Consider the following 57671-nt stretch of genomic DNA (forward strand, 5'->3'; position numbering starts at 1 on the left):
CCGAAGTGATCAAACGTCTGGATCAAAAAAGTAACGGTGTCGGCGCGGTGTTGGATGTGATCAAAGGCCTGGCCGAGCAAACCAATCTGTTGGCCTTGAACGCTGCCATCGAAGCCGCCAGGGCCGGCGAGCAAGGGCGCGGGTTTGCGGTGGTGGCCGACGAAGTCCGTACCTTGGCGACGCGTTCGCACAAGGCCACCGAAGAAATTCAAAGCATCATCGATCAATTACAACGCGAAGCCAAAGATGCGGTGACGGTGATGAACAACGCCAAAAACAGCGCCGAGCAGCGCCGCGAACAAGTGCAAAGCGCCGATCAGGGTTTGAGCGCGATTGCCGAGCGGGTGACGCAGATTCGGCAATTGAACTCGCGGATGTCGCAAGCAGCTGACAATCAAAGCCGGGTTGCGCAGCATGTCGGGCAAAGTATCACCAATATTGGCCAACTTACCGAGCGTACCGCTCAGGATGCCGCGCAAACCAATGCCGCTAGTAACGAATTGGTGAAATTGGCCGCGCAGTTGAATCAATTGGTTGGGCAATTCAAACGCTGAGTTGAAAGCAGAGGCTTTTCGGTTGTTGCCGGGAAGCTTCTGCAAACTCGTCATTCCTTTCAGTAGATCATTTCCTTTAGGCTTTTGCCGCTCGGTGTTTGTCATGTCTATGTAATGAATGCCGGATAAAGTTTGAGACTCTTGTCACAAAACTCCGTCAAATCAGGTATTCGATATGCGTTTAAAACCAACATTTTTACTGGCCGGCTTGCTGTTGGCCGATACTGCCTTAGCTACTCCAACTTTCGTCAACGGCCTGGCTATTTCCGGCGATACCCTGGATTTATCCAGCAATCTTGCCAATTCGTTCGATCGCCGCGTCGGCTTTTTTTCGGATATTTATTACGATACCAACCGTAACGAGTGGTGGGGCTTGTCGGATAGAGGCCCAGGCGGCGGTCTGTTGAATTATGAAACACGGGTACAGCGCTTTACCCTGGACATTAATAGCGTTACCGGCGCGATTTCTAATTTTCAAATCGCCCAAACCCTGAAATTTAGTAAAGGCGGTTCCGCGCTGAACGGTATTGCGCCAAACCCTACCAGTAATTTGGGTAATGCCTTTGACCCTGAAGGCGTTGTGATCCACCCCAAAAACGGTAACTTGTTGGTGTCCGACGAATACGGTCCTTCGCTGTATGAGATCGATCGCAATACTGGCGCGGTAGTGAAAACCTATACGACTCCAACCAATCTGGTGCCGCGCAACGGTACAACTAATGTTCCAAACTATGCGGGCGGCGATCCAGAACCGAATACTGCCGGCAAACGCACCAATCGCGGCTTCGAAGGCCTGGCGATCAGTCCTGACGGCAAATTTGCGTTTGCAATGTTGCAAAGTGCAATGTTGGACGAAGGTGCCGGCAACGGTTCGGTGAGTCGGATTGTAAAATTCGATACGGCTACTGGCGAAGCGGTGGCTCAATATGCCTACCAAATGAAGCGTTCCGGTCAAGGACAGGGCGCATCGGCCTTGGTAGCGATCAACGACCATGAGTTCTTCGTACTAGAGCGTAACAACCGTGGCGTCGGTGTTGGTGCTACTTTTGCCGGTGCAGACAAAGAAGTTTATAAAATTGATTTGAACGGCGCGACCGATGTTAGTGGCATCGATTTGGACGCAGTTGGTGCTGTTTACAGCAAAGTTAGCAAATCCGCGCAATTTCTGGATCTTGATGCCAACACCTTGGCAGCTCTTGGCAACAAATCACCTGAGAAGTGGGAAGGCTTGGCAATTGGCCCGAAACTGGCTGACGGCAGTTATTTGATGCTGGCCGGCACCGATAACGATTACAGCGTTACCCAAAACGGCACCGGCACGCAGTTCGATGTGTATTTCCGTTTCAGCGACGCCGATCCATATGCAACATCGATTCAATGTCCGCTTGGTCAAACCAGCGGCTGTTCGGCAACGTTGACCAGTGAGTATCAGTTGCTGCCAGGTGTATTGCATGCTTATAAAGTCTCCGCAGCCGATTTGTCCGGTTATGTAGCCCCGGTGCCAGTGCCCGCTGCTGCCTGGTTGTTCGGTACCGGTCTGATTGGCGCGTTGGGTTTGGGTAGAACACGCAAAGCCTAAGTAGCCGTCATCCTCCTTGCCGGTTTGGCAAGGAGGATTTTGCCTGCCCGCGACGATGCCGCTATAATCCAGCCATCATGCATTATTCAAACCGCAATCATTTCTTTAAGCACCTATGGCAATGGGCTTTGTCTATCGCCGTGGTGTTTGCGTTTTTCTAAACAATCAAGCAACCGCGGGTCTTGCCGCAGTTGCTTCGACATTTGCCTAAGGCCCGCACCAAACCAGGAGGCCTAATGGCAACGACTACATCTACTGCATTATCCAACCGCAACCGCTTGTTGGGCTTTGGCCTGGCGACTTTGGCGGCTATCGGTTTTTCCGGCAAAGCCATCTTGGTAAAACTGGCGTATTACCAGCCTGTGGATGCTGTAACTTTATTGGCTTTGCGCATGTTGTTTTCCGCGCCGTTTTTTCTAATCGTTGCCTGGCGGCATGCCGGCCGGAAGGATCTGACGCCGTTAACGGGTAGAGACTATCTGGCGCTGCTGATCTTGGGCTTGCTGGGTTATTACCTGTCCAGCTTGTTCGATTTTATCGGTCTGCAATACATCTCCGCAGGGCTGGAGCGGCTGATTCTGTTCCTGTATCCGACCATGGTCGTGGTGTTGTCGGCATTGCTGTTGGGAAAACCGTTTGGCCGCAAGGAAGTCGTCGCGCTAGTGCTCAGTTACGCCGGCATCGGTGTGGTGTTTTTGGATGAGATCAATATCCAATCGGAACATTTGTTGTTGGGCGCCGGTTTTGTATTTGCCAGTACCTTGACCTACGCCGCCTATCTAATCGGTACTGGCGAAACGGTGGTCCGCATCGGTGCCTCGCGCTTTACCGCTTATGCGATGCTGGTGGCTTGCGCGGCGACGCTGATGCAATTTTTACTCACTCATCCGCCGGCGGCCTTGCTGTTGCCGATGCGGGTGTATCAATTGAGCTTGCTGATGGCGATCTTCTCGACGGTGCTGCCGGTGTTCATGCTCTCGGCAGCGATCAAGATAATAGGTTCCAGTCATACCTCGCTGATCGGCTCGCTGGGGCCGGTAGCGACCTTGTTCATGGCCAGTTATGTGTTGGGTGAAGAATTGACGCTCGCTCAGATTGGCGGGGCGGTGTTGGTGATGGTCGGAGTATTGAGTCTGTCGTTGAGGTGAGGGTCCGTTAATCGGGCGCCAAGCCACCCGATACCAACATCTCCCGGGCATGCGCCAAAGTGTTTTCGGTAATGGTGACGCCGCCCAGCATGCGCGCGACTTCATTCACGCGTTCGTCGTCGCTCAAACGGCGGACCGTGGACGATGTCACCGCTGCTTTCTGATTCTTGGCGACGAATAAATGCTGATGCGCTTGCGACGCGACTTGCGGCAAGTGGGTGACGCACAATACCTGGCGGTTCTTGCTCAAACGCCTTAATTTCTGACCGACGATTTCGGCAATACCGCCGCCGATGCCGGAATCGACCTCGTCGAAAATCATGGTCGGCGTGGTTTTGTCGGTGCTGGTCGTCACTTGAATCGCCAGGCTGATCCGCGACAACTCGCCTCCCGACGCCACTTTGGCTAACGGCTTGGCCGGCAGGCCGGGGTTGGTGCTGACCAAAAATTCGATGCTATCCACACCGTTGCGCTGCGGTTCGGTATCTTCAGGAGTGCGGAGATTGACGAGGAACTCGCCGTGCGGCATGCCCAATTCTTTGATGGCGTCGGAAATCCGTTGCTGCAACTCGGCGCCGGCTTGGCGACGGCTGACGGACAACTCGCCGGCTAGTTTGCGATACTGGCTTAACAGTCGCTCGCAATCGGCATTCAGACTTTCGATACGCTCGCTACTATGGCTGAGGTTGTCCAGTTCGGTAGCGAAGCGGGTCGCCAGTTCCGGCAATTCTTCCGGCTGGATTTTATGTTTACGGCTCAGTGACTGAATCACGCCGATCTGATTTTCCAGCCAGACAAGTTGTTGCGGATCGGCTTCCTGATTTTCCAGGAAGCGGCGCAATTGTTGGGTGGCCTCGCCGATCTGGATTTCCGCATCGCTTAATAATTCGGAAACCCCGTTTAGCTCGCCGGCATATTGCGCTAGCTCGTTGATGGCATGAATCACATGGCCCAGCATGTCGGCTACAGATTGCTGATCGTTGTCGTACAAAATATCCAGCTGCTGCTGACCGACGCCGAGGATTTTGCCCAAGTTAGCCAGCTTGTGATGCTCGTCGGCCAAGGCTTGGTAATCGAAATTTTCCAAATCCAGTTGCTGCAACTCGTCGAGTTGGTAACGGAGCAATTCCTCGCGTTCGACCTGATCGCTGCCGGCTTTTAATAATTGTTGCAGTTGCTTATGCGCTTGTTTCCAGCTTTGGTAACAAGTATTCAGATCGTCCAGCAAGGCCTGATTGCCGGCGAAACCGTCCAACAGCCGTCTTTGTTCCTCGTTATCCAGCAGCGTCAGATGGGCGTGTTGGCCGTGGATTTCCACCAGTTGCCTGCTCAGGCCTTGCAGGGTTTGCAGGTTGACCGGGCGGTTGTTGATATAAGCCTTGGAACGGCCATCATCGCTGATGGTGCGGCGGATCATGCACTGGCCGCCGTCGTCCAGCTCGTTGTCGATCAGCCATTGTTTGACCAGCGGCGCTTTGGATAAATCAAACTCGATATTCACTTCGGCACGCTTGCTGCCGGGGCGCACATAGCCGGAATCGGCGCGGTCGCCCAAAGCCAGGCCCAATGCGGTCAGTAGAATCGATTTGCCGGCCCCGGTTTCGCCGGTTAATACCGACATGCCGGGGTCCAGGTCCAGGTCCAGCGCGTCGACGACGGCGAGGTCGATAATGTTAAGGTTTAACAGCATGGCCTTAGGCGGGGTAGCCGCTCCAGTTAAGTTTACTTCTTAAAGTATGGAAAAAATCGTGATCCGCAGGATGCAAAATTTTAATCGGTTTGGCGGATTTTTTGATGACGATTTTGTCGTTGATGCGCACGTCCGGGATCTCCATGTGGTCGCAAGTCACCAGCGCATTGATCTGTTTGGTTTGGCTGAAACGGATTTCGATGACCACGTTGTCGTCGATGACGATGGGCCGATTCGACAGCGTATGCGGGTTCAGGGGTACCAACACCAGCGCGTTCAAGGCCGGGTGCAGAATCGGACCGCCGGCAGACAAGGAATACGCGGTAGAGCCGGTTGGGGTGGCGACGATCAAGCCATCCGAACGCTGGGTATTCAGATACACGCCATCGATGCTGGTGACGATCTCTATCATGCTCGGCGTCACCCAGCGATGTACCACCACCTCGTTGACGGCGGTTTGCTGATGGATGATTTCGTGGTCGCGGATGATATGAGTACTGAGCAACTGGCGCTGCTCGCTCTTGAACTCCCCAGCCAAAATCTTATCCAGACGGCTGGACAACTGCTCCGGCGAAATGTCCACCAAAAAGCCCAGCCTGCCCAGGTTTACGCCCAGCAGCGGCGTTTCGAAATCCGCCGCGGCGCGGGCCGCCGCCAGAAAGGTACCATCGCCGCCCACGGCGATAATCAAGTCGCATAGTTCCGGCAGTCGCTCGATATGTACGCCCTTTATGTCGGCGCCGTCGAGCAATTCCGCGCTTTGGCTATCTACGACGATGTCGTGACCACGGGCTTTTAGGTAACGGAACAGTTCGTTCAGCGTCGCGGCAATACCGGGATCGCCGCACTTGCCGATGATACCGATACGCTGGAAGGGGGTTGGCATGGTTGGGGTGGTGGTTTTTGAGTAAGTTCGATTATAGGGGATTGTGTTTTTATTCGGTAGCGTTGTGTGATTTGTGTCGCTGGCGCGACGGGTTGTTTGGATGTCGGGTCTCGGCCCGACGGCCGAGTAACTTTTCTTTGTTTGGCCAAAGAAAAGTCACCAAAAGAAACGCCACCCGGATGCCGCTTGTATCCTGCGCTCCGAAGCTTTCGCCGGGGGTTGACGAAAGGGGCTTCCTGCCCCTTCGTCAACGTGCGGCATTCATGCCGCACCCCTTCGGGCTGATCCCGCCGAAAGCTCCGGTGCTCGGCGCAGCATGCGGGAGAAAAACTCCACGGGATTTGAAACCGCCTAATATTCGTAAAGTTTGCAGAAAGATTAAAAGCTAATGTGCTCCGCGTTGACCGTTACGGCCTTGAGCATAAAAAGATGGAATTGCAGCTGGTTTGCTAACCTACGTTAATTTAGGTTTTGCGATTCTTTGTATCTATCCCATCCTAGGGTGTTATCTCAAGCCCCAAGGGATCGGAGTTTGATTCATCAAGAACATAAGATATGGGAATAAACGGCAACCCTGTGACCGCCCCACAACTGCAACTTGGTAGCAACCAAATGTTGTTAATAAAAGACTTGTAAGTCTTGCTTTTATCTCCGGTGTACAACTTATCGGTTGTTTCAGCAAGCATAATGAAAGGTGTTCCGCAGATGACATTACCGACGAACGTTGGAGCAGCAACAATCGCATTCCTGTTATAAAAATTCGAAATTGCTTTAATCGGGTTTTCTTCTTGGATTAGTGATCGAGAAGCGCACCCATAAACTACAACATTCACCAACAATAAGAATGCTTTGCGTTTCATGATGTCATAATCCTTGTTATATACAACTGAGTGCCAATGGTGATGAGCGACGAATATTATATATCTTTCGATCGTGCCGTTATCCTTTTGGTATGCAGCAGGGTGAGCACGGTTTTTGTGCCTACGCGGAATAAAACGGTGGGCAGAAAAGCATTGTCCACCCTACGCCTATGCGGCGTTTTGTGTTACGCATAAATTAATAAAATACAAAAAATCACAAGTGTGATAATAACTTTATATGATTTTTTGCTTAAAAATTTTCTTGTAAACACCCCAGTCAATATTCCGAAAATATATGTTAAAACCATAATAGGCCAAAAAAAGGCCACTACTAAACCCAAACCCCCAGCCAGTGATGGAGAGCCTTCGTCGCCATGAGCACTGAAAAAGATATAACTAAATACTCCCAATAACCCGAAAATTGTTAACACGGCTCCAGATTTTGGCTTAAATAGTAATCCAACAAAGTAACCCAGAATTAACGAACAAATTGATATTAGTGGTGTAAACATATTCGTAGTGAACTTGCCGTATCTAGATAAATCCGAGGGAAAAATAGCGTACATTCAAGCTTAGCGAAATCCGAAATGTGTGGAGCCTAATTCCCTCGTTTTTGCAATCCGTTGAGGTTACTTCATTTGTGTGCTGACAGGCTTTAAATTTTGGGATGATTGCCTCCCGCATGCCGCGCCGAGCACCGGAGCTTTTGAACGGATCAGCCCGTAGGGGCACCGCAGGGATGCGGCGCGTTGCATGCAGGGGCTGGGAAGCCCCTTCAGGCAACCCCGTTCAAAAGCGAGGAGCGCAGGGAATAAGCGGCATTCCGGGTGGCTTTTTCTTTGGATACTTTCTTTTGGCCAAACAAAAGAAAGTATCGCGGCCGTCGGTCCGCGAACCGACATTAAAATCAGCCGTCGCGCCAGCGACACAAAAAACAGCCAATGATCACTTACCAAGAAATCCTAAAATTCTGGTTCGAAGAAATACCCCCCAAATTCTGGTGGTCCGCCAACCCAGAATTCGATAAAACCATCGCCCACCGATTCGAATCCACACTCCAACAAGCCATAAAAGGCGAATTATTCAGTTGGCGACAAGAACCCAAAGGCCGACTCGCCGAAGTCATCGTCATCGACCAATTTGCCAGAAACATCCACCGCAACACGCCTTTGGCATTTGCTTACGATCCGCTGGCGCTGGTTTTGGCGCAGGAAGCGATAGCAGTGGGTGCTGAGCTAAGCTTGTCGCCCATCGAGCGCAGTTTTCTGTACTTGCCATTCATGCACAGCGAGTCCAAAACCATCCATGCCTGGGCGGAAAAGCTCTACCGCGAAAATGGCTTAGCCGATAATTACCAGTTCGAGTTAAAGCACAAGGCCATTATTGATCGCTTTGGCCGCTATCCGCACCGCAACCAAATTCTGGGTCGTACCTCAACGGTCGAAGAGCTTGAGTTTCTCAAACAACCGGGTTCCAGTTTCTGAAGGCAATCAGGCAAGGCAAATAAATGGAAGCCTATGGATCCCCGCATTACCACGCGGCGCGTGTAAACGAGGCAATAGAGCTTCTACTAGCGATATAGGCTAACGAGAGTTCCATGTGGGTGGCCGATTATTGGTTGCACAAATAAAGCGATAAGCAAAATTTGTGATGTTTTGCGGATTAGTTTGAAAGCTAGAGTTAGCGCGCGTATCATCAAAAACTCACCAATCTCGACCACAACCGGCCAAATAGGTAAACATCATGAATACCATCGTTCGTTACTTGGCATTAAGCACTGCAATCTTGGCGTCCGTCGGCTTAACTACACCCGCAAATGCTGCATTGGTTCAATACACGTATACCGGCAATACCTTTACCGACATATATCCATCCGATTTTGGAGATGTCGGCGTAAACATCAGTTTCAGCGTGGAAGAATCGCTGCTACCCAAAAATGGTCGGGCTATTCTTGACGTTGACGACTATTCCAGCGCCCGCATTCCGTTTACCTTCAGTTTTGGTTTAGGGCAGTTTTATAGAATGGACACTGTGGCGTTTTACACAAATCCGAACAATGCCGGGGTCGATCCGCACTTTCAGACCTATTACGACAGGAGTGCTCGAATAGAGTTCGATACCGACGCCAACGGTCACTTCAGCGGTAATTGGAGTGCGGTACTCAATAAACATGAATATGGCCGGCCCGGTTTGCTGGGCGGCGTTTCGATAAGTTCGGTTGCAAATGGCTTAGCTGGAATGGATTCGGCAGAATTAATTTATAGCGTTTCGGGGTCTGTGACCGGCAATCCGGGGACTTGGACACGTCAGCTTGCACCTGTGCCGTTACCCGCGAGTGGGTTTTTGTTTGGTTTTGCTATTGCTGGTTTGGGTATTTGCAAACGTTTTAATCGCTAGCCGCTTGCTTAGTTGAAAATAATGTTCTCCGGGTTGGGGCCAGTTATGCGTCCTTTCCGTTTAGGTAAATAGCAATAAAAAGGCCGGTCACCCGGCCTTTTGTTTAGCGCATTTAGGGATTAACCCAGTAGCCCTTGTAACAAACCATTCAGTTTATGCACAAACGCCGACGGATCATCTAACTGACCGCCTTCGCTAAGAATAGCCTGGTCGAACAAGATGTGGCTGATGTCCGCGAAGCGGGTGTCGTCCTGCTCGTTTTTCAAAGCCTTGACGATGGCGTGGTCAGGGTTGATCTCAAAGATCGGCTTGCTGCCGCCCATGCCCATCATGTTCATGGATTGACCGGCTTCTTTCATGATCCTTTCCATGTTCAAGCTCATGTCGTAAGCCCCGGTCACCAAGCAGGCTGGCGAATCGGTCAGACGATGGCTGACTTTCACTTCGCTGACTTTGTCTTTCAGCACCTCTTTAATTTGATTCAACACCGATTCGAAATCCTTGTTGATTTCTTCCAGGTGTTGTTTCTCTTCTTCGGTGTCGAATTTATCCAGATCCAGCTCGCCTTTGGCGATGGATTGCAGATGCTTGTCTTCGAAGTCGGTCAGGCTGGACACCAGCCATTCGTCGATGCGGTCGGATAGCAGCAACACCTCGATACCTTTCTTGCGGAAGATTTCCAGATGCGGGCTGTTTTTCGCGGCGGCGAAGCTGTCGGCGGTGACGTAGTAGATTTTCTCCTGGCCTTCCTTCATCCGGCTGACATAGTCGGCCAGCGAGACGTTTTGGGTTTTGTCGTCGGTATGGGTGGACGAGAAACGCAGCAACTTGGCGACTCTATCCTTGTTTTTATGATCTTCTATCGGGCCTTCTTTGATGACGTTGCCGAACTGTTCCCAAAATTTTTGGTACTTCTCGGCATCGTTTTCGGCCAGATCTTCCAGCATGCCCAGTACTTTTTTCACCGCGCCGGTTTTGATGGCGCTGATTTGTTTGCTTTGTTGCAAAATCTCACGCGAAACGTTCAACGGTAAGCTGTCGGCATCGATCACGCCGCGGACGAAGCGCAGGAAGCGCGGCATCAGTTGCTCGGCGTCGTCGGTGATGAAGACTTTTTTGATGTACAGTTTTACGCCGTGTTTGGCGTCGCGGTCCCACATGTCGAACGGGGCACGGCTGGGCACGTACAACAGCAAGCTGTATTCGTTGGTGCCTTCGACACGGCTATGCACGTGGGTTAGCGGGTCCTGGAAATCGTGCGAGACGTGTTTGTAAAACTCGGCATATTCTTCTTCAGAAATCGAGTCTTTGGATTGGGTCCATAAGGCTGATGCGCTGTTCACCGTTTCGTCTTCGACGCGGGCGGGCGCGGTTTCGTTGCCTTCCTCGTCTTTCTCGGCCGGAATTTCCTTGCTCATCACGATGGGCAGGGAGATATGGTCGGAGAATTTTTTGATGATGGAACGCAGTTTCCAGCTGTTTAAAAATTCCTCTTCGCCGTCTTTCAGATGCAGTACGATTTCGGTACCGCGCGTGGCTTTATCGACCGATTCGATGGTGTAATCGCCTTCGCCTGCCGATTCCCAGCGCACTGCCTCCGAAACCGGCGCGCCGGCTTTGCGGGTGGTCAGCGTGACTTTGTCGGCGACGATGAAGGCCGAGTAAAAGCCGACGCCAAATTGGCCGATCAGTTCGCTGTCTTTCGCTTGGTCGCCGGTCAGGCGCTCGAAGAACTGCTTGGTGCCGGACTTGGCGATAGTGCCGATATGGTCCTGCACTTCTTCGCGAGTCATGCCGATGCCGTTATCGGTAATGGTGATGGTCTTTTTGGCTTCGTCGAAATCGACGCGGATTTTTAATTCGCTGTCGCCTTCGTACAGGCTGTCGTTGGCCAAGGCTTCGAAACGCAGCTTGTCGGCGGCATCCGAGCTGTTGGAGATCAACTCGCGCAAAAAGATTTCCTTGTTGCTGTACAAGGAGTGAATCATCAAATGCAGTAAATGTTTTACTTCGGTTTGAAAACCTAGGGTTTGTTTGTTTGCCTCAACAGTCATGTCTATACTCATTTGGTTGTAAAGTGGACTCGGGCGAGTTGGGGATGATAATTTTATTTTTCAAGTCCGCCCGCATTGTGGATTTTATGGAGCCGATTTCTTGAGCGTTTTATTAGCCTTCCTGCCATGAGTTTTAGTTTAGCCGGCAAAAGTATCCTGATTGTCGAGGACAATCCTGTGTTCCGCAAAGCTATGCGCGACATGCTATACAGCTTGCAAGCCGTCACTGTCGTCGAAGCGGATAACGGCATTGCCGCGATCAATGCCATGAGCAAAAGCAGTTTCGACATCGTGTTGTGCGATTACAACCTGGGTGTGGGTAAGAACGGGCAACAGGTATTGGAGGAAGCCAGGCATCGGAATTTAATCGATTATCGCTGCGTGTTTATTTTGATTAGTGCCGAACAAACTACCAGTGCCGTGCTGGGTGTCATGGACAGCAAGCCCGATGAATATCTAACCAAGCCCTTCAATGCTCAGCAATTGATGAGTCGACTGACGCGTAATTTTGCCCGTAAGGAATTTATGGCCGGTATCGATAAGGCGCTGGCAGGCGGCAATTTGCCTAAGGCAATTCAGTTATGTGATGCATTGCTGCTGTCGGCGGACAAGAAAATGCATCTGCATTTGCTGAAAATGCGCGCCGAGCTGGCGATTTCCGCAGGCGATTTCGACAAGGCCAGACAGATATATCACGAAGTCTTGGAGCAAAGAGAGCTGCCTTGGGCTCGCTTGGGTTTGGGGGTGATCGACTTCCAAAACAACAACATCGAACAAGCGATTGCCGGTTTTCAGAGTCTCGTGGCTGACAATCCGATGTTGATGGAGTGTTACGACTGGCTTGGCAGGGCATACGAGGCTTTGGATCAGTACAACGATGTCGAAAGTGTTTTGCAGCAAGCCCTGCAATTATCGCCGCAATCGATACTTAGGCAGAAAAAACTGGCTGAAGCGGCGGATAAAAACGGTAATCTGGAAATCGCCGAAAAAGCCTATAAATCGGTGGTAAAGCTAGGCAAGCATTCCGTGCATCGCTCATGCAGTGATTTTTCCGGATTGGCTAAGCTGTATGCCAAAACCAATGCTGCCGACGACGCCTTGAAAATACTAGACGAAATGCGCAAGGAATACGCCAATCATCCCGAGGCGGAATTACGCGCCTCGACTGTGGAAGCGGATGTGTATAAAACTCTGGGTAACGAGGAGTTGTCGCAGAAGGCTTTGCTGAAAGCCGTGGATATATGCAGTCGCTTGGGTAATAAAGCGCCCAGGGACTTACAGTTGGAGGTGGTGAAAACCTGTTTCCTGAGCGATGAACACGATAAAGCCGAAGAAATACTTTACGACCTGATTCATGCGCATATCGACGACGAACAGTTCTTGAACGATTTGCGCCGTATGCAAAGCGGCATCGGCATGGATAATCACTCGGAAATCCTGATTCAAAAAACCAAGCAGGCTTTGATCGCGACCAACAACAAGGGTGTAGCGTTGTATAAGCAAGGTAAATTCAAGGAGGCCTTGGATCTGTTCGAACAAGCCATTCAGACCATGCCGGATAACAAAACCATCATTGTGAATATGCTGAAGATCATGATTCATGATTTGAAGGTTAATGAGTTTTGCGAAGAAAAAAATCAACGCATCAAGGCTTTAATTAACAAGGCCAAGCAAATTGGTGTTGATCAACATAAGCTGGGGATATTACAAATGGAGTATGCGAAATTGCGACAGCCTCAAGCGGTCAAGGCTTAAAATCATGCAAACCAATCCTAATAACAACAGCTTGTTTCCGACTATTCTCGCGTCCACCGTTCACGATATAAAAAATTCTTTGGGTACCTTGCTGGAGTTGGTTCGGCAAACTGCTGCCAAACAAGACGGCCCGTCTGCCGAATTAAATCAGTTGGAATTCGAAGCGGCTCGGATTAATCATAGTCTGATGCAGTTGCTGGTAATGTATAAGGTCGATTCGCAAAAATTTAGTTTGCATATTGAAGAATGCCCGGTGATCGATATTCTCGACGAAGCGATTCATCAACAGGCGCGCTTGGCTGGATTGCACAATATCGATCTACAAGTGGAGTGTAGCGATGATGAAATGTGCTATTGCGATAACGCCATCATCAGCAATGCGCTGGCAGCTGTCTTGAATAATGCTTTGCGCTATACCCACAAAACCGTTTTGATTGCCGTGGCTGAGGAGTATGGCTATCTAACCATCGCTATCGAAGACGACGGGGCCGGTTATCCACCTCATTTTTTAACCGCGGACTTAAACGATACGGCCGAATTGGATTGGGTGTCGGGAAATACCGGCCTGGGTTTGTATTTTGTTTCGGTGATGGCCGGCTTGCACAAAAATGCCGGGAAAAGCGGATTTGTGCAGATCGACAACGAAAGTCGTTTGGGCGGGGCCAAGTTTAAACTGTTTTTGCCTTAATGTTTACAGAATCACTAGAGACTGAGCGATGGTACTAAGGTACAATGGCCCCGATAAAATTAGCGTTTTTCGTCGGGCAGACGGTTAGAAAAATTAAAAAAATCTTTATATATGAGCATTTTAGTAACCGGTGGGGCCGGGTTTATCGGCAGCAATTTTGTATTGGATTGGCTGGCGCAAACTGACGAATTGGTCGTCAATCTGGATAAATTGACGTATGCGGGTAATTTACAGAATTTGGCTTCGCTACAAGGCGATACCCGCCATGAGTTTGTACAGGGCGATATTGCCGATTACGACTTGGTGCTAAGTTTGTTGGAAAAACATCAAATTCGGGCCGTGGTCAATTTTGCTGCCGAATCCCATGTTGATCGCTCAATTCACGGACCGGAAGATTTTATTCAAACCAATATCGTTGGCAGTTTCCGTTTGCTGGAAGCGGTGCGGCAATATTGGAATAACCTGGAGCAACAGGCTAAGCAGGCATTCCGTTTGCTGCATGTGTCTACCGACGAGGTTTACGGTTCTTTGGAAAAGTCCGATGCGCCGTTTGCCGAAACCAATCAGTATCAACCGAATAGCCCTTATTCCGCGAGTAAAGCCGCCAGTGATCATTTGGTGCGAGCCTATCACCATACATACGGTTTGCCGGTCTTGACCACCAATTGCTCCAACAATTACGGCCCTTATCATTTTCCGGAAAAGCTCATACCGCTGTGCATTCAAAACGCCTTGTCCGGCAAACCTTTGCCAGTTTATGGCGACGGGCAACAGATTCGCGACTGGTTGTATGTGAAGGATCATTGCAGCGCGATTCGCCGGGTATTGGAAGCAGGCGAACTCGGTGAAGTGTATAACGTCGGCGGCTGGAACGAAAAAGCCAATCTGGATGTAGTCAATACGCTGTGCAGTATTCTTGATGAGTTGCAGCCGCGCACCGACGGTAAATCTTACGCTGAACAAATTACCTATGTCACCGACCGGCCGGGGCACGACAGACGTTATGCCATCGATGCCGGCAAGCTGGAGCGAGAGCTGGGTTGGAAACCGGCGGAAACCTTCGAGACCGGCATACGCAAAACCGTACAATGGTATTTGGATAACCAAGCCTGGGTTGCCAATGTGTTATCCGGCGACTACCAGTCTTGGCTGGACAAAAACTATACCGGGCGCAATGCGTGATCAGTGCCTTGCATGGTTGATTGAATGAAAGTTTTACTGTTCGGTAAAAATGGCCAGCTTGGCTGGGAGTTGCAAAGGAGCTTGGCACCTTTGGGTGAATTGGTTGCGCTTGACAGATTCGATCAGCATTATTGTGGCGATTTAAGTAATCCAAACGGGATTGCCGAAACTGTTCGCGCACTACGTCCCGATGTCATCGTCAATGCCGCTGCCTACACCGCAGTGGACAAGGCTGAGTCGGAAAGCGAATTGGCGAATACCATCAATGCAGTGGCGCCGGGTACTTTAGCCGAAGAAGCCAAACGCATCGGTGCTTGGTTGGTGCATTATTCCACCGATTACGTGTTCGACGGCAGCGGGGATAAACCCTGGCGGGAAGACGATCAAGTGGGTCCGTTGAATGTCTACGGTCAAACCAAACTGGCTGGCGAACGAGCTATTCAAGCCAGCGATTGCCGGCATTTGATTTTTCGGACCAGTTGGGTCTACGCGGCCAGAGGTAATAATTTTGCCAAGACGATGCTGCGTTTGGCGCAAGAGCGTCAGCAGCTGTCGGTGATCGACGATCAAATCGGTACGCCAACAGGCGCGGAATTGCTGGCGGATGTCAGTGCCCATGCCATCCGTCATGCATTGAAAACACCGGAAGTGGCTGGGGTTTACCATTTAACCGCTAGCGGCGAAACCAGTTGGTACGACTACGCACACTTAGTGTTTGAATATGCCCGTCAAACCGGACTAGAGCTGAAAACTGAGAAACAATCGGTCTCGGCAATTCCCACCAGCGCTTACCAAACCCCGGCGCGGCGGCCGTTAAACTCACGATTGAATACCGAGAAATTGCAAAACGTGTTTGTTTTACAGCTGCCGGCTTGGCAGTTGGGAGTCGAGCGTATGTTGTCTGAACTCTACGGAAAATAAATATGAACCAGCGTAAAGGCATAATCCTGGCCGGAGGCTCCGGTACCCGGCTTTATCCGGTGACGAAAGCGGTGTCCAAACAATTGCTGCCGATTTACGATAAGCCGATGATTTATTACCCTCTCAGTACTTTAATGCTGGCCGGGATTCGCGACATATTGGTCATCTCCACGCCGCAAGATACGCCTTTATTTCAGCAGTTATTGGGCGACGGCAGCGATTGGGGAATCAATTTGCAGTACGCCGTGCAGCCCAGTCCGGACGGTCTGGCTCAGGCATTTATTATCGGAAAAGAATTTATCGGCTCGCATCCAAGTGCCTTAGTGCTGGGCGACAATATTTTTTACGGACACGACTTACATCTGCAGCTGCGCAAAGCTGGCGATCAGGAATCCGGTGCCACGGTCTTTGTCTACCACGTACAAGATCCAGAACGTTATGGTGTGGTGAGTTTTGATGCGCAGGGCAGGGCGACATCGTTGGAAGAAAAGCCGTTGCAGCCCAAAAGTAATTACGCAGTAACCGGTTTGTATTTTTACGATAATCAAGTGGTCGACATTGCCGCAGACTTAAAACCATCGCCGCGTGGTGAGCTGGAAATCACCGATGTGAATAGAGTTTATCTGGATAGACAACAACTTAGCGTGGAAATCATGGGTAGAGGATATGCATGGTTGGATACCGGCACACACGCCAGTTTAATCGAAGCCAGCAATTTCATCGAAACCATTGAAACTAGGCAAGGCTTGAAAATCGCTTGTCCGGAAGAAATCGCCTGGCGTAGTGGCTGGGTCGGCGACGAACAAATCGAAAAACTGGCCAAGCCGCTGGCAAAAAATGGATATGGGCAGTATTTACTGAGCTTACTGAATAAACAGGTGTTTTAATGCAGGCAACTAGACTTGCTATACCCGATGTCATTTTATTCACGCCAAAGATATTTGGTGATGAACGGGGTTTTTTCTTCGAGAGCTTCAACGAAAGAGTTTTTCAGGAGTTGACAGGTTTAAGCGTCAATTTTATCCAGGACAACCATTCCAAATCCCAAAAAGGTGTGTTGCGTGGTCTCCATTATCAATTACCCCCCAAAGCTCAAGGCAAACTGGTGCGGGTAGTACAAGGTGAAGTATTTGATGTGGCAGTGGATATTCGTAAAAGCTCGCCGTTTTTTGGGAAGTGGGTAGGGCAATTGTTATCTGCAGAAAACAAACAGCAAATGTGGATACCGGAAGGATTTGCGCATGGATTTCTGACGCTGTCTGAAACAGCTGAGTTTTTATATAAAACCACTGATTATTATGCACCGGAATATGAGCGTTGTATTATTTGGAACGATGCAAAAATTAATGTCAAGTGGCCAATTTTAGAGCCTCCGCATTTATCAGACAAAGATAGGCAAGGAATGTCTTTTTATGAGGGAATAGATTGAACTCTAGTCAAGAGAAAACTAGATCCGCCTTGGTTACAGGGGGGACCGGGTATATAGGATCGCGGCTAGTTAATAGACTTGTCAGAGATGGATGGGTAGTAAGTGTAATAGTTCGTGAAAACTCGTCATTGAATTTACTAGTGGCATCTTTACAAAAGCTTAATTGCTATACGTATGACGGATCTATGAATTGTATGCTTAATATCATGCAAATAGCAAAACCTGACATAGTATTTCATCTTGCTGCAGTAACTTTGTGCGAGCATGCCCCTGATGATGTAGATGCCATTCTGGATGCGAATGTTCGTTTTTCTACCCAGTTAATAGAGGCGATGTCGCGTAGCGCTATCAAAAGCTTTGTGAATACAGAAACTTTTTGGCAGCATTTCTCTGGCGCAGACTACAACCCAGTTTGTTTATATGCGGCAACGAAGCAAGCCTTTAGAGATATCTTAGTCTATTACATAGAGACGGGACAATTTAATGCGATTTCTTTGGTTCTGTATGATACGTATGGTCCGGATGATCCGCGTAAAAAATTATTATCATTTTTGATGGGAGCGAAAGAAACTAAAACTGAGATCGATATGACTTCCGGTGAACAAATTGTAGATATGACACATGTCGATGATGTGGTTGCCGCTTTTCTTCGTGCTGGGCAAATGTTATTGGATGAACAATACGAGGGATTTGGGACGTATTCAATTTCATCAGGTCAAAGAATGTCGGTTAGGCGGTTAGTAGAATTGTTTGTTAATGAGAGCGGTGTTTCCTTGCAACTGAACTGGGGGGGCAGAGCCTATCGATTGAGAGAGGTAATGGATCCTTGGATTGGCAATTCATTGCCTGGTTGGAAGCCGAAATTTGATTTGGTAACTGGAATTAGACAATTACTTCGTTGATATATCCGGTTAGTTGTCTTATTGAAGATAAATAAAATATTAGAGAAGGGAATGTTGTTTGGTGTTTTTTTGGTTGCTCATGTCATGAGACATTTGCTAAGTTACTAATTAGTGAGCTTAAACAACAGGCTAGTCATCGCAAACCAAATTGAAATTTCATGAAACATATTAGATATTTTAAAATATTATTTATTATTGGCCAGTTTTTTTTTGCTATTTACAATAAACGAAAATTAATCCTTAGTCTCTCTACTCGTAGTTTTAAAAGTAATTATTCAGGATCTGTCTTAGGGTTGGCTTGGGTAATTGCTGAACCTTTGGTCTATGTGTTTCTTCTTTGGTTTTTCTTCACAAAAGCTATGAAATTTCAGCCCCCGGAGGGGTATCCTTATGTGCCGTGGTTAATGTCGGCTATGGTGTTGTGGAATTTTTTTTCCCATGCTTTTTCTTCTTCAGCAAGTACATTTAAAAACCACGCATTTATCCTAAAAAAGCCAGAGTTCAATATGTCAATTCTGCCAATTGTAAGTATTCTAACCTCTCTTTATCTTCATGCTATATTCTTATTAATATTTTTTATATTGATGGGGATAACTGGAATAGGATTCACCTTGTATTGGTTTCAATCAATCTATTATCTATTTGCTACCGCTATTCTGCTTCTTGGATTCGCGTGGATAACGGCTTCGTTAAGTCTTTTTATTAAGGATGTGAGCAATATTATTGGCATATTATTGCAAATTGGGTTTTGGATATCACCTATTTTTTGGTCGCTTGATACCTTTCCTCCCAAATACCGCTTGCTGCTCGAGCTAAATCCTTTAAGCTACGTCATGGAGGGATATAGAAAGAGTTTTATTTACGGACAACCCTTCTGGAATGACTGGCGAGGGTTTATTTATTACTGGTCTTTTACCTTGATTATTCTACTTGTCGGAATGGTGACTTATAAAAAACTTCGGCCACATTTTGGGGATGTAATTTAAATGTCAGACATTGCGATATCTGTAGAAAATGTAGGTAAAATATTTAGAATTTATGATCATCCTGGAGACAGACTAAAAGAAGCGTTTTCCTTAAGCCGGAAAAAATTCCACACCGATTATCCGGCGCTTAAGGATGTTAGCTTTCAAGTTAAGAAAGGTGAATTTCTTGGTATTGTAGGCAAGAATGGAGCGGGAAAATCAACTTTGTTGAAAGTATTATCTAGGGAGATTACTCCGACAAGTGGGAGAGTCGCGATTAATGGTAATGTTTCGTTGCTTCAATTGGGGGTCGGTTTCGACCCTGAGCAAACTGGTGTCGAGAACGCTCGGTTTGCGAGTAAGTTACTTGGATATGACGATGACGAAATTGAAGGTATGATGGAGGAAATAATCGCGTTCGCGGACATTGGTGATTTTGTTTATCGTCCTGTAAAGACTTACTCCAGTGGTATGTATTCGCGGCTTTCTTTTGCAGTAGGTATCAATATTAATCCAGATATTCTTATAGCTGACGAAGTATTAGCTGTCGGCGACATGCGATTTTCGCAGAAATGTCTGCGTAAAATGCGCGAGTTTAAAGAACAAGGCAAGACAATAATCTTTGTTTCCCATGACATTCAGAGTATCAATGTTTTTTGTGATAATGCTATATGGATGAAGGATGGTGAGATATTAATGTACGGGGAATCAAAACGGGTGACAACGAGTTTTCAGAATTACATGCTGTTTGACAAGTTACCCGATGACTATAATGGGACTTTAAGTTCTAATTCTAGCTTGCAAAATGGCGCTCGTGATAATAGACCTCATGTCGAAAATTCGCTTTCCATTCCAATTGAAGCTTGTCAATACGCTGGAATAAATTGGCTTGAAAACCTAAGGAGTTTTCCATGCGTGGGAGATGGTAGAGTGGAAATTCAACGCATGGCTTTCATTTTGAATGAATCGAGAAAGAGCGTAAGGTTTGTTCAGGGAAACGAAGACGTAATTTTAATCCTGGATATTCTAGCTAAAGCGCCTGTAGATGCTCCTCAAATAGGTTGGTTATTGTATAACAGGCAGGGGGCAATCGCATTGCATACAAATAATGATATTTGTGGAAAATCACTTGATCCCTTGAAAGAAGGCGAGAGAATTATTGCTACTTTTCACTTTACATTGCCTAGTCTGGCTAATGGCAACTACATTTTTTCAATTGGATTACAGAGTCACAATGATATTGCACATAAGATTGATGATGTTTATGAATTCAGTGTTGCAAGAAACGATGTTAAGCGAACTCAATGTGGTTATGTAATTATTGAAAAAGAGCGCTTTGAGGCCACTTTTAGCAGTTAATTTTTAAGCCGCTGACTTATATGAATAGAGCTGTATTTAAACGAAATGATATATTAAAACCTATATCCGATTTTGAAGAAATTTTTCAGTTAGATAATGCTTATGTATGGGAGTATTTGAAGGGTACAAATGACACTCCAATAAGAGCACTAACTGATAAAGTAATTAATGCTTTGATGCCTTATTTGGAAAATGACGGAAAAATTATTGAGCTTGGGGCTGGTACTGATTTTTACAAGAGTATGGCGCCTGTTGGTCAAGAGTATTTAACTTCAAACTTTATATCTGGTTTTGATCTACAGCTTGATATGACAAATCTCGCTCTGGAGGACTCGTCGATTGATGCGTTCATTTCGCTTTATGCTATCGAGCATATCTTTGATTTTGAAAAGACTATTAAAGAAACTTATCGCTGTTTAAAGCCTGGAGGACGCTGTATTATAGTAAGCCCGTTCCTATATTATTATCATGCAGCTCCTGATGATTATTTTAGATTTACAATGAGCGCTTTGGAAAGATTATTTTCAGATTTTAATGTTTTAATTAAGCTCCCTTTGGGGAATAGAGAAATGCTAATGGCGGAATTTTATTTGGAATTAGATGTAATGGGTTTTGAGAGTTCTACAGTATCCAGGCTCATGCGTAGATTTATTGGTGCTTTGTTTTGTGCTAAAGGTATATCTGCTGGAAGTGATAGTAAGTTCGCTGCTGCTAATTTAATTCTATGTGAGAAAAAATAATGGTGATGCAAATGGCTAGAGTCTAAATAATATGGATGTGATAAAATTATTCCAAGAGTTTTTAATGGAGCAAGAGCGGGCGAAGAGTTTGCTTAGTGCGCAGTTCCCATCAGAAAAAATTGATATTTATCAGGATCGGATTGAGGATCTAATCGCAAATTTAAAAGTCCTCATGTATTATCAGATATCTCCGAATCAATTAGATTCTTTGTTGAAGTTAAATAAAGCCCATCGAAATTTCGATTTACTCAATGAGGTGGGGCTGGAATTAGAGGCTTATGGAAAAATTGCGGAAAACATTCAAACACTTTTGTATAAACAAGGCCAATTAAATACATTTAGGAGTAACAAGCCCGTAGATTATTGCGGGGACCCTATTCCTTGGATTACCTATCCAGCCTTAGAGTTTTTATTGCAATTTGATTACAAAGAGTGCGTTATTTTTGAGTTTGGGGCAGGGAATTCCACACTTTTTTGGGCTAAGCGAGCAAGAAATGTAGTTTCTGTTGAAACTGACTTTGAATGGTTTGAAGTATTACGTGAGCAAAAGCCGTTTAATGTCGAATTGACTCATATTGAAGATGCTGAAAAATTCGCTGAAAGTATTATTCAGTCTACTGAGAATTTTGATGTAATTGTAATAGACAGCTTGAAATACCGATACGGTGCAACGCTGAATGCTGTAAAAAGACTTGCACCTGGTGGGGTTGTGATTTTTGATAATTCAGACTGGTATCCAAATTCATGTCAGTTATTGAGAGATGCGGGTTTATGTCAGATAGATTTTCATGGCTTTGGCCCCGCTAATGGTTACACTTGGACCACATCGTTATTTTTCAAGGATGGAATCAAGCTTAAAAGAATTGCTAGTTCTCTTCATCCTGTCGGCGGTATTAATGTGCATCTCGATGATGATGAGCCAATATACATATATAGAAAATGAAAGCAAACTTAGAAGCAATTATTTTAAGAATCTTCAATAAGCTATTTTCCTGTAAGTTGGAATTGGATCATATTGAGTTCATCCGGCTATTGTGTAAAGAAAAAATATTTTTCAAGCAGGACGATGTCGAAGCCATCAAATTGGTGATCCAAGAAGGATTGCGCATCAATGATGATAATGTCGCTTCTATAGGGCTGGTGATCAAAGAAGAGCTTCGTATTGAAGAGAATAATATCGCTCCTATAGGGCTGTTGATCAAAGAAGAACTGCATATTAATGAGAATAATGTCGCTTCTATAAGATTGGTAGTACAGGAGGACTTGCGTATTACTAGCCGTAATGTTGGTCCAATAAAAGTCTTGATTGATGGGGTTACTAAGGATTCTGTATTTGGAACTCGCTTGAGTGTTGAGCTCTTTCGGCAATTAGATAAGATTGTGTTATTGAATCGGCTAGGCGATATCGCTGATTTAAGTGAAGGTATTCAGCTGTGTTACTCGCAAGAAGGTGAGTCGTTGATATTGGATCGTTTCTTCGATTTTCGCACTCAAGGTTTTTATGTGGATGTTGGTGCGCACCATCCTAAGCGTTTTTCGAACACATACTCAGCTTATAAACGTGGTTGGCGAGGTATAAACATTGATCCGACTCCAGGTGTCAAGGAACTGTTTGATGAAATTCGACCAGATGATATGTCATTTTCGCTAGCGATATCTAATGTCGAAGGAATTCAGGATTTTTATTTATTTAGTGAGCCAGCTCTAAACACATTCAGTAAAAGCTTGGCGGATGAATATCAGCAGTTGGGATACGAGCTTATCGAAGTACGTCCAATCGAGTCAAAGAAATTAGCTACTCTTTTTTATGAATGCCGAATAGAAAAAAAAATAGATTTCATGTCTATTGATGTCGAAGATCATGAGCTTCAAGTTCTCCAATCAAATGATTGGAGTGCGTTTCGCCCGGCAGTGTTGCTGGTTGAAATATTGAATTTCGACATGCTTCAGGCCGATTCTTATCCTGTCCACAGCTTTATTATAGATAAAGGCTATGTTTTATTTGCTAGGACATACAACACGCTATTCTATAAGGATGTAACATGACAGATCGTCACTTCAAAGAACCTAATTTGGAACCGGTAGTATATATATTGTTGCCAGTGCATAATCGTTGCAAAATTACTTTGGCTTTTGCTGAGTGCCTAAAAAAGCAATCATATAAGAATTACAGATTGATTTTGATTGATGATGGTTCAAAAGACGGAACTGCAGAATCCATACTAAAAGTACTCAGTAAAGTCACGGTTATTCGCGGAACGGGTGGCTGGTGGTGGGCTGGTTCGCTTCAGCAAGGGGGAAATTGGCTGAAGCAGAACAAAGTTTCCGGTAATGATGTAGTGTTGATTATGAACGATGATACGGCATTCGATGAAGAGTTCATTAACATTGGATTGCGCATTTTGAAAGACAATCCGAACGCATTGTTAACTGCGACTGGCTATAACCTCAAAACTGGCGAGCCTCAGGATTCAGGCGGATATATATTAAATTGGGCTGATCTCAGTTTTACTGAAACATATGATAATGCAGCGATCAACTGTACTTCGACGCGCGGTCTGATGGTAAAAGTGTCTGACTTTCTTGATGTGAATGGGTTTTATCCTAGATTAATGCCGCATTATTTGTCGGATCTTGAGTTTACTATGCGTGCGCAAAAAAAGGGTAAGAAACTGATAATCCATCCGCAATTCAGAATTGGGATTGATTTCGAGGCTACGGGACACAGAGAACTGGGTAAAGAATCCTTTTCGGAATATATCAAAAAGGTTTTTTCGAATCGTGCCGCAATGAACCCTGTCCACTGGAGCAACTTTATCCTGTTGCATTGTGATTCACGTTATATATTTTCAAATTTGAAGCGTATTTGGGGTGGAGTTTATCATCAAGGGATTCGCGATAGACTTATTCCGGAGATCAAGGATAAGTTTGGAGGGCGGAGTAAGGTTGATAAAGTCTAGGTAGAGGGGAGTTAACATGGAGACTATCATTTTGATAGTCATTAAAAATGAACTTACTCTCTCTGGTGAGAATAATATTTTTTTACAAATAAAGTATTTCTATGGTGTTGTAGTAGTAAGTTGGATTTCGATTTTTGAATTGTTCATAGAAATATAATGTTTTGATAGCATGAATTAATAATTAGATAACAGCTATCACATAATTACAAATTTTACTCTTAAATAAATACATGTGCGGAATTGCAGGAATAATTTCAAGAAGAATCGATTCTATTCAGACGGATTCGTGTAGTCGAATGCTCGGAACTTTGGTGCATCGTGGTCCGGATGGTCAAGGCGAATATCATGATGATCAGTTAGTTATGGGAATGCGGCGACTTAGTATTATCGACTTGCAAGGTGGCTGGCAGCCGCTTTACAACGAGGATAAGTCCTTAGTGCTTATCATGAATGGGGAGATCTACAACTACATTGAATTAACCGAGGATTTGAAAAAGCGAGGGCATATCTTCTCGACGCACAGCGATGGAGAAGTCATTCTACATTTATACGAGGAAGAACAAGAGGAGTGTTTGCGCCATTTGCGAGGAATGTTCGCGTTCGCACTGCTTGACAAAAACAAGGGTACAGTATTTGTTGCGCGTGATCGTATGGGAGAGAAGCCGCTTTACCTCTACGAAACTGGCGATGCCATCTATTTTTCGTCAGAGATGAAATCTCTATTAGCATCGGGGCAAGTGCCTCTCGAGCTAGAGCCGTCAGCCGTAAACGATTATTTCCATTATCAGTATGTACCAGAGCCAAAAACACCAATAAAGGCGGTTAGAAAGCTTCCTCGCGCCCACTATTTAAAAATATCCCTCTCAGATTGGAAAGTTGCACAGTATAAATATTGGGACTTGGAAGGCGTTGAGCCTGTTGAAGGTGATCCAGTCGAGTTGGTCCGCAATGAATTGGATACGGTTTGTGAGCTGCTGATCCGATCTGATGTTCCTGTAGGGGTAGCCCTTAGCGGTGGTTTGGATTCCAGTGCAATTGCCGCGCTTGCCGCAAAAAAGTATCCCGGTGCTATGCACGCGTTCAGTGTTGGGTATCCAGGGCGTCCTATTAACGACGAGCGCACTGCGGCTAAGGAACTTGCCGATATGCTCGGCATGCCATTCCACGAGATAGAGCTGGAAACGAGCGATTTGGTGAAGAACTTTGAGAAAATGAACTTCCATCGTGATGATCCCATCGCCGATATCTCGGGTTTTGGCTATTACTCCGTTAACAAGGCTGCGCGGGAGCAGGGTATTCCTGTGTTGCTTCAAGGGCAGGGTGGCGATGAAGTATTTTGGGGCTACCAATGGGTGAATGATGCGGCGGAAGCGAACGATAAAAGACGGGACAAACCCAGGCCAACATTCAAGCAGTTTGTCAAAACTTCATTGAAGGATCTCTTTGGTCGCAGGTCTGAAGCTCATTCGTCAGTAAAAGGCTATCGTCCGGTTTTTCATGAGTTGGCGCCTGATTTTCATATGGCGCTTGCGGATATCAGAAATTACTACACTGAGACATTTATTCAGGCCTTGGGTGATGCGTCGGCTTTCGATCTTTTTACTTTCGACAAGCCTTGGAAGTATTCCGATATATTAATAACTCGGCTCATCTGTGACACCTATCTGTTGGAAAATGGTATTGCACAGGGTGACAGGTTGAGTATGGCAAATTCGGTTGAACTGCGCCTTCCTTTTGTTGATTATAAATTAGTGGAGTTGGTTATCGGGCTGCGCAAAACACATCAAGCTAATCCTGATTACCGGCAATTCCCTAAGCCCTGGTTGCGTGGCGCAATGGAAGGTATTTTACCAGACTTCATTATTGATCGTCCGAAGCAAGGATTTGCGCCACCTGTAATCGAGTGGCATAACGAATTATTTAAGGCTTATGGCGGTTATCTTGATGGCGGTTATCTAGTTGAATCCGGAGTATTGACAGAAGAGGCGGGGGCATTGCTGGCTAGAGGTCCATTCCCTAGAGGGGCAATTGCTCCTATTTCTTTTAAAGCATTGGTGCTTGAGATTTGGTGTCGGGAGATGCGTGCTATCAGCAGTTTTTAATAGAGTCTTTTGCTTGGGTACCCGATGGCACGATTTGAAGAGTTTTTATCGGATCAATCAAAAGCGACTGTAAACTTATAGCACGGTTCTGTTTGTTGGTAGCGCAGCGATATAGTTAAAGGTTAATATTGTGTCAGATAGTTGTTGACAAAATCCTCATGTTTGAAAATTGCAATCAGAGATTGGTTGGCAAAACTTTTCGATAAGTTTAAGTGCAATGATATATAGCCATCTTTTTTGTGCGGACTTTTAAATATTCAAGTGGGATAAATCGTTAAGCTATATGGCGGATTGTACTTCGACCAAGGAGGCGCAAGCAAATGTTGATCCGTTTCAATAATGATATGACTTACCGGCTAAATCAGGGCTAAAGTGATGATGTGTTATGAATATCCATGAATGAAACGAGTTTGTCGAGCCTCATTTTCAATATCTTGTTGGTGATTTGGATGTTTTTTTATTTGGACTTAGTTCGGCTGGGAAATCTTCAGCTTGCAAAATATAAATAAAATAAATTGCATTTGGCAGAGTATATTAGGTGGGTATTACCTACAGCCTAATCTGAGTTTTAATGCTAATAGAAAGCTAGCTTTTTAAGTAACGGTTCTAATTTTACACATGAGATTATTTTTGTGTTTTTTCACCTAATTATTCGCGCGTGCTCACTATTAACCAAAAATGAGAAATCCCCCGGCTCTGCCGGGGAGACAGCTGAAGTTTGACATTTAGAGGAGTCCATCAGGACACTCGGACGCGTGAGCCGCCAAGCAAACGCGAAGAGGAGAGCCTGATGGACGAGAACGAGAGCTTAAGTCACTCGAAATGGGAGTGCAAATATCATGTGGTGTTTATTCCGAAATGCCGTCGCCGAACGCTGTACAAGGAGTTGCGTAAACATTTGGGTGAGGTGTTTCGAAGGCTAGCGAGCCAAAAAAGAGAGTCGAATATTGGAAGGTCACTTGATGCCGGATCATGTGCATATGCTGATTTCGATTCTGCCGAAATATGCGGTTTCACAGGTAATAGGTTACATCAAAGGGAAGAGCGCGATTCATTTGGCACGGGTTTATGGTGAAAAGAAGCGAAATTTTGTAGGCCAGCATTTTTGGGCAAGAGGTTACTTTGTATAGACCGTGGGTCGGGATGAGACGATGATTCGGGAATATATCCGGCATCAAGAACAGGAAGACCAGCGAATTGAACAACTGAACCTTTGGCAATGAGTCGCTGCTTATTGGCGGCTATTATGAAAGGGCCGCGTTAGCGACCCTATTTACGGCTTTGAGCGGTTCACAACATAAAGCCCCCGGCTTTGCCGGGGGATACTTTACTGATTCGCTAGTATTTCCCGAGGTCAGTGTCGGCATAATTCCTTTGTGTAAAAGTTAATTACTTCAATATTAGTTGCCAAATTCAAATTACAGAAAAAATTTAAAAAATTATGTTACAGAAATATATCAAAGAGCTTCAGGATTACGGTATTAATCTAATCGATATTGGGAGTAGTGGTTCGCTCGATACCAAATGGACACCCATCAAAGATTTAATTAATTTGGTAGGATTTGATCCTAACAAGGAAGAGTGCGAGCGTCAAAACAAACTCCCCTCACAATATAAAAGTTCTGTTTTTCTACCTTATGCCGTTCACGGGAAGGACGGCGTAGAAACCCTTTATATGACGAAAAGTATTTATTGCTATTCGCTGCTGAAACCGAACAAGCAATGGCTGGACCGCTTTTCTTTTCACGAACTTTTTGACGTCCAAGGAGAGGAGGATATTCAGGTACGTGCAATCAATAACATAGAGGAGCTGAAACAATTCTTGCCGGATGTTATCAAAATAGATGTGCAGGGTTTGGAACTACCAATATTTAGAAAGGCCGGGCGTCTACTTGATAGTGCATTTTATGTGGAAACAGAAACTGGTTTCACTGAGAACTATGTGGGGGAGACGACTTTTTCGCAGCTTGATGTGTTCATGCAGGCCAATGGCTTTTTGATGTTCGATATCAATGTAAATCATCGGGTACCTCGTAACAACCAATTCAAGGATCATCCTACGGGTAAAGAACAGATACTTTGGGCTGAAGCAGTCTGGTTGAAAGACTATGTCGGCCTTGATAGGCAAGGTAAATTTGACCCGCATGGTTTTACTGATCATAAAATTAAAAAGATTTTGACATTGTGCGCGCTTGCGCAATGTTATGACTTCGGTTTTGAGCTTGCTGAGTTTTTTCATTCTAAAGGCTTGTTTTCCAATCTAGATCTGGGAGCTTTAAGCTCGATTGAGGCATGGAAGTTGGATGGATCAGCTGATATTACAGAGAATATTGAGATCAAGTCTGATAGTGAATTGGTCTTTCCAAAGAGCTTTGAAGTAGATCTTGCACCTATCGTCTTGTTTGTATTTAACAGGCCGGACCATACTAAACGAACCCTTATTTCTCTTAAGAGCAATCCGCTGGCAAAAGAGTCGGAGTTATTTATATTTTCCGATGGCCCTCGCGATAAAAATGATGAAGCTGATGTAGATGCGGTTCGGAACTTGATTGATACTTTGGATGGATTTAAAAAAATTACGGTTGTTAAGAAAAATGCAAATTCTGGTTTGGCGAAATCTGTTATTGCTGGAGTAACCGAGGTTATAAATAAGTATGGTAAAGCGATAGTTGTCGAGGATGATTTATTGTTTTCGCCATATTTTTTAAGTTATATGAATGAGGCTCTATGTAGTTATGAAGAAGACGTAAGGATTTTTTCTGTTGGTGGATATAGTCCACCAATTCCTATGCCGGATGATTATAAAGAAGACTCTTACTTGTCTTATCGGTGTTGTACATGGGGTTGGGCAACATGGCGGGATCGGTGGGATAGGGTAGATTGGGATGTAAAAGATTTTGATCAATTTATCAATGATCCGAGTCAAGTGGAGCTGTTCAATCGAGGTGGTGACGATATGTCTCAAATCTTCAAGCAGCAAATGGAAGGAAAAATCAGTTCGTGGGGTATTCGTTGGGACTATGCGCATTTTAAAAATGATGCATACTGTTTTAGGCCATCCCATTCAATTGTTGGAAATACAGGCAATGATGGTTCTGGCGTACATTGTGCGCCGACTGATGCGTTTGACGTTTCTATCAACTTACAATCGACTTTTGTATTTCCGAAGGCAGGGCAGTTGCAATTGGATGAAGAAATCAACGGCAGGTTTGCTACTTTCTACGACGGTAGGCCGAGAAACGGTTCTGTTCTAATAACCTCATTGGTGAAGACTTCTTTGTTTAGAAGGATGGCAAGAAGGGCGCTGAAAAGAGCCCCCGTTCTGAGAAAATTTTTGGTGTGGCGGAGCTAGCGGATTTTAAAATATGAGAGAAATTAATGAATCCCGTTTTACTTTGCCTCTTGTCATTGTTTCTGGTATTCCTGCAGGAGATAGCGGGACAGGTCGGCTTGTAGCTCATTTGCAAGAACGCATTTTCGAACTGGCTGGAAAACGGATTAAGTTGGTTTCAAGGCCAGAACGACCTGCTCTGTGGCAGATTCAACTCTGGCTACGCAATAAAGCTTATCGCAATTGTATGAGAGAGTTGCTACGCTACATTTTATTGCTTGCTCGATTCTGGTATGGATTGTCTTGTGTTTGGGTTAATAATAATCATAAGTTAATTTTGCTCCATCCCCAGAATTTGGGATATCGCCTTGCGCTTCAATTGCTTGAGTCTCGTAAACACGCTTCGCTAATTTATCTGCTTGATAGTTCTTTCTTTTGTATTGCGAGTTATAACCATTTAAAGGGTGATAATTCCTCTTGTCTACGTTGTATAGAGCATGGGTTTGATCAGGTAGCTAAAAATGAGTGTAAGCCATTCCCGTTACTTGATTGGACAGCACTAAAATTCGCTCCACGTTTGTTGGAATTGGTTGGTTCAGGGCGTGTGAATGTAGCTGCACAAAGTAGGCGTCAGGCTGAACTAGCGCAAAGGCACTTTGGATTGAAAGATTTGCCGAGGGTGATCGGATTATGGACTCAAGATTGGGATGAATTGTTTTCCGAATGGGTGAATTTATCGTCGAACACTGTTCCGACAGCATATTCTTGGGACGTTTTATTCCACGGTCATTGTGTTGATGCTAAAGGGGCGAGTTGGACTGCCAAAGTCGCTGAGCTTTCTCCCGAAATAAGGTTTATGTTTCCTTTTTCAAAGCCGGATTGGTTTGCTGCACCGGCAAATTGCAGTTTTAGGCCGTGTACTTGGGAGAGTGGACTTTACGATGAAATCAAAAAATCTAGGTTTGTTATCGTTCCATCGTTATGGTCTGCGCCTATAGAAGGAGCCTTAGTGAAGAGCATTGTGTGCGCGAATGCGGTGGTAGTAGTTGATAATCGAACCAGTTTTTGTGATGAACTTCCCGAGGGGGTTGTGTTGAAATTGTCTGCTGATCCTATGACTGGTGCCGAGGAGTTAAAGAGAGCATGTGCGAGCAATTGGTCTCCCAATACTGACGTGAGAGCGCAATGGATCAACGAATTTGCTTTAAAAAAGATCAATTTTGTATCCGATTTAATAGAGGCAGCGTTAGTAGTCCAGTGAGGCTTGATTATTGTTAAAATGATGGTTTTTAAGTATTTTAGGGGTAGGTTGTTAGGTGTATAGGATATTAATAATTAGTGATTTTTATCGTGCCGAGGAAGATACTTAATGAAAGCAGTTATTCTTGCTGGCGGGTTAGGAACACGTCTTTCTGAAGAGACCTCAATTCGTCCAAAGCCCATGATTGAAATTGGGGGGCGTCCGGTTCTTTGGCACATCATGAAAATCTATTCTACTCATGGAATCAATGATTTCATTGTATGTCTGGGGTATAAAGGCTATCTAATTAAGGAGTATTTTGCGAATTATTTCCTACATATGTCTGATGTGACATTTGATATGGTGCATAATCGTACCGAGATACATCAGAATGATGCAGAGCCTTGGCGGGTTACCTTGGTGGATACGGGCGAATCAACGATGACCGGTGGTCGTTTAAAGCGTATAAGGCAATATTTGGGCGAAGAGGATTTCTGTCTTACTTATGGTGATGGTGTTGGTGACATCAACATTACAGAACTAGTCGCATTCCATCGAGCGAAAAAAAGACTGGCGACATTGACTGGCGTACAACCACCAGGGCGATTCGGTGCATTAAATCTGGACGGAACTCGTGTCGCTAGTTTCGACGAGAAGCCACACGGCGACGGGTCTTGGATCAACGGTGGTTTTTTCGTACTATCGCCTAATGTGATTGATTATGTAGAGAGTGATGCTACCGTTTGGGAGCGAACGCCAATGGAAAGGCTTGCCGAGGAAGGTCAGTTGTCCTCGTTCCTTCATAAGGGATTTTGGCAGCCGATGGATACGCTGCGAGACAAGCTGTACCTTGAAGATTTATGGCAGTCTGGTAACGCGCCTTGGAAGGTTTGGCGATGAATCTCCAATTTTGGAATGGTAAACGGGTCTTGTTAACTGGCCATACAGGCTTCAAAGGGAGTTGGTTATCGCTTTGGTTACAGTCCATGCAGGCCAAAGTTGTTGGTTACGGATTGACGCCACCGACAAAACCTAGTTTGTTCGAAGTAGCTGATGTGGTGAAAGGGATGACAAGTATTATTGGCGATATTCGCGATCTGGAGAAATTGCGAGGAGTTTTCTCAGAATATCAACCCGAAATAGTAATTCATATGGCCGCACAACCTTTGGTTCGGTATTCCTATAATGAGCCGGTAGAGACTTACTCAACGAATGTGATGGGTACGGTCAATTTGCTTGAAGCAGTGCGCTATACCAATAGTGTAAAAGCAGTCGTCAACGTTACCAGCGATAAGTGTTACCAGAACCGCGAATGGGTGTGGGGTTATCGCGAGAACGAGCCGATGGGGGGTTACGATCCCTATAGCAATAGCAAGGGTTGTGCAGAACTGGTAACAGCCGCTTATCGCAATTCCTATTTTCATCCGGATAAATATTCCGATCACGGCGTTTCACTTGCTTCAGCCAGAGCGGGCAATGTAATTGGTGGTGGCGATTGGGCGGAAGATCGACTGATTCCGGACATCATGCGAGCGATTACTCAAGGGCGGCCGGTCAATATTCGTAATCCTCACGCCATTCGTCCTTGGCAGCATGTATTGGAGCCGTTGTCAGGCTATTTGTTGCTGGCCGAGTTGCTCTATGACTCTGGACCAAGCTATGCGGAAGCCTGGAATTTTGGGTCGAGCGAGGACGATGCCAAACCCGTACAATGGATAGTGGAAAACTTGACTACGAGCTGGGGTGAGGGCGCGGATTGGATTTTGGATGAAGGTAATCATCCACACGAAGCACATTATCTCAAGTTGGATTGTGCCAAGGCAAAAATGCATTTGAGCTGGCGTCCTAGATGGGATCTGGAAAAGACATTGACTTCGATTGTCGAGTGGCACAGAGCATATCGTGACAAAAGCGACATGTGCGCATTAACCTTGCAGCAGATTGATAATTACAACAGGGTTTTCAAAAACACCAAGCAGGAATTTTAAGTGGATAAAACAGAGTTGAAGCAGCAAATATTCAATCTGGTAGAGCAATATAGTGAGTTACATTTTGCGGAGAAATCGTTTCTGGCCGGAACCAGCAGTGTTCCGCCTTCTGGAAAAGTACTCGGTGCCAGCGAACTAAAAAACATGGTCGAAGCCTCTCTCGATGCTTGGCTAACGACGGGAAGATTTAACGAAGCGTTTGAAAAGCGTTTTGCTGAATTTGTCGGCGTACCATATGCATTGACGACCAATTCAGGTTCATCAGCAAACTTATTAGCGTTTACCGCATTGACTTCGCCCAAATTAGGTGAGCGTGCCTTAAAGCCGGGGGATGAGGTTATTACCGTAGCTGCGGGCTTTCCCACTACCGTCAATCCGATTTTACATACGGGCATGGTGCCGGTGTTCGTCGATGTGGAGCTTCCGACTTACAATATCGATCCGCAAAAAATTGAAGCTGCAGTGTCGGAGCGCACTCGTGCCATCATGATTGCTCACACCTTGGGTAATCCGTTCGATCTGGACACAGTAATGGCTGTAGCAGACAAACACAATTTATGGGTTATCGAAGACTGCTGCGATGCGCTCGGGTCGACCTATAAAGGCCAACATGTTGGGCAGTTCGGCCACATTGCTACTTGCAGTTTTTACCCGGCTCACCATATTACAATGGGTGAGGGCGGCATGGTGTTTACCAAGGATCGCAAGCTGCGAAAGATAATCGAGTCGTTCCGCGATTGGGGACGAGATTGTTATTGCGCTCCGGGTTGTGACGATACCTGCGGTATGCGTTTCGGTTGGCAATTAGGCACCTTGCCTAAGGGCTACGATCATAAATACACCTACTCGCATTTGGGCTACAACCTGAAAATCAGTGACATGCAGGCCGCCTGCGCTCTGGCGCAGATGGATCGTTTGCCTGAATTTATTGCGATACGTAAACGGAATTTTGAGTATCTTAAACAGCGCCTACATTCCTGTGAACAGTTTTTAATTCTGCCTGAGGCGACTCCAAATAGCGATCCTTCCTGGTTCGGTTTTCCGATTACATTGCGGGAATCCGCTGAGTATATCCGCGTCGATCTGCTGAAATATCTGGACAAATATAAAATAGGTACGCGACTTTTGTTTGCTGGCAACCTAACTCGTCAACCTTATTTTCAAGACAGGGTTTATCGTGTTAGCGGCGATCTCAACACTACCGATCAGGTAATGAATAATACGTTATGGATTGGTGTGTATCCTGGTTTAACTGAGGAAATGTTGTGTTTTGTTGGTGACAAACTCGAAAAGTTCTTTGGTGTGAGTTAATAGTTTGAGTTTGCGTGTTTTGCTTACTGGAATAACTGGCTTTTTGGGTAGTCACTTAGCTACTGAATTGCTCAATAAAGGCCACGAAATTGTTGCCCTGAAACGAAAGTTATCTCCTATGACACGGGTTTCCTCCAAGTTTTCCAATTTATCATTGCAAAACTTGGAGGAAACCGATCTTTCCGAATTATTTTATGGTTATAAACAATTTGATGCAGTGATTCATACCGCTACTTGTTATGGCAGAAATGGTGAGGATTCTTGTCAAATATTAGAAGCAAATTTGCTCTTCCCATTAAAGTTAATGCAAGCTTCTGCGGATGCAAATGTTGGATTATTTGTTAATACCGATACTGCATTGGATGAATATCTTAATCCATACTCACTTTCAAAGGTACAATTCACAGACTGGGGACGATATTTTGCAAGAAAAAGAAAAATTCAGTTTGTGAATTTGAAGTTAGAGCATTTTTACGGAACTGGTGACGATAATTCAAAATTTACTGCTCACGTTATCAATAGTTGTTTAGCTAATGTCCCGGAGTTAGATTTAACATTGGGAGAGCAGAAGCGGGATTTTATTCATATCGATGACATCGTATCTGCATATTCTTTAATACTGGAAAAAAGAAGTGCATTGGAAGATTGGTTTTTAGAATTTGAAGTGGGCAGTGGCACGGCTGTTACAATCAGGCAGTTTGTTGAAACTGTACACAATCTAACCGCGTCGAATACCCGATTGAATTTTGGCGCATTGCCTTATAGGTTTGGTGAAACAATGTTTTCGCAGGCAAATACCGAAGCTTTGCGAGCTTTGGGATGGCATTGTCATTACGAGCTTCTCGAGGGTTTGCAGTTGATAATCCAAAGGAGTAAGCAGTGAAATTGTTAGTTACGGGCGGATGCGGCTTTTTGGGTAGCAATTTGGCAGCGGATGCGCTTTCTCGTGGCGATGAGTTGTTGGTTTTCGATAGTCTCTACCGCAACGGTTCACGCGCAAATTTGTCATGGTTACAAACTCAAGGAGAATTCCTGTTCGAGCATGGCGATATTCGCAATCAGAATGACATTACCCGGGCTATCCAGTCATTCAAACCAGATTCGATATTTCATCTCGCTGGACAAGTGGCCATGACCACATCTATTGCTAATCCGCGCATGGATTTCGAGGTCAATGCAATCGGGACGCACAATCTGCTGGAGGCTGTCAGACAATATTCGCCGGATGCGGTTGTAGTGTATTCCTCCACCAACAAAGTGTACGGCGATTTGGAACAGTATTCTTATACAGAGACCCAAACGCGCTATCAATGCAACGAATACCCCAATGGCTTTAACGAAAATGTACCGTTGGAATTTCATTCTCCCTATGGTTGTTCCAAAGGGGCTGCCGATCAATACATGCTTGATTACGCGCGTATATTCGGGCTTAAGACCGTAGTTTTTCGTCACTCATCAATGTATGGCGGTAGACAGTTTGCCACCTACGATCAAGGCTGGGTTGGCTGGTTTTGTCAAAAGGCTGTGGAAACTGTCAAAGGCCTGAGTAAAAAGCCTTTCACTATTTCCGGTACGGGTAAACAAGTACGTGATGTGCTTCATGCTGAAGACATGATACGTCTTTATACAGCGGCGCTGAGCAATATCGATAAAGCTAAAGGGCAAGTGTTTAACGTCGGCGGCGGTATAGAAAACAGTCTGTCTTTGTTGGAGCTGTTTGAATTATTGGAAAAGATCGTTGGCGTTCGGCTTAATTACGATCAATTACCTGTGCGGGAAAGCGATCAACGCGTGTTTGTTGCTGATATAAGCAAAGCTAAGCGCCTGCTAGATTGGCAACCTCAAGTCACGGCACCTGAGGGCGTGTCGGCCATGGTGAAATGGGTTGACCAATCGCAATGACTGACACAGTTTCCAGCGAGCGTACCCGAAATTATTTACGGCAGATAAAAGTATCGGTGATTTACAAAGCCGTGAGCATGGCGGCATCGTTTTGTGCAATTCCTTTGATGATTGATTATCTTGGGCAGGAGCAGTTCGGTGTTTGGTCCACACTACTTACCGTGATGTCCTGGATTGTGTTTTTTGATCTAGGCATCGGCAATGGTCTTCGCAATAAGGTGGCAGAAGCCCTGGCGAATAATGATCGTTTAGAAGCTGTTCATTACATCTCATCGGGTTACAGCTTGATTGGTGTGATAGCGCTGATAGTGTGGGCGGTAGTTACCAGCGCCTCATTTTTTATTCCTTGGCAAATGGTCTTTAACTCCCAGGCAATTCCGGAAGAGACGTTGCTCATAACAGTGCAAATCTCGGCATTTTTTATATTGTTAAATTTTTGGATTGGTTTGATTAGTGCGCTACTTGGCGCGGTACAAAAATCATCATTGATTGCTCTAGGTCCGTTGATTTCAAACATACTTACGTTAACTCTTATTTTTGTTTTGACGAAATTAACTGATGCCTCGATTTGTAATCTGGCGGTTGTTTACGGTGTTTCAATGGTTATCGCCAATTTAATATTGAGCTTCAGGTTTTTTCAATATAACCCTGAGTTACTTCCAAGTTTTTTTTGGGATAAACATCATATTCGCCCTTTATTGTCTGTGGGTATGCAGTTTTTCGTAATCCAGCTTGCTGTATTAGTGATATTTACTACCGATAAGTTGCTGATTATTCAGCTTTTCGGTCCTGAATACGTAACGGAGTATGAAGTTGTTTTCAAGCTATTTAGTATGATTAGTTTTGCTCATGCTTTGGTTTCTGCGCCACTTTGGTCTGCCTATACGGAGGCATACCATAGAAATGATACTTCTTGGATTAGGAGCATGTTGCGGAAGCAGCTAATGGTTTTGCTTTGTACAGCGGTGCTTGTGTTAATCCTGGTATTCACGGCGCAATTTCTTGTGTCAGTGTGGATAAGTCCTGAGTTGAATGTTTCATTTTTTTTGATTATTGCGATGGGCTTGTTTGTGCTTATATCAAGTTGGAATAATGTTTTTGCAATGCTTGTAAATGGTATTGGTAAGATCAGAGTTCAACTTTATGCAGCAATAATTGCAATGTTAATTAATATTCCTTTGGCTCTATTCTTTACAAATCAGCTAGGTTTAGGTTCGTATGGTGTTGTATTGGCAACCTGCATAAGTTTGCTTTTTGTGGGTATTGCTCTACCGATTCAAGTGCTATACCTAATTCGTAACCAAATTTGGGTGTTACGGTAATTAGTTCTGTTGTGGCGGATATGCCGAAAGTTAGCATTCTAATTCCTGTATATAATCGGGAGAAATTCATTTCTGAATGTATCCAATCTGCATTGGATCAAACATTCGCGGATTTCGAAGTTGTAGTGGTTGATAACGCGAGTGATGATGGAACGTGGCAAATATGTCAGCAGTTTGCGGCAAAAGACCCACGAGTTCGTATTTTCCAGAATGATACTAATATTGGTCCAGTAAGAAATTGGCTGGCCTGTGTAGAAAAAGCACGAGGCGAATATGGAAAAATACTGTTCAGTGACGATTTGATGTTTCCACGATTTCTTGAACATACCCTTCCTTTTTTTGAAAATCCGGATGTGGCTTTTGTTTCAACTGCGGTAAAAATTGGTACTTCTCCGGATTATGGAAAGACTAATTTTTCATTATCCATTAAGGATCAATATATTTCGTCGGCAAGATATTTTCAATTTTTACTAAACGCCAGGGTTCCATTCTCACCGGGGTCAGCTATTTTTCGTATTGAGGACATTCGGAAAAATCTACGGCTATCTTTTCCCACGCGGATTCCTCGTGATTTCACATTAAACGGAGCTGGGCCGGATGTTTTGTTGTTTGCATTAACCGTAGCAACTTATAAGTCTGTAGTGATGCTTCCAATGGCGGATGTATTTTTTCGCTCTCATCCAGATTCGTTTACCACACTAAATAATGAAAATGAAGTAGAAAAAGGTTATCGGGCAGCATTGGCATGGTTTTTCGCAGAGAAATTGCCAGGAAATTATTGGGCAAAGTATGTTGCTCGCTCTTGGTTGTCCAGAGTTTTGCGCACACGGAAGCTAATTTCATTAACTAAACATTGTTATGAATATGAAGGAACTGGAGAGTTTTATGAGGCATTAAGGGTGTTGGGGATAAGCTTGTATATAGCTACTATTGAAATTGCAGGGTTACAATAGTGTATTGATGCGTAGCATTTAAAGATAATTTTGATTTTTTTCGATGAATAATAATTCTGTGCTGTTGCGAGATCATACTAGGCTAAGTCTTGATCCAACGCTCTTTCTGCCATCTAATCCAAAGCGACAAGGTGAGGGTGGTTTACGAAAGTCAGGTACATTTAAGCGTTCCCAATCCAATAAGCCATTGATCAGTATTCTGACTGCTGTGTTTAATAGTGCTTCTTCTATTGAAAAAACCATACTAAGTGTACTCAGTCAGGATTATGATAATTTGGAGTTCATTATCATAGATGGTGGTTCGACTGATGGGACTGTAGATATTATTAAAAAATATGAAAATTCCATAGATTACTGGGTAAGCGAGCAGGATAAAGGCATTAGTGATGCTTTTAATAAAGCGGTAAACCTTGCGGCAGGAGATTATGTAAATTTTCAGGGTGCAGGGGATTATCTATTATCCAATAGCGTAGTTAGTGAGATGATGCAAAGTATTGACTTATCGAGAGATCTGTTAATTTGTGGCCGAGTACAGCGCGTTTCGGACTCCAATGATGATCGCGTGTTGTGGGTTGCACCTAAGGTTTATCGTGAAAAATTCGATAAGCGGACATTGCTATTTAAAATGTCTCTTCCTCATCAGGCGCTTTTTACGCACAAAAAAATGTTCGAAATGTATGGTATTTTTGATTTAAATAATTTGTATTGCATGGATTATGAACATTTGTTGCGCGCTTATAAAAACTTTCCGCCAGTTGTTTTGAAAAATATAATGTTTTCTGCTTGGAGAGAGGGTGGCGTAGGGACACAAAAAGTACGTGAAACACTAAGCGAATATGGTAGGATTAAAGTCAAGAATAAAGTGGCTCCTATATTTTTTTTGCAAATAATTTCGTTATGGATTTTTTGCAAGTATTATATGAAGTGTTTTCTTGTGATATTTAAAAAAATTGGGTGGCGATAGTTTTTTCTTAAATAAAATAAATTTTATCTGTTTGTTTTGGTAGTCGTGAGTGCAATCTGATGTCAATCGTTTTAATGTGCTTGGTGATAGGGTGATATCGATTGTATCTTTTTCAGAATCAAGAGGTGGAGCCGCTAAAGCTGCGTTGAAGTATTTTATTGCCCTTAAGGAACGGACTGTGCCTGTTCAACTTGTTGTTGTGGAGAAATATTCTAAGGATTCGAAGGTTGTTGCTCCAGGAAAACTAATTTTTTATGTTCACTTTTTGAAAAGAATTTTAGTGTTTTTCTTACAAAATCTTCAAAAAAGCTCTAATTTGACTAAGCATTCAACTAATTTCTTTAGTTGTTGCCAAGTTCTAAAAAATATAAATAATTCTGAGCTGGTTCATTTAAATTGGATAAATAATGAAACCATCGCGTTGGAGAAAATTCCCAGTATAAACGCGAAAATAGTTATTACCCTGCATGATGAATGGTTTTATTGCGGAAGCGAACATTATTCCTTGGGAAGCACGCGATTTATCGAGGGGTATAATGTTGCGAATAAAAATGTAATTGGGGTTGATCTGGATCAATTAACCTGGGCCAGGAAAGAGCGAGTTTTAAATGCAATCAGAGACAGGGTTATTTTTACTGCCCCTTCCTCTTGGATGGTAAGTCGGGCAACTGAAAGCGCTTTATTGGGAAATTTTGATATACGGCTTATACCCAATTGTTTGGATACGGAGCTCTATAGGCCGACGACTAACGATTATTTAGTTGATTACGGCGTGTCCGCCCAAAACCGAGTCATTCTATTCGGTGCTGTGCATGGTAAGAATATGTATATGAAGGGCTTTGATTTGTTGCAGGAAGCTTTGCGTTTGCTGGCAATCCGTCTACAGGATAAAAGTAATATTGTGCTGGTGAGTTTTGGAGGGAGGGCAGGCAAAAATTCCATGGATTTTGGCTTCCGGCATGTCGAAATTGGGCCGGTTATGGATGCGTCGATACTGGTTCAGCTATATAGTCGCGCGGACTTTACCGTGGTGCCCTCGCTAGTCGAGTCGTTTGGGCAGGTTGCCGCAGAAAGCTTGGCGTGTGAAACACCAGTCATCGCATTTGATTACTCGGGTCTTAAAGACATTGTAATTCACAAAATCAATGGCTATTTAGCTACCCCATATTCCACGGAGTCATTGTGCGAGGGCATGCTGTGGTTGCTGGATAGAGACTTATCCACTTTAAAGCAATTGGGTGAAAATGGTAGGCGGCACGTGATTGAGACATTTTCCGAAGATATTGTTGTTGAAAAACTGCTCAGTCTTTATCGCGAACATGCTCCGTCGAGTCTCGTATTCAACTAAAATAATCCATAGTGTCTAAGGTAATATCGATTATCACTGTTTGCTTCAATAGCGCTTCGACTATCGAAGGCACCATTATTTCCGTAGCAAAACAAAAATACCCAGTTAAGGAACACATCATTGTCGATGGTGCGTCGACAGACGGAACCATGGATGTGGTAAGACGATACACCGATAAATTGCGAGTGGTTTCCGAACCGGATCGTGGTATTTATGATGCCATGAACAAAGGTATCACCATGGCGACTGGAGAAATAGTCGGAATACTCAACGCGGATGATTTTTACGCTCATGATACTGTACTAGACCAAGTCGCCAGTGTCTTTTCCGATGCGACAGTCGATGCTTGTTATGCTGATTTGGTATACGTAGATCAGAAAAACACTAGCCAAGTCACCCGCTATTGGGAGTCAAAGCCTTTTCAGCGCGGTCTTTTTGAAAAAGGCTGGATGCCCGCGCACCCCACTTTTTTTGTGCGTCGGAAGATATACGAACAATTCGGCAGTTTTGATCTTAATTTTCCGCGTCAGGCAGACTTTGAATTGACCATGCGCTTTCTTGAGGTTCACAGTATCAAGGCAGTGTATGTGCCGGATATATGGGTAAATATGCGTACTGGAGGGGTTTCCAATAATAGTGTCCGAGGCGTGTTAGAAGGTAATATCGAGGCATATAGAGCATGTAAAAAGAATGGGCGACGAGTGTCCATGCTGCCCTTCATTGTTCGCAAAATGCTATCGCGAATACCGCAATTCTTCAAACGTCCGAAAGTTACCGGATAGATTCTTTGTTAAAATGCCTGTCAGCTCATTTTTAAGTACAGACATGAAACACATCGAACTTCTCTCCCCCGCCGGCACCATTCGTAATATGCGTTACGCTTTTGCGTTCGGAGCTGACGCCGTTTATGCTGGGCAGCCGCGTTATAGCCTGCGTGTGCGCAACAACGATTTTATGGCCGATAACTTAGCCAAAGGCATAGCCGAAGCGCATCAATTAGGTAAAAAGTTTTTCCTGGCCGCCAACGTCATTCCGCATAACGCCAAAGTCAAAACCTTTATTAAAGATATTGAGCCGATCATTGAGATGGGGCCGGATGCTTTGATCATGGCTGATCCGGGTTTGATTATGATGACCCGTGAGCAATGGCCAGATATGCCGATTCATTTATCGGTACAAGCCAACACGGTGAATTATGCCAGCGTCAGATTCTGGAAAAGCATGGGCGTAGAGCGGGTAATTCTGTCGCGGGAATTGTCCTTGGACGAGATTGCCGAAATCCGCCAACAATGTCCGGATATGGAACTGGAAGTGTTCGTGCATGGTGCGTTATGCATTGCCTATTCCGGGCGTTGCTTGCTGTCCGGGTACTTCAATCATCGCGATCCGAATCAAGGTACCTGCACCAATTCTTGTCGCTGGAAATACGATACTAAACCGGCGGTAGAAAACGCCGAAGGCGATTATTTGTTGGCCGATAGTGCGGTCATCTCGATGAATGATCTAAACCAGGGACTAAATACCGCCAGTTGCGGCGGTGCTGATCGGCATCCTTTGGCGGACAATATCTATTTCTTGGAAGAAGAGGGTCGTCCGGGCGAATTGTTGCCGGTCATGGAAGACGAAAACGGCACCTACATCATGAATTCCAAAGATTTACGCGCTATCGAGCATGTGCAACGCTTGGTGGAAATCGGTATCGACAGCCTGAAAATCGAAGGCCGCACTAAGTCGCATTTTTATGTGGCGCGCACCGCGCAAACCTATAGGCAGGCGATAGACGATGCCTTGGCCGGGCGGCCGTTCCAGCCCGAGTTGCTGGGTGTCCTGGATAACTTGGCTAATCGCGGTTACACCGACGGTTTTTATCAACGCCACCACACCCACGAGCATCAAAATTACTTGTCCGGTTACTCTAAAAGTCACCAGCAGCAATTTTGCGGCGAAATTACCCATTACGACGCCGAGACCGGTTGGGCGGACATTAGCGTCAAAAACAAGTTTTCGCTGGGCGACAAGCTGGAATTGATTCTGCCGCACGGCAATCGGGATATAACAGTGGAAAATATGGTCGATAAGTACGGTCAGCCCATGCAGGAAGCGTCCGGTGGTGGATATGAAGTGAAAATTCCGCTGCCCGACGCCGATTGCCAATACGGATTGCTGGCGCGTTATTACTAGCCTTTGGAGGCTGTATGTCATTTCTTACCGGCGCTTTATGTGACCGTTTTTCCGCCCAAGAAAACTTTCAAATTGCCGAGCCTTTGTTTCGGTATTTCGGCGGTAAAAGCCAGTTCAGCGGGCAAATCACTACTTTAAAAGTGTTCGAGGACAATACTTTAGTACGGACCGTGCTGGAAGAAAAAGTCACTGATCGGGTGTTAGTGATCGACGGTGGGGGCTCAAAGCGTTGTGCGTTGTTGGGGGATACTTTGACTGCTTTGGCAGTCGAAAATGGCTGGCAGGGTATCGTTGTGTACGGCAGTATTCGCGGCTCCGAAGCCATTAACAAGATGCCGATTGGCGTGGTGGCTTTGAATACGCATCCGCTATGCAGCAGTAAGCACGGCCATGGGCACCGAGACTCGGTGATTACCTTTGCCGGTGTCAATTTCAAAAAAGACCACTATCTGTACGCCGATAGCGACGGAATTATCGTCTCGGAAACAAAATTGGATTAAAATCCTTTTGTCTTAACCAAGTAAAATACTCAAGAATATGCAAATCGTACTCGCAAACCCTCGTGGATTCTGTGCCGGCGTTGACCGGGCTATTGAAATTGTCGATCAAGCGATCGATACCTTCGGTGCACCGATTTATGTGCGGCACGAAGTGGTACATAACCGTACGGTAGTCGACGGCTTGAAGGAAAAAGGCGCAATTTTTATCGAAGAACTGAGTGACGTGCCGGTTGGGTCGTATTTGATTTTTAGTGCTCACGGCGTTTCCAAACAGGTCCAAAAAGAAGCTGAAGAGCGCAAGTTGACGGTATTCGACGCGACCTGTCCGTTGGTGACCAAGGTGCATATGCAAGTCGCTAAGCACGCCAAGCAGGATAGGGAAGTGATTCTGATCGGTCATGCCGGCCATCCCGAAGTGGAAGGCACCATGGGTCAATACGATAAGTGTACCGAGCATGGCGACATTTATCTGGTTGAAACCCCGGATGATGTCAAAAACCTGAGAGTCAATAATCCGGATAATCTGGCTTATGTTACGCAAACCACGTTGTCGATGACAGACACCAAGATCATGGTCGATGCGTTACGCGAGCAATTCCCTTCCATCAAAGAGCAGAAAAAAGACGATATTTGCTACGCCACCCAAAACCGTCAAGACGCGGTCCATGATCTGGCAAAGATTTCGGATCTGATTTTGGTGGTAGGTTCGCCGAACAGTTCCAACTCCAACCGCTTGCGGGAAATTGCCGAACAGCTGGGTAAGCAGGCGTTTTTGATCGATACCTATAAAGATTTGAAACAAGAGTGGCTGGATGGCATTAACGTGGTGGGCGTTACTGCCGGGGCATCTGCGCCTGAAGTGCTGGTGCAGGAAGTCATTAATCAGCTGAAGGAGTGGGGCGGAGAAACCACCCAGGTTCGTGAAAACAAAGGTATAGAAGAAAAAGTGGTATTCTCGATTCCGAAAGAATTGAAAAAACATATGGAAGCTTGATTCCGTTTACGACTGGAGAGTTTTTATGAGCCTTACTGCCCAAGAACTGGTGGCTGCCGCCAAACAGCAGATTACTGAAATCGACGTGGCAACTGCGCAAACGCGCTTGAGCAGTTTATTACTGGATGTGCGCGAGCCGGCCGAATACGCCGCCGGACATTTACCGGGGGCCATCAATATTCCTCGCGGCTTGCTGGAGTTCAAGATCGACAGCCATCCGGATTTTCAAGGCCGGCAACAGGCGGATATAGTGGTTTATTGCCAGACTGGCGGGCGTTCGGCGCTGGCTACTCAGGTATTGAATCAACTGGGTTATAGCGGTGCAGTCAGCATGGCGGGCGGTTTTAAAGCCTGGACGGAGAGCGGTTTAAGCGTTGAGTGAGTTAAATCAAGTCCGCATCGATAAATGGCTGTGGGCCGCGCGTTTTTTCAAGACGCGCGGTCTGGCCGGCGATGCGGTCAGCGGCGGCAAAGTGCATGTCAACGGCCAGCGCTGTAAGCCGGGCAAGGAAGTGAAAGTCGGCGATTTGATTAGCGTCACCAAGGACCAATACACTTGGGAGCTTACGGTGACCGATCTGAATAATCAACGCCGTCCGGCTAAAGAGGCAGTGGCACTTTACAGCGAAGACCAAGCCAGTATCGATAAACGGCTTAAGCAAATCGAGTTACATAAGCAGCAGCAATCCTTGCAGCATCCGTCAGAGCGCGAGCATAAACCGAACAAAAAACAACGCCGGCAAATCCATCGCTTCAAACAGGACGCGCTCTAAGCGCTATCGCAGCGTCGAACAAAACAATAGCCACAAAACACACTTCAATTTATCATTCCCGGCTAACTTGCATGGAATTAGTGCTTGAATAGCGTCTATCCGCGGCATCAAGATGCCTTACGATAAATTTTATCGCACCACGATTAAGCGGCGCCTAAGAACTCGATTCTACATTTAAACGATACTGCATCGGGCACATGCCTGCCTGGGTTTCCCGACACCATAGGATATTTAATGTCGATACGTTGTTTTTCAGTCCTTACTACTGCATTGCTAACCAGCGGTTTGCTGGCCGGTTGCGCCACAACCCGGCAAATTGCCGTCGATTATCCGAAAACCGAGTCTTTACCGATCAAGCCGCTACGCGGTCAAACCACGGTGAGTGGCGATGATTACTATGTGCAATTAGTGTCGGACTTTGATTTCAAGGGGGATAACGCCTTGAAAGGCGGTTGTAGCGATGTAGGTGGCCACTACGAAAACGGCGACCTATCCGCCGCGCTGGTATTTAGCGTTCATAACGATCCGCTAAAACTGAAGCGCGAAGCCAGCGGCTTTTTGTATCAAGCCACCACCGGCAAATGCAATTTCAAACTGGAAACCAAAAAAGCCTCTCTGACGCCTTGGTTAAGGCTCGATTCCAGTAAGGACACCCTGATCGAATACAATTTTTTGACCAGTAACAGCCACGAAGCCAATCTTTCCCAGTTGATCAGCGACGTTAATGCCGCCAGCAGTTTGTTCGCATTCACCGGGGTCGGTGCCGGTATGGCAGTGATGGGCAAACTGGCCGGCAACTGGGTGGAGAGCAATCCGCAAGTGATGGCCAAAACCCCGGCTGCCGGCCCTTCCGGTAACGGTAAATACAGTTCCGAGACGCATTCTTTGCCTGCCAGCGTGGTACTTGCGGGCGACAGCAGTAGTTTCAATCAAATCCGTCTAGGTGTTTATGAAGTGGTTGAAGGTGGATTAAGTGCCTGGTCTTCCGAAAGCAAACTGCTGGGCGAATTGCGGGTTTACCCGGAAATTGTCTCCTCATTGCTGTTGAAAACCTCCGGCGATCTGCCGCCCGATGCGCATGATTTGTCACTTGATGAATTGTGGCGGGTACCGATCCAAACCGCCAACGGCGAAGTGAGTTTGCGGCAGTTGATCGATCAGGTAGACCCGGCCGCCAAACCCAATCTGCAACCGGATTGGCAGAATTATCCGGATGTAGAAAGCCAATGCCGGCGCTTGAAGTTGGCGATGAAGGATTTGGGCTTCAATAAATTTGATCGCAATGCGGTGTTGTATTATTTCCTGAGTAAAACCTCGCCGGATTGGAAAAACTTTAATATCTCGGCGCAGCGGGCCATGACAGACGAAATTCGGCCGAAGTTGCTGGAACAATACCGGGCTAAGGATTTCGCCGGCTGTCTGGCGAGCGAAGACTATGCCGTGATGAAGAGTATGAAACTGGCGGTTAATACCGAGCAGGATTGGGAGGCGCTGACCAACTCCCGGCAGAAAAAAGAAGGCGTCATCAACCCGATTCAGTCAGCGGCACGACAATTTTTATCGGCCTTGCAAAATCCCAACAAGGACGAGGCCGCCCGCCAGTTATACCCTTTGTTAAATACCGAAAAAGGTGGGAACGGGACGGTGTTACTGCAAAACCATCTGGGCAACTTTGGCTTGGAAGCGCTTTTGCAAGTACCGACGGTTGCCGACGAAGGCTTGCTGATCAACGCCGGTCAGCTGGCCGCCGTGTTTAGTGGGTTGAACGTCGAGACCTACAGTTGCGCGCGTCCGGCTCAGGATCAAGGCCAGCCTTTGGCGAATATTGGCATTATGCTGTTTGTCACCAAGCCCGGCAGTCCGCGCGAAAAAGGTGGGGCTTTGGAGTTTGAGTTAGTCCAAGGCAAGATCGCCCGATTGGCTTTTCAACATCCGTCCTTCCGCGATTTCGAACAAAATCTGGCCGATTACCCGGATCTCGGCGGATGTCGAATAGAAGCCGATTTATTGAATAAGTTGCACTAATTTCCAGCGCATGGTGGTGACAATGAAGCGGAAAAAGGGCTTGATCGCGGCACTGGGGCTAATCGCGCTTTTGGCACTCTATGCCTTTTTGGGGTTTTACCTGGTACCGACACTGGCGTTGAAAAAACTGCCGGCCTTGCTGCAGGAAGAAACCGGACAACAAGCCCGGCTATCAGAGATTCGCTTCAACCCATTCAAGTTCACGTTGATGGTGGAAGGCTTTGCCTTGGGGCCTAAAGACGGCAAAGAACTGGTGGGCTTCCAGCGTTTATTCGTCGATTTGGACGCAGTTGAATCGGCAAAGCTTGGCGGCGTGGTGTTAGATGCTATCGAGTTGAATAATCCGCAATTCAATATCGAACGTCGCGCCGATGGCGCGTTCAATTTTGCGGATATAAAAGTCAAACAATCAGAGCCGCAGCCCGACACAAAAGACAGTGGCGGCGATAGCTTGGCGCTGTTGGTCCATCAAATTGCGATTAAAGAAGGACGCATAAGTTGGCAGGACGCTGTTACCGGTCAAGTGCTATCGGAAAACTTGTTGCCGCTTAATCTGACTCTTAACGAGCTCAGCACCCAAGCGGCAAGCAGTGCAGTCGGCGATTTGAGCATGGGCTTGGAGTCGGGCGGGAGTATCGAATGGCATGGCGATTTCTCGATTGCGCCACTGGCGTCAAAGGGTCATCTGAAGTTGGAAAAGATTGGTTTGGCAAGAAGCTGGCAATTATTTTTGCAACAAATCCTGCCAGTGGAAATCGTCAACGGTCTGCTCGGCTTGCAAGTCGATTACACGCTTGCCGAAGCGCCGCATGGTTTACTGACAAAAATCAGCAACGGTATCATCGACATCAAGCAGCTGGAAATCACCGAGAACAATCACGGTAAGCCTTTAGTCAGCGTGCCGGCCTTGGCTGTTAGCGGAATTAATATCGATGTTAATCAACAGCAAGTTCAGATTGGCGCGGTATCCAGCAGCGATGCGGCGATTAGCGCATGGTTGCAAGCGGACGGCGTTGTCAATTATCAGGCTTTGTTTGCCGGAGATACCGCAGTTCCAGCCACCACTCAACCATCGGTACCACCAGCAGTTGCGGAGGAGAGCAAGCCGTGGCTGGTTAATGTTGATGAGTTAGCACTGAACAACTACAACATTCATTTTACCGATTTCAGTCTGCCGAAGCCGCTGGAACTGCAATTGAGCGAGTTGCGTTGCAAGTTGCAGAAATTCAGCACTCAGGATGGCGGCAAATTGCCTGTGCAATTAAGCAGCAAGTTTAATAATACCGGCGGTTTGAAAGTTGACGGCGAGATGAGTTTGCAACCCTTTACGGGGTCTTGGGCGCTGGATATTCAGGATATCAACCTTAAAGTATTCCAGCCTTATCTGGATCCATTTTTGAAACTGGAATTGGTGGATGGCGACTTGAGCGGGAAGGGCAATCTGCAATTGGCGGTTGCCGAACCACTGCAACTCACGTATCAAGGCGGTGCCAATTTAGAAGGCTTGGTGACCCGTGATCAGGTCAAGAACGTGGATTTCTTGAAATGGTCCAACCTGGAGGTGTCCGGGATAGACATCGATTTGGCGAAACAGGATTTCAAGTTCGCCAGGGTGATGTTTGATCGTCCTTACTTACGGTTTAATATCAAAAAGGACGGCAAAACCAATATCGACGACCTGATGGTGTCGCAACCACCATCAAAACCAGCGCCAGCGGCCAAAGCTCCCGCAAAACCGGCGGCCGACAAACCCGCCGAACCGCGTGTCAGTATCGGTAAAATCGAATTGAAAGATGGTAAATCCGATTTCTCAGACTACTCCTTGATTTTGCCGTTCGTGGCGGCCATGAACAGTTTGAACGGTGAAGTCAGCGGATTTTCCTCGGATAAAGACGCCGAGGCCAAGTTGGCTTTAAAAGGTAAGGTTTACGAGATGGCCTCGGTGGGCATCAAAGGCAAATATCAATTCGATACGGGTGATTCGGATATTGCCCTAAATTTTACCAACATGCCTTTGCCGTTGATTACGCCTTATATGGCTGAGTTTGCCGGCTACCGGATTGAAAAAGGCCAAATGGCGCTGGATTTGCGATACACCATCAAGCAGTCAGAGTTGGCGGTGCAGAACAAATTGCTAATCGATCAGCTGACGTTGGGTGAGCATGTGGAAAATCCCAATGCAGTGTCCTTGCCCTTGCATTTGGCGATTGCCTTGCTGAAAGATGCGGACGGCAAAATCAATCTGGATTTTCCAATCACCGGCAGTTTGGAGGATCCGAAATTCAGTATCGGCTCCTTGCTGGCTAATGTGTTGGTTAATCTGATCTCTAAAGTGGCGATGTCGCCGTTCAAGGCGTTGGGTTCGTTATTGGATGACGATAAAGATTTTAGTGCGGTGGCTTTTGCGCCGGGTAGTGCTGAATTAGCTGTCGAAGAATCCGCTAAATTGGATCAGCTTAACAAAGCCTTGCTCAGTAAACCTGAGTTGACTCTGGAAATCAAAGGGATAGCCTACGAAAACATGGATTGGCCGGCGATGCGTTTTGAAGCGGTAAAAGATGTACTGAAAAAAATGAAGTCCGGCGAGTTGCGCGACAAGGGTGAGAAAGTTCGGCACGAATACATTGAATTGTCCGACGATGACTACAAGCGCTTGCTGGCCAAGTTTTTTGGCGAAGTCTTCCCGCTGGAGATGGATAGATCCTTATTGGGCAAGCCACGGATCAAGAGTAATCCGGACGCTGACTTTTACCCGTTGGCGCAACAGAAGCTGGAAGGCATTTTTCCACCCGATCCGCAGCGCCTTAACGATCTGGCGATTGCCAGAGCCAACCATATCGCGCAGTATCTGGCCGAGCCCGGTGGGATCAGCAAAGATAGGCTGTATCTAATGGCGACCGAGTTGAATCAGGCCGAAACAGCGGATGGGATTAAGTCGGTGCTATCGTTGAGCGCTTCACAGTAAACGGAAGCTTACACTGTTTGTAATATAATGGCGTTTACGCAGCGATAGTGGCGCATCGATTTGTATTTAAGGTTTTATAAAAATGGAGATTCTAATGTCAACCCAGTTTTTTCGATTTATTCCGCTGTTGGCGCTAAGCCTAAGCGGACTGTTTTTCGTGTCTCCGGCAGCCGCGCAATCGCTAACATCCTGCACGATGACTTACAAGTTAAGTGGTTGGTCACTCGTTTATAAGCAATATGATGGCCTTGGTAATATCAGTTGTAGTAACGGACAGCGGGCACAAGTTGCACTGGCTTCCAAGAGCATAGGTTTTACCATCGGTAAATCGGAAATAGAGGGCACCGGGGTGTTTTCCGAAGTGAGAAATTTGAATGAAATCTATGGCAGCTTTGTCGCTTTTGAAGGGCACGCCGGCGCCACCAAGTCGATAGACGGGCAACTGCTAACCCGCGGCGAAATCTCTTTGGCACTCTCCGGCAAGGGTCGCGGTATAGACATTGGCGTCACGCTGGGCGCTTTGACTATCTCGCCTAGATGATCGGTTTTTACGTTGCCAGTGCTTACCGGTAAGGTTCGAGATTTTGCTGATTATGACAATGATAGGTAAGCTGTGCCGTATATAGTCCGAGATCAGGCAGGTGCAATTGTGCAACTGCGCGACAGCGGCGACGAGTGGCTCGATGTCGACCACCCGGAAGTAGCGGTATTTTTGCAGAAGGTCCCAAGTGATAAGGCAAGGGAAGCCTTGTCAGCCACCGATAACGATATGGTCAGAGTGATAGACGACTTGGTGGATTTACTGGTGGCCAATCAGGTATTGATTTTTACCGAGCTTCCTGAACGCGTGCAAACCAAGTTATTGGCAAGGAAACAACTCAGAAAGGATGTGAATGCCTTGCAAAATTTGATGATAGACGACGAAGGGTTGTTCTAGGCGATGGCTGATGGCTTAGCAACGCAGCGCGCTGTTGGTTTTGTCGCCTATTGGGATGTCATCCTGCATAGTGAGGGATACCCAGTACTTTCATCAATAATGGATTCTTTGTGAAAAACTCTTTTTTTCTGGTCATACCCCAGCAAAAAAATGATCCCCAATTATCGGCGTCGTTTACCGACGATGCGTTACGGCAATGGATTGCGGAACTGCCGACTGCCAATCCCGGTCTGGCTGCCCGTTTGTTCTACGAGTTATTGGGCGAATTGATTTCGGTGGAAATGCCGGCGGCAAAACGCTTGCATGCCTTGGAGTTACTCAGAGACAGCTTTTACTTGATCGACGATTATTTGCGCTCGCGACTGATCAAGTTTGGTTTCCCCAAGGGTGAAAGCGAAAAAAAAATCTTCGGCTTGGCCTGCGCAATCGAAAGACAATTTACCATCGGCTATTGGAGCGTGGTGAAGGATTTGACCCGCCGCGAAATCGGTTGGTTACAGGGTAAGTCTACCGCGCTGGCGATACAGCGCACTATCCGGGGCTTGAGCCGGATAGTGATAAGTCACTACATGATGAGCTATCCGGTGCCGGACTGGATCTGGATCGATTTGCACTCGTTGTATAAACTCGCCGTGAAGCTGGATAAGGCTAGCTCTAAGGTGGCAGACCAGGGCGGTATATTCAGCAAACTGTCGTCAGTCGAAGACAGCTATAAACAAATATTGCTGCTGAGTTTGGCCTACCCATCCGGATTGATGCAGAAAGAGTTTCAACTGGTTTATGAGTTTTTGGAGAAAATCAGCGATTTTCTGCAAATCGAAACCAAACCGGTAGCCGAGCAAGCCGTGCAATGCGCGATTTTAATGGACGAAGACTTGCCGCCGGCGTTTTTGCTCAGTGGCACGCAAACAGATCGCAGGTCGGACTCGGCCATGCTTTACCTGAATCTGACCAAGTTGGGTAAAGTGATCAAGCAGGCAGACAAGTTGTGCAGCAAGGACGAAGCGCGCTTTAGTTCGCTGGAGATCGATAAAAATAATCATCAAAAGCTATCGGCGGAACTGTTCGACTATCTGATGCAGCGCTGGCAAGGGAAGGAGCCGCAAGGGACGGTATATTTTGCTGATCGGCTGGATAGATATGTGGCTATTGGTTTGGAAACGACCTATGATCTATTGGAAACCGGTAGGCCCGGTTTGGAAACCGGTCTGGAAATACGGGCCGAGACTGACTCCGAGCGCGCCTTGTCTTGTAATTTCCAAAAGGAAGGCGTGCTGTCTATCGGCAGCTTGGTGAGTTTCCGCAAGATAGACGCGATGCCGCAACAACGCTCGCTCGGCGTGGTGTGCAAAATACTGCTCCCCAAGCAGGATTCCAAGCTGATATTCGAGGTGATGGTAATCGCCGCCCAAGCTTTCCCGGTGGCTTATCAGGCGCTGGAGGCGGACACCGACGCGGAGCGCAAGAAAGCCTTAATCTATGGCATAAGAGATAACGAAGGCGAAAAAAGCTTTATCATCATGGATTCTTTTCGCTTGAAAGACGGCGATTTATTGCGAATGTTTATGGGACATGAGAATTTTCCCATCATTTTGAACGGCCGCAGAAATATCGGCTTGGGCTACTGGCAGTTCGAATGCCGGCGTATTCTGGACGACGTCATTCCCACGCAGAACAAGAAGAAAGGCTATGATTTTATATAACAAAGACGATTGCCGGCCGGTTCCGACAGGGAATAGGCGGCAGAACCCAGCAAGCAGATTCAATGACATCAAATACCGATCAGACAGCTGATTTTAACGCACTCGTCGATCCGCACGCCCAGCGTGAGGCCGAAAAATACGAGAACCCCATACCCAGTCGCGAGCTGATCCTCCAGCTTATTCAAGAAGCCGGCAAGCCGTTACGCCGCCAACAAATCGCCCAACAATTTGCTCTGGAAACTCCCGATGCCTTGGAAGCGCTACGCCGCAGGCTGCGCGCCATGGAGCGTGACGGTCAGTTAAGTTTTAACAGCCGGCAAAAATATAGCCTGGGCTCCGGGGATAACACCATCGCCGGACGGGTGCTCGGCCATCCGGAAGGCTTCGGTTTCTTGAAACCCGATGACGGTAGCGAAGACTTGTTTTTGTCGCCGCGGGAAATGAAGCCGCTGATGCCAAATGACCGCGTAATCGCCCGGGTGGCCGGCATTGATAGACGTGGCCGCCGTGAAGCGGCAGTGATTGAAATCAGCGAACGCAATACGCATCAAGTGGTCGGCCGGTTTTTTACCGAGGGCCGCGTGGCTTATGTGGTGCCGGATAACAAAAAAATCGCTCACGAAGTGTTGATTGCCAAGGAAGACGTTGGTCATGCCAAGCAAGGTCAGATCGTGGTGGCCGAAATCATTCAGCAACCTAGCCAGCATTGCCAGCCTTTGGGCCGCATCACCGAAGTACTGGGCGCGCATATGGCACCTGGCATGGAAATCGAAATGGCGATTCGCTCGCACGATTTGCCTAATCAGTGGCCGGACCAGTTACTGGAAGAAATCAAGGAACTAACCCCACAAGTGCCCGAGTCCGCCAAGCAGGGTAGGGAAGATATTCGCAAGTTGCCCTTGGTAACCATAGATGGCGAAGATGCCCGAGATTTTGACGATGCCGTCTACGCGCAGAAAACCCCAAAAGGCTGGAAACTGTTGGTAGCGATTGCCGACGTCTCGCACTATGTAAAAGTCGATACCGCTTTGGATGCCGAAGCTAAAAATCGCAGTACCTCAGTATATTTTCCGGAAAAAGTGATACCGATGCTGCCGGAGATACTCTCCAACGGTTTGTGTTCATTGAACCCGGATGTGGATCGCTTATGCATGGTCTGCGAGTTGCTGATCAACGAAGAAGGGAATGTCCTGCGTTCGCGGTTTTTTGAAGCTGTGATGCGTTCTCATGCGCGTTTGACCTATACCGAAGTAGCAAAAATGCTGGTGGATGGGGATCAGAAACTGGCGAAAAAACATGCCGCTTTATTGCCGCATCTACAGACCTTATACGGCTTGTATAAAGTGATGCGCAATCAGCGTGAGTTGCGCGGGGCGATGGATTTCGACACTCAGGAGACCAAGATCGTCTTTGGGCCGGAGCGCAAAATCGCGGAAATAGTACCTCTGCAACGTAACGATGCCCATAAGTTGATCGAAGAATTTATGATCACCGCCAACACGGCAGCGGCGCGGTTTTTGAACAAGAAAAAAATGCCGCGCCTGCTGCGGATTCACGACGGCCCCGGCCCGGAAAAATTACTGGCGCTGAAAACCTTTCTCGGCGAACTGGGCTTATTTCTGGGCGGCAAGGCTCAACCCACGCCATTGGATTACATGCATCTGCTGGAGTCGGTAAAGGAGCGTCCCGACGCGCATTTGATTCAGACCATTTTGCTGCGCTCCATGTCGCAAGCCGTCTACAGCCCGGAAACCAAAGGCCATTTCGGTTTGGCGCTGGATGCTTATGCGCATTTCACCTCGCCGATCCGCCGCTACCCGGATTTGCTGGTGCATAGGGCGATTCGCCACTGTTTGGCAGGCAAATCGGTGGATAGTTTTCATTACACCCATCCCGATATGGTGTTGTTGGGCGAACATTGTTCGGCGAACGAGCGCCGCGCCGACGACGCCACCCGCGATGTGGTGAGCTGGCTGAAATGCGAATACATGATGGACAAAATCGGCGAAGAGTTCGACGGCGTAATTTCCGCTGTGACCGGTTTTGGGTTTTTCGTTGAATTACAATCGATTTACGTGGAAGGCTTGGTGCACATCGCCTCCTTGGTACAGGATTATTTTGCCTTCGACGCCAGCAAACACCAGTTATACGGCGAGCGCACCGGCGTGCGTTACCGCTTGGGCGATATGGTCAAAATTCGCGTGGTGCGGGTTAATCTGGACGACAAGAAAATCGATTTCGAGTTGATACAGTCGGGTAAGAAAATCGCCAAAACCAAGTCATCTTCCAGCCGTAAAAAAGTTGCAGCTAACAGCAAAACTGTTAAATCAGATAACGATAAAAAAGCCCCAAGTAAGCCAAAAGCCAAAAGACGCCGTCGCTCATGAATTTAACCCAATTGTTTGGCATTCATGCGGTGCAGGCCGCGTTGGATTATTCGCCACAGAAAATTCGCCGTGCCTGGATCGATAGTCAAAGGCAGGATGTGCGTCTGAAGCAAGTGATTGACGATCTAATCAAGCTTGGCATCAATCCGGAAAAAACCGAGCGCAAAAAACTCGAAAAGATGGCCGACGGCAAAAATCACCAAGGCATTGTGGTGGCCGTGGAATTGCCGGCGATGCGCAGCGAAGACCAACTCAAGCACGATGTCGAAGCGCTAACCACTATGCCGTTTTATCTGGTGCTGGATCAAGTGCAAGATCCGCATAATCTCGGCGCTTGTCTACGCACTGCGGATGCAGTGGGCGCGCATGGCGTTATCGTTACCAAAGACAATGCCGCCGGGATTACGCCGACGGTTTGCAAAGTAGCCAGCGGCGCGGCGGAAACGGTGCCGGTGTATCAGGTTACCAATCTGGCCAGGGTGCTACGCTGGTTGAAAGAGCAGAATATCTGGATCATGGGCGCGGCCGGCGAAGCCGAGCAGACGGTGTTTCAGACGAAGCTGGATATGCCCCTGGCGGTGGTAATGGGTACGGAAGGTACCGGCATGCGCCATTTGACCCGTCAGCATTGTGATTTTCTGGTGAAGATTCCTATGGCTGGACAGGTGGAAAGCCTAAACGTATCGGTGGCGGCTGGCGTATTGTTGTACGAAGTGTTTCGGCAGAAACTGCTTGCTTAAACGGCATGAAGCGAATTTTCTATGCGGCGGCGGCTCTAGTTGCTAGTGCGTTAAATTCTATTGCTCATGCCGAAATTGATGCACGAGCGATTGCCTTTAATTGCCGGAATTGTCACGCCGAGTCGAGCTTGGATGCCAAAAGCTCAATCCCTTCTTTAAAAAATTTATCCGCACAACAGATCCGGCAAGCCTTGCTGGATTTTAAATACGATAAAAACCCAGCCACATTGATGCCCCGTCTGGCTAAAGCTTATAGCGATGCTGAACTTGCGGCTGTTGCGGAATTCTTGAGTCGAAATTAATGGCTGGGTTATCCCGCAGACGTTTTTTGCAAGGCGTTGCCGGCTTGGGAGCGGGCGTTCTTAGCGGTTGTGGCGGATTGCCGCTCCGTAGCGGTGCCAAAGCTCATGTCGTTGTGGTCGGTGGCGGCTTCGGTGGCGCGACGGCGGCGAAATATCTGCGTTTGCTGGATGCGAATATTCAAGTCACGCTGATCGAACCCAAAGCCAAATATGTCACTTGTCCTGGCAGTAATTGGTTGTTTGCCGGTTTGGCGAACCTCGACCAGTTGACAGTCGATTATCAGTCTTTGCAAGACAGTTATGGAGTCAAGCTGTTAGTTGATCGCGTTAGTAGTTTGGGCGCTGCACAAAGGCTATTGCGCTTGGTCGGGGGACAAAGCGTCACTTATGACAGGTTAATCATGTCGCCTGGCATCGATTTTCGCTGGGATGCGATGGCCGGTTACGATCAGGCTGCCGCAGAGCAATTTCCGCATGCCTGGCAGGCCGGTCCGCAGACCTTACTGCTGGCGCGGCAACTACAAGCGATGCCGGATGGTGGGGTGGTGTTGATGGTCGTGCCGGCCGATCCTTATCGGTGTCCGCCCGGCCCTTACGAGCGGGCCAGTATGATGGCTTATTGGTTGAAACAGCATAAACCGCGTTCGAAAATACTCATTCTCGATGCCAAGCGCAGCTTTTCCAAACAGGCGCTGTTCGAAGCCGGTTGGGCGAAACATTACGGTTACGGCACCGCCAATAGCCTGATCGAGTGGCATAGCTTGGCGGATAATCCTTTGCTCGAACTGGATAAGCAGAATAGGATGCTGACTAGCGAATTCGGCGACAGCTTCCGGGGCGATGTTTTGAATATCATTCCGCCGCAAACCGCCGCACAAATCGCCTTGCAGCAGGGTTTGACCGATAGCACCGCTTGGTGTCCGGTTCGGCCGTTGACCGGGCAATCGTTATTTGACGAGTTTATCCATGTAATCGGCGATTCCGCGCACTACGCGCCCATCCCTAAATCCGCTTTTGCCGCGAATTCCGAAGCCAAAGCGTGTGCGTTGGCGGTGACGAGCTTAATCAATCAGACCCCCATCGCTGAAGCGCATTGGCTCAATACCTGCTATAGCCTGATCACGCCTGAGCACGGCATTTCCGTGGCCGGAGTTTACGAACTGGACTCGGCCAACGCGATTGCGCCGGTGAAAGGAGCTGGCGGCGTCAGTGCGCGAACGGATGGCGAAGCGGCCGCTATGGAAGCGGATTATACGCGTGCCGTTTATCGGAGCTTGATTGCCGATACATTTGGTTAATTTGATCATAAATGTTTTATTTCAATAGTTTGTGTTAGTTTTTTGTAATTTTTTTTGAATTGTTTTTCCTTGCAATTGAAACTGAATAAGAAAGCAATTTTTCGGCCAGAATTTACGAGTATTTACCATTGAAGGCGCGGGAATCCGAAAACAGCGTGTTACAATCGCGCCTGTTCCTTTTCCATGGTTGACTGCGTGAAGAAAAAACCGCTATTACAAATACTGTTGTTGAGTATGCTGTCCGGCAAGGCCGCTCATGCAAGCAGCTTTGTAGTTGAGGATATTCAGGTCAAGGGCTTACAAAGAATTTCCGCCGGTACTGTCTACAACTATTTG

Annotated in this window: 50 protein-coding genes and 1 pseudogene (2 of these 51 running past the window's edge); 47 read left to right on the plus strand and 4 right to left on the minus strand. The window is 46.6% G+C overall.

From position 1 onward, the window contains the following. The 3 genes from G006_RS0123385 to G006_RS0123395 form a co-directional block, all read left to right on the plus strand. Nucleotides 1-554 carry the 3' end of a methyl-accepting chemotaxis protein gene (locus G006_RS0123385; protein WP_020485657.1) on the plus strand. It extends 1054 nt beyond the left edge of the window, so 554 of the gene's 1608 nt are visible here — the last part of the coding sequence; the start codon falls outside the window, past its left edge; the stop codon is at nt 552-554. Between the two features lie 175 nt (nt 555-729). Then, entirely contained in the window at nt 730-2133 is a 1404-nt protein-coding gene (locus G006_RS0123390) for an esterase-like activity of phytase family protein (RefSeq protein ID WP_020485658.1), read from the plus strand. A gap of 236 nt (nt 2134-2369) precedes the next feature. After that, nucleotides 2370-3281, plus strand: coding sequence for a DMT family transporter (locus tag G006_RS0123395; protein WP_020485659.1), 912 nt, complete (start codon nt 2370-2372; stop codon nt 3279-3281). A gap of 7 nt (nt 3282-3288) precedes the next feature. Here G006_RS0123395 and recN read toward each other — a convergent pair whose 3' ends face one another. The 3 genes from recN to G006_RS0123410 form a co-directional block, all read right to left on the minus strand. Continuing rightward, nucleotides 3289-4971 (minus strand): DNA repair protein RecN, encoded by a 1683-nt coding sequence (recN, locus tag G006_RS0123400; protein ID WP_020485660.1) that lies wholly within the window; start codon nt 4969-4971, stop codon nt 3289-3291. A 4-nt stretch (nt 4972-4975) separates the two neighbouring features. Next, entirely contained in the window at nt 4976-5857 is an 882-nt protein-coding gene (locus tag G006_RS0123405; RefSeq protein WP_020485661.1) for an NAD(+) kinase, read from the minus strand. A gap of 497 nt (nt 5858-6354) precedes the next feature. Continuing rightward, nucleotides 6355-6717, minus strand: coding sequence for a hypothetical protein (locus G006_RS0123410; RefSeq protein WP_020485662.1), 363 nt, complete (start codon nt 6715-6717; stop codon nt 6355-6357). A gap of 941 nt (nt 6718-7658) precedes the next feature. Here G006_RS0123410 and G006_RS0123415 point away from each other — a divergent pair. Further along, nucleotides 7659-8201: a DUF924 family protein gene (locus tag G006_RS0123415; protein WP_020485663.1), complete on the plus strand. Its 543-nt coding sequence runs from the start codon at nt 7659-7661 to the stop codon at nt 8199-8201. A 259-nt stretch (nt 8202-8460) separates the two neighbouring features. Then, nucleotides 8461-9114: a hypothetical protein gene (locus G006_RS0123420; RefSeq protein ID WP_020485664.1), complete on the plus strand. Its 654-nt coding sequence runs from the start codon at nt 8461-8463 to the stop codon at nt 9112-9114. Between the two features lie 119 nt (nt 9115-9233). Here the strand turns inward: G006_RS0123420 and htpG are convergent, their stop codons facing one another. After that, entirely contained in the window at nt 9234-11168 is a 1935-nt protein-coding gene (gene htpG / locus G006_RS0123425) for a molecular chaperone HtpG (protein WP_020485665.1), read from the minus strand. Nucleotides 11169-11294: 126 nt separating this feature from the next. Here htpG and G006_RS0123430 point away from each other — a divergent pair, with 126 nt between their 5' ends. From G006_RS0123430 to bamA, 42 genes and pseudogenes are all read left to right on the plus strand, one after another. Then, nucleotides 11295-12923: a tetratricopeptide repeat-containing response regulator gene (locus G006_RS0123430; protein WP_020485666.1), complete on the plus strand. Its 1629-nt coding sequence runs from the start codon at nt 11295-11297 to the stop codon at nt 12921-12923. Between the two features lie 4 nt (nt 12924-12927). Next, nucleotides 12928-13611, plus strand: a complete 684-nt coding sequence (locus G006_RS0123435) for a sensor histidine kinase (protein ID WP_020485667.1) — start codon at nt 12928-12930, stop codon at nt 13609-13611. 111 nt (nt 13612-13722) lie between these two features. Then, nucleotides 13723-14793, plus strand: a complete 1071-nt coding sequence (rfbB, locus tag G006_RS0123440; protein WP_020485668.1) for a dTDP-glucose 4,6-dehydratase — start codon at nt 13723-13725, stop codon at nt 14791-14793. A gap of 24 nt (nt 14794-14817) precedes the next feature. Further along, nucleotides 14818-15714 (plus strand): dTDP-4-dehydrorhamnose reductase, encoded by an 897-nt coding sequence (rfbD, locus tag G006_RS0123445; protein WP_020485669.1) that lies wholly within the window; start codon nt 14818-14820, stop codon nt 15712-15714. Nucleotides 15715-15716: 2 nt separating this feature from the next. Continuing rightward, a complete protein-coding gene (rfbA, locus tag G006_RS0123450; RefSeq protein ID WP_020485670.1) occupies nt 15717-16601 on the plus strand; it encodes a glucose-1-phosphate thymidylyltransferase RfbA in 885 nt (294 codons plus the stop codon). Next, nucleotides 16601-17143, plus strand: coding sequence for a dTDP-4-dehydrorhamnose 3,5-epimerase (gene rfbC / locus G006_RS0123455; protein WP_020485671.1), 543 nt, complete (start codon nt 16601-16603; stop codon nt 17141-17143). Before rfbA ends, rfbC begins: the two co-directional genes overlap by 1 nt. 29 nt (nt 17144-17172) lie before the next feature. Beyond that, nucleotides 17173-18045 (plus strand): NAD-dependent epimerase/dehydratase family protein, encoded by an 873-nt coding sequence (locus G006_RS0123460; RefSeq protein ID WP_235048918.1) that lies wholly within the window; start codon nt 17173-17175, stop codon nt 18043-18045. A gap of 158 nt (nt 18046-18203) precedes the next feature. After that, the gene (locus G006_RS0123465; protein ID WP_020485673.1) at nt 18204-19031 is read left to right on the plus strand and encodes an ABC transporter permease; all 828 of its coding nucleotides are present in this window, start codon (nt 18204-18206) and stop codon (nt 19029-19031) included. After that, nucleotides 19032-20369 carry an ABC transporter ATP-binding protein gene (locus tag G006_RS27385; protein ID WP_020485674.1) on the plus strand — a complete coding sequence of 446 codons (1338 nt, stop codon included), beginning with the start codon at nt 19032-19034 and terminating at the stop codon, nt 20367-20369. A 20-nt stretch (nt 20370-20389) separates the two neighbouring features. Continuing rightward, entirely contained in the window at nt 20390-21109 is a 720-nt protein-coding gene (locus G006_RS27390) for a class I SAM-dependent methyltransferase (RefSeq protein WP_020485675.1), read from the plus strand. 31 nt (nt 21110-21140) lie between these two features. Further along, on the plus strand, nt 21141-22052 hold the full coding sequence (locus tag G006_RS27395; RefSeq protein ID WP_020485676.1) for a class I SAM-dependent methyltransferase: 912 nt from the start codon (nt 21141-21143) through the stop codon (nt 22050-22052). Beyond that, complete coding sequence (locus G006_RS27400) at nt 22049-23155, plus strand: FkbM family methyltransferase (protein WP_020485677.1); 1107 nt, start codon at nt 22049-22051, stop codon at nt 23153-23155. Before G006_RS27395 ends, G006_RS27400 begins: the two co-directional genes overlap by 4 nt. Next, nucleotides 23152-24069, plus strand: coding sequence for a glycosyltransferase family 2 protein (locus tag G006_RS0123490; RefSeq protein ID WP_020485678.1), 918 nt, complete (start codon nt 23152-23154; stop codon nt 24067-24069). Before G006_RS27400 ends, G006_RS0123490 begins: the two co-directional genes overlap by 4 nt. A gap of 230 nt (nt 24070-24299) precedes the next feature. Then, on the plus strand, nt 24300-26171 hold the full coding sequence (gene asnB, locus G006_RS0123500; protein WP_026147256.1) for an asparagine synthase (glutamine-hydrolyzing): 1872 nt from the start codon (nt 24300-24302) through the stop codon (nt 26169-26171). A 790-nt stretch (nt 26172-26961) separates the two neighbouring features. Beyond that, nucleotides 26962-27394, plus strand: a pseudogene (gene tnpA / locus G006_RS28085) (IS200/IS605 family transposase). Nucleotides 27395-27612: 218 nt separating this feature from the next. Continuing rightward, complete coding sequence (locus G006_RS27405) at nt 27613-29523, plus strand: FkbM family methyltransferase (protein ID WP_020485681.1); 1911 nt, start codon at nt 27613-27615, stop codon at nt 29521-29523. Between the two features lie 13 nt (nt 29524-29536). Then, nucleotides 29537-30763, plus strand: a complete 1227-nt coding sequence (locus G006_RS0123510) for a hypothetical protein (RefSeq protein WP_020485682.1) — start codon at nt 29537-29539, stop codon at nt 30761-30763. A 108-nt stretch (nt 30764-30871) separates the two neighbouring features. Then, complete coding sequence (gene rfbF, locus G006_RS0123515) at nt 30872-31642, plus strand: glucose-1-phosphate cytidylyltransferase (protein ID WP_020485683.1); 771 nt, start codon at nt 30872-30874, stop codon at nt 31640-31642. Beyond that, nucleotides 31639-32730 (plus strand): CDP-glucose 4,6-dehydratase, encoded by a 1092-nt coding sequence (gene rfbG / locus G006_RS0123520; RefSeq protein WP_026147257.1) that lies wholly within the window; start codon nt 31639-31641, stop codon nt 32728-32730. The genes rfbF and rfbG overlap by 4 nt, the downstream gene beginning before the upstream one ends. Continuing rightward, nucleotides 32731-34041, plus strand: coding sequence for a lipopolysaccharide biosynthesis protein RfbH (gene rfbH, locus G006_RS0123525; protein WP_020485685.1), 1311 nt, complete (start codon nt 32731-32733; stop codon nt 34039-34041). 4 nt (nt 34042-34045) lie between these two features. Continuing rightward, entirely contained in the window at nt 34046-34924 is an 879-nt protein-coding gene (locus tag G006_RS0123530) for an NAD-dependent epimerase/dehydratase family protein (protein ID WP_235048908.1), read from the plus strand. Beyond that, nucleotides 34921-35943, plus strand: a complete 1023-nt coding sequence (locus G006_RS0123535; protein WP_020485687.1) for a GDP-mannose 4,6-dehydratase — start codon at nt 34921-34923, stop codon at nt 35941-35943. The genes G006_RS0123530 and G006_RS0123535 overlap by 4 nt, the downstream gene beginning before the upstream one ends. Then, nucleotides 35940-37265: a lipopolysaccharide biosynthesis protein gene (locus G006_RS0123540; protein WP_020485688.1), complete on the plus strand. Its 1326-nt coding sequence runs from the start codon at nt 35940-35942 to the stop codon at nt 37263-37265. Before G006_RS0123535 ends, G006_RS0123540 begins: the two co-directional genes overlap by 4 nt. 20 nt (nt 37266-37285) lie before the next feature. Further along, nucleotides 37286-38218: a glycosyltransferase family 2 protein gene (locus tag G006_RS0123545; RefSeq protein ID WP_020485689.1), complete on the plus strand. Its 933-nt coding sequence runs from the start codon at nt 37286-37288 to the stop codon at nt 38216-38218. 43 nt (nt 38219-38261) lie between these two features. Further along, nucleotides 38262-39182 (plus strand): glycosyltransferase family 2 protein, encoded by a 921-nt coding sequence (locus G006_RS26380; RefSeq protein WP_020485690.1) that lies wholly within the window; start codon nt 38262-38264, stop codon nt 39180-39182. 49 nt (nt 39183-39231) lie between these two features. After that, nucleotides 39232-40530 carry a glycosyltransferase gene (locus G006_RS0123555; RefSeq protein ID WP_152429005.1) on the plus strand — a complete coding sequence of 433 codons (1299 nt, stop codon included), beginning with the start codon at nt 39232-39234 and terminating at the stop codon, nt 40528-40530. Nucleotides 40531-40541: 11 nt separating this feature from the next. Then, entirely contained in the window at nt 40542-41312 is a 771-nt protein-coding gene (locus G006_RS0123560; protein ID WP_033194303.1) for a glycosyltransferase family 2 protein, read from the plus strand. A gap of 43 nt (nt 41313-41355) precedes the next feature. Beyond that, nucleotides 41356-42711: a prephenate-dependent tRNA uridine(34) hydroxylase TrhP gene (trhP, locus tag G006_RS0123565; RefSeq protein WP_026147262.1), complete on the plus strand. Its 1356-nt coding sequence runs from the start codon at nt 41356-41358 to the stop codon at nt 42709-42711. Nucleotides 42712-42725: 14 nt separating this feature from the next. After that, nucleotides 42726-43211: a ribonuclease E activity regulator RraA gene (gene rraA, locus G006_RS0123570; protein ID WP_020485694.1), complete on the plus strand. Its 486-nt coding sequence runs from the start codon at nt 42726-42728 to the stop codon at nt 43209-43211. A 37-nt stretch (nt 43212-43248) separates the two neighbouring features. Beyond that, a complete protein-coding gene (ispH, locus tag G006_RS0123575) occupies nt 43249-44205 on the plus strand; it encodes a 4-hydroxy-3-methylbut-2-enyl diphosphate reductase (protein WP_020485695.1) in 957 nt (318 codons plus the stop codon). Nucleotides 44206-44230: 25 nt separating this feature from the next. After that, entirely contained in the window at nt 44231-44587 is a 357-nt protein-coding gene (locus G006_RS0123580; protein ID WP_020485696.1) for a rhodanese-like domain-containing protein, read from the plus strand. Next, nucleotides 44580-44978 (plus strand): RNA-binding S4 domain-containing protein, encoded by a 399-nt coding sequence (locus G006_RS0123585; protein WP_020485697.1) that lies wholly within the window; start codon nt 44580-44582, stop codon nt 44976-44978. The genes G006_RS0123580 and G006_RS0123585 overlap by 8 nt, the downstream gene beginning before the upstream one ends. A 234-nt stretch (nt 44979-45212) precedes the next feature. Beyond that, the gene (locus G006_RS0123590) at nt 45213-47003 is read left to right on the plus strand and encodes a hypothetical protein (protein WP_020485698.1); all 1791 of its coding nucleotides are present in this window, start codon (nt 45213-45215) and stop codon (nt 47001-47003) included. Nucleotides 47004-47025: 22 nt separating this feature from the next. Beyond that, on the plus strand, nt 47026-49968 hold the full coding sequence (locus tag G006_RS0123595; RefSeq protein ID WP_152429006.1) for a DUF748 domain-containing protein: 2943 nt from the start codon (nt 47026-47028) through the stop codon (nt 49966-49968). A gap of 94 nt (nt 49969-50062) precedes the next feature. Then, nucleotides 50063-50509 carry a hypothetical protein gene (locus G006_RS0123600; protein ID WP_020485700.1) on the plus strand — a complete coding sequence of 149 codons (447 nt, stop codon included), beginning with the start codon at nt 50063-50065 and terminating at the stop codon, nt 50507-50509. Between the two features lie 108 nt (nt 50510-50617). Then, the gene (locus tag G006_RS0123605) at nt 50618-50905 is read left to right on the plus strand and encodes a hypothetical protein (RefSeq protein WP_020485701.1); all 288 of its coding nucleotides are present in this window, start codon (nt 50618-50620) and stop codon (nt 50903-50905) included. Between the two features lie 110 nt (nt 50906-51015). Further along, nucleotides 51016-52608, plus strand: coding sequence for a hypothetical protein (locus tag G006_RS0123610; RefSeq protein ID WP_026147264.1), 1593 nt, complete (start codon nt 51016-51018; stop codon nt 52606-52608). A gap of 62 nt (nt 52609-52670) precedes the next feature. After that, nucleotides 52671-54995 carry a ribonuclease R gene (gene rnr / locus G006_RS26385; protein WP_020485702.1) on the plus strand — a complete coding sequence of 775 codons (2325 nt, stop codon included), beginning with the start codon at nt 52671-52673 and terminating at the stop codon, nt 54993-54995. After that, nucleotides 54992-55735 carry a 23S rRNA (guanosine(2251)-2'-O)-methyltransferase RlmB gene (gene rlmB, locus G006_RS0123620; protein ID WP_020485703.1) on the plus strand — a complete coding sequence of 248 codons (744 nt, stop codon included), beginning with the start codon at nt 54992-54994 and terminating at the stop codon, nt 55733-55735. Before rnr ends, rlmB begins: the two co-directional genes overlap by 4 nt. Nucleotides 55736-55740: 5 nt before the next feature. Continuing rightward, a complete protein-coding gene (locus tag G006_RS0123625) occupies nt 55741-56037 on the plus strand; it encodes a c-type cytochrome (protein ID WP_020485704.1) in 297 nt (98 codons plus the stop codon). Beyond that, the gene (locus G006_RS0123630; RefSeq protein WP_020485705.1) at nt 56037-57335 is read left to right on the plus strand and encodes an NAD(P)/FAD-dependent oxidoreductase; all 1299 of its coding nucleotides are present in this window, start codon (nt 56037-56039) and stop codon (nt 57333-57335) included. The genes G006_RS0123625 and G006_RS0123630 overlap by 1 nt, the downstream gene beginning before the upstream one ends. A 195-nt stretch (nt 57336-57530) precedes the next feature. Continuing rightward, nucleotides 57531-57671, plus strand: partial view of an outer membrane protein assembly factor BamA gene (bamA, locus tag G006_RS0123635; protein ID WP_442785767.1) — the beginning only. 2196 nt of this gene lie beyond the right edge of the window; the window shows 141 of its 2337 coding nt (coding positions 1-141); the start codon lies at nt 57531-57533; its stop codon lies beyond the right edge, outside the window.

The sequence above is a fragment of the Methylomonas sp. MK1 genome, from assembly GCF_000365425.1.
Taxonomy (GTDB): Bacteria; Pseudomonadota; Gammaproteobacteria; order Methylococcales; family Methylomonadaceae; genus Methylomonas.

Bases quoted from the DNA above. Each gene is read 5' to 3' on its own strand.
- G006_RS0123390 (WP_020485658.1), top strand. From the start codon at position 730: ATGCGTTTAAAACCAACATTTTTACTGGCCGGCTTGCTGTTGGCCGAT.
- G006_RS0123395 (WP_020485659.1), top strand. From the start codon at position 2,370: ATGGCAACGACTACATCTACTGCATTATCCAACCGCAACCGCTTGTTG.
- recN (WP_020485660.1), bottom strand. From the start codon at position 4,971: ATGCTGTTAAACCTTAACATTATCGACCTCGCCGTCGTCGACGCGCTG.
- G006_RS0123405 (WP_020485661.1), bottom strand. From the start codon at position 5,857: ATGCCAACCCCCTTCCAGCGTATCGGTATCATCGGCAAGTGCGGCGAT.
- G006_RS0123410 (WP_020485662.1), bottom strand. From the start codon at position 6,717: ATGAAACGCAAAGCATTCTTATTGTTGGTGAATGTTGTAGTTTATGGG.
- G006_RS0123415 (WP_020485663.1), top strand. From the start codon at position 7,659: ATGATCACTTACCAAGAAATCCTAAAATTCTGGTTCGAAGAAATACCC.
- G006_RS0123420 (WP_020485664.1), top strand. From the start codon at position 8,461: ATGAATACCATCGTTCGTTACTTGGCATTAAGCACTGCAATCTTGGCG.
- htpG (WP_020485665.1), bottom strand. From the start codon at position 11,168: ATGACTGTTGAGGCAAACAAACAAACCCTAGGTTTTCAAACCGAAGTA.
- G006_RS0123430 (WP_020485666.1), top strand. From the start codon at position 11,295: ATGAGTTTTAGTTTAGCCGGCAAAAGTATCCTGATTGTCGAGGACAAT.
- G006_RS0123435 (WP_020485667.1), top strand. From the start codon at position 12,928: ATGCAAACCAATCCTAATAACAACAGCTTGTTTCCGACTATTCTCGCG.
- rfbB (WP_020485668.1), top strand. From the start codon at position 13,723: ATGAGCATTTTAGTAACCGGTGGGGCCGGGTTTATCGGCAGCAATTTT.
- rfbD (WP_020485669.1), top strand. From the start codon at position 14,818: ATGAAAGTTTTACTGTTCGGTAAAAATGGCCAGCTTGGCTGGGAGTTG.
- rfbA (WP_020485670.1), top strand. From the start codon at position 15,717: ATGAACCAGCGTAAAGGCATAATCCTGGCCGGAGGCTCCGGTACCCGG.
- rfbC (WP_020485671.1), top strand. From the start codon at position 16,601: ATGCAGGCAACTAGACTTGCTATACCCGATGTCATTTTATTCACGCCA.
- G006_RS0123465 (WP_020485673.1), top strand. From the start codon at position 18,204: ATGAAACATATTAGATATTTTAAAATATTATTTATTATTGGCCAGTTT.
- G006_RS27385 (WP_020485674.1), top strand. From the start codon at position 19,032: ATGTCAGACATTGCGATATCTGTAGAAAATGTAGGTAAAATATTTAGA.
- G006_RS27390 (WP_020485675.1), top strand. From the start codon at position 20,390: ATGAATAGAGCTGTATTTAAACGAAATGATATATTAAAACCTATATCC.
- G006_RS27395 (WP_020485676.1), top strand. From the start codon at position 21,141: ATGGATGTGATAAAATTATTCCAAGAGTTTTTAATGGAGCAAGAGCGG.
- G006_RS27400 (WP_020485677.1), top strand. From the start codon at position 22,049: ATGAAAGCAAACTTAGAAGCAATTATTTTAAGAATCTTCAATAAGCTA.
- G006_RS0123490 (WP_020485678.1), top strand. From the start codon at position 23,152: ATGACAGATCGTCACTTCAAAGAACCTAATTTGGAACCGGTAGTATAT.
- asnB (WP_026147256.1), top strand. From the start codon at position 24,300: ATGTGCGGAATTGCAGGAATAATTTCAAGAAGAATCGATTCTATTCAG.
- G006_RS27405 (WP_020485681.1), top strand. From the start codon at position 27,613: ATGTTACAGAAATATATCAAAGAGCTTCAGGATTACGGTATTAATCTA.
- G006_RS0123510 (WP_020485682.1), top strand. From the start codon at position 29,537: ATGAGAGAAATTAATGAATCCCGTTTTACTTTGCCTCTTGTCATTGTT.
- rfbF (WP_020485683.1), top strand. From the start codon at position 30,872: ATGAAAGCAGTTATTCTTGCTGGCGGGTTAGGAACACGTCTTTCTGAA.
- rfbG (WP_026147257.1), top strand. From the start codon at position 31,639: ATGAATCTCCAATTTTGGAATGGTAAACGGGTCTTGTTAACTGGCCAT.
- G006_RS0123540 (WP_020485688.1), top strand. From the start codon at position 35,940: ATGACTGACACAGTTTCCAGCGAGCGTACCCGAAATTATTTACGGCAG.
- G006_RS0123545 (WP_020485689.1), top strand. From the start codon at position 37,286: ATGCCGAAAGTTAGCATTCTAATTCCTGTATATAATCGGGAGAAATTC.
- G006_RS26380 (WP_020485690.1), top strand. From the start codon at position 38,262: ATGAATAATAATTCTGTGCTGTTGCGAGATCATACTAGGCTAAGTCTT.
- trhP (WP_026147262.1), top strand. From the start codon at position 41,356: ATGAAACACATCGAACTTCTCTCCCCCGCCGGCACCATTCGTAATATG.
- rraA (WP_020485694.1), top strand. From the start codon at position 42,726: ATGTCATTTCTTACCGGCGCTTTATGTGACCGTTTTTCCGCCCAAGAA.
- ispH (WP_020485695.1), top strand. From the start codon at position 43,249: ATGCAAATCGTACTCGCAAACCCTCGTGGATTCTGTGCCGGCGTTGAC.
- G006_RS0123580 (WP_020485696.1), top strand. From the start codon at position 44,231: ATGAGCCTTACTGCCCAAGAACTGGTGGCTGCCGCCAAACAGCAGATT.
- G006_RS0123590 (WP_020485698.1), top strand. From the start codon at position 45,213: ATGTCGATACGTTGTTTTTCAGTCCTTACTACTGCATTGCTAACCAGC.
- G006_RS0123595 (WP_152429006.1), top strand. From the start codon at position 47,026: ATGAAGCGGAAAAAGGGCTTGATCGCGGCACTGGGGCTAATCGCGCTT.
- G006_RS0123600 (WP_020485700.1), top strand. From the start codon at position 50,063: ATGTCAACCCAGTTTTTTCGATTTATTCCGCTGTTGGCGCTAAGCCTA.
- rnr (WP_020485702.1), top strand. From the start codon at position 52,671: ATGACATCAAATACCGATCAGACAGCTGATTTTAACGCACTCGTCGAT.
- rlmB (WP_020485703.1), top strand. From the start codon at position 54,992: ATGAATTTAACCCAATTGTTTGGCATTCATGCGGTGCAGGCCGCGTTG.
- G006_RS0123625 (WP_020485704.1), top strand. From the start codon at position 55,741: ATGAAGCGAATTTTCTATGCGGCGGCGGCTCTAGTTGCTAGTGCGTTA.
- G006_RS0123630 (WP_020485705.1), top strand. From the start codon at position 56,037: ATGGCTGGGTTATCCCGCAGACGTTTTTTGCAAGGCGTTGCCGGCTTG.